This window comes from Amycolatopsis sp. lyj-23, from assembly GCF_046549135.1.
GTDB lineage: Bacteria > Actinomycetota > Actinomycetes > Mycobacteriales > Pseudonocardiaceae > Amycolatopsis.
The window spans coordinates 165,733-221,200 of record NZ_JAJPWN010000003.1 but is presented as its reverse complement, the minus strand read 5'-3'; the positions used below and the strand labels follow the sequence as shown (position 1 = coordinate 221,200).

Annotated in this window: 53 protein-coding genes and 2 pseudogenes (1 of these 55 cut by a window edge); 29 read left to right on the top strand and 26 right to left on the bottom strand. The window is 69.7% G+C overall.

Annotated features, from left to right (window positions below):
* Positions 1 to 74: 74 nt before the first annotated feature.
* Positions 75 to 743, bottom strand: a complete 669-nt coding sequence (locus ACLJPY_RS07105; RefSeq protein ID WP_410587213.1) for a hypothetical protein — start codon at positions 741 to 743, stop codon at positions 75 to 77.
* Positions 744 to 1,061: 318 nt separating this feature from the next.
* On the bottom strand, positions 1,062 to 1,400 hold the full coding sequence (locus ACLJPY_RS07100; protein ID WP_410587212.1) for an ATP-binding protein: 339 nt from the start codon (positions 1,398 to 1,400) through the stop codon (positions 1,062 to 1,064).
* 142 nt (positions 1,401 to 1,542) lie between these two features.
* On the opposite strand from ACLJPY_RS07100, the gene ACLJPY_RS07095 reads away from it, so the two are divergent.
* From ACLJPY_RS07095 to ACLJPY_RS07070, 6 genes and pseudogenes are all read left to right on the top strand, one after another.
* Positions 1,543 to 2,685: a PASTA domain-containing protein gene (locus tag ACLJPY_RS07095; protein ID WP_410587211.1), complete on the top strand. Its 1,143-nt coding sequence runs from the start codon at positions 1,543 to 1,545 to the stop codon at positions 2,683 to 2,685.
* A gap of 1,104 nt (positions 2,686 to 3,789) precedes the next feature.
* Positions 3,790 to 6,141, top strand: a complete 2,352-nt coding sequence (locus ACLJPY_RS07090; RefSeq protein WP_410587210.1) for an ATP-binding protein — start codon at positions 3,790 to 3,792, stop codon at positions 6,139 to 6,141.
* 99 nt (positions 6,142 to 6,240) lie between these two features.
* Complete coding sequence (locus ACLJPY_RS07085) at positions 6,241 to 6,486, top strand: hypothetical protein (RefSeq protein WP_410587209.1); 246 nt, start codon at positions 6,241 to 6,243, stop codon at positions 6,484 to 6,486.
* 65 nt (positions 6,487 to 6,551) lie between these two features.
* A complete protein-coding gene (locus ACLJPY_RS07080; RefSeq protein WP_410587208.1) occupies positions 6,552 to 7,199 on the top strand; it encodes a hypothetical protein in 648 nt (215 codons plus the stop codon).
* Between the two features lie 50 nt (positions 7,200 to 7,249).
* Positions 7,250 to 7,659: pseudogene (locus ACLJPY_RS07075) on the top strand (helix-turn-helix domain-containing protein); the annotation flags it as partial.
* Between the two features lie 216 nt (positions 7,660 to 7,875).
* Positions 7,876 to 8,772 carry a trypsin-like peptidase domain-containing protein gene (locus tag ACLJPY_RS07070; RefSeq protein ID WP_410587207.1) on the top strand — a complete coding sequence of 299 codons (897 nt, stop codon included), beginning with the start codon at positions 7,876 to 7,878 and terminating at the stop codon, positions 8,770 to 8,772.
* 105 nt (positions 8,773 to 8,877) lie between these two features.
* Here the strand turns inward: ACLJPY_RS07070 and ACLJPY_RS07065 are convergent, their stop codons facing one another.
* Entirely contained in the window at positions 8,878 to 9,981 is a 1,104-nt protein-coding gene (locus ACLJPY_RS07065; RefSeq protein ID WP_410587206.1) for a competence protein CoiA, read from the bottom strand.
* Positions 9,982 to 10,420: 439 nt separating this feature from the next.
* Here ACLJPY_RS07065 and ACLJPY_RS07060 point away from each other — a divergent pair, with 439 nt between their 5' ends.
* Both ACLJPY_RS07060 and ACLJPY_RS07055 read left to right on the top strand, forming a co-directional pair.
* Positions 10,421 to 11,404 (top strand): AAA family ATPase, encoded by a 984-nt coding sequence (locus tag ACLJPY_RS07060; RefSeq protein ID WP_410587205.1) that lies wholly within the window; start codon positions 10,421 to 10,423, stop codon positions 11,402 to 11,404.
* A gap of 15 nt (positions 11,405 to 11,419) precedes the next feature.
* Positions 11,420 to 13,990 (top strand): S8 family serine peptidase, encoded by a 2,571-nt coding sequence (locus ACLJPY_RS07055; protein WP_410587204.1) that lies wholly within the window; start codon positions 11,420 to 11,422, stop codon positions 13,988 to 13,990.
* 95 nt (positions 13,991 to 14,085) lie between these two features.
* On the opposite strand, the gene ACLJPY_RS07050 is transcribed toward ACLJPY_RS07055, so the two are convergent.
* The 4 genes from ACLJPY_RS07050 to ACLJPY_RS07035 all read right to left on the bottom strand — a co-directional run bounded on the left by ACLJPY_RS07050 (position 14,086) and on the right by ACLJPY_RS07035 (position 21,145).
* Complete coding sequence (locus tag ACLJPY_RS07050) at positions 14,086 to 16,542, bottom strand: P-loop NTPase fold protein (protein WP_410587203.1); 2,457 nt, start codon at positions 16,540 to 16,542, stop codon at positions 14,086 to 14,088.
* 320 nt (positions 16,543 to 16,862) lie between these two features.
* Positions 16,863 to 18,599: a hypothetical protein gene (locus ACLJPY_RS07045; RefSeq protein ID WP_410587202.1), complete on the bottom strand. Its 1,737-nt coding sequence runs from the start codon at positions 18,597 to 18,599 to the stop codon at positions 16,863 to 16,865.
* 127 nt (positions 18,600 to 18,726) lie between these two features.
* Positions 18,727 to 19,431, bottom strand: a complete 705-nt coding sequence (locus ACLJPY_RS07040) for a helix-turn-helix domain-containing protein (protein ID WP_410587201.1) — start codon at positions 19,429 to 19,431, stop codon at positions 18,727 to 18,729.
* 496 nt (positions 19,432 to 19,927) lie between these two features.
* Entirely contained in the window at positions 19,928 to 21,145 is a 1,218-nt protein-coding gene (locus tag ACLJPY_RS07035; RefSeq protein ID WP_410587200.1) for a cellulose binding domain-containing protein, read from the bottom strand.
* A 362-nt stretch (positions 21,146 to 21,507) separates the two neighbouring features.
* Between ACLJPY_RS07035 and ACLJPY_RS07030 the strand changes: the two genes are divergently transcribed.
* Positions 21,508 to 23,145, top strand: coding sequence for a glycosyl hydrolase family 18 protein (locus ACLJPY_RS07030; RefSeq protein WP_410587199.1), 1,638 nt, complete (start codon positions 21,508 to 21,510; stop codon positions 23,143 to 23,145).
* The gene (locus ACLJPY_RS07025) at positions 23,142 to 24,494 is read left to right on the top strand and encodes a cellulose binding domain-containing protein (protein WP_410587198.1); all 1,353 of its coding nucleotides are present in this window, start codon (positions 23,142 to 23,144) and stop codon (positions 24,492 to 24,494) included. The genes ACLJPY_RS07030 and ACLJPY_RS07025 overlap by 4 nt, the downstream gene beginning before the upstream one ends.
* A gap of 55 nt (positions 24,495 to 24,549) precedes the next feature.
* Here ACLJPY_RS07025 and ACLJPY_RS07020 read toward each other — a convergent pair whose 3' ends face one another.
* Positions 24,550 to 25,851, bottom strand: a complete 1,302-nt coding sequence (locus ACLJPY_RS07020; protein ID WP_410587197.1) for an aspartate aminotransferase family protein — start codon at positions 25,849 to 25,851, stop codon at positions 24,550 to 24,552.
* A gap of 87 nt (positions 25,852 to 25,938) precedes the next feature.
* Here ACLJPY_RS07020 and ACLJPY_RS07015 point away from each other — a divergent pair, with 87 nt between their 5' ends.
* The gene (locus tag ACLJPY_RS07015; RefSeq protein WP_410587196.1) at positions 25,939 to 26,844 is read left to right on the top strand and encodes a LysR family transcriptional regulator; all 906 of its coding nucleotides are present in this window, start codon (positions 25,939 to 25,941) and stop codon (positions 26,842 to 26,844) included.
* On the opposite strand, the gene ACLJPY_RS07010 is transcribed toward ACLJPY_RS07015, so the two are convergent.
* A complete protein-coding gene (locus ACLJPY_RS07010; protein ID WP_410587195.1) occupies positions 26,822 to 27,289 on the bottom strand; it encodes a hydrogenase maturation protease in 468 nt (155 codons plus the stop codon). The two genes, ACLJPY_RS07015 and ACLJPY_RS07010, sit on opposite strands and share 23 nt — an antisense overlap.
* A gap of 59 nt (positions 27,290 to 27,348) precedes the next feature.
* Positions 27,349 to 28,392 (bottom strand): tetratricopeptide repeat protein, encoded by a 1,044-nt coding sequence (locus ACLJPY_RS07005; RefSeq protein WP_410587194.1) that lies wholly within the window; start codon positions 28,390 to 28,392, stop codon positions 27,349 to 27,351.
* A gap of 178 nt (positions 28,393 to 28,570) precedes the next feature.
* Between ACLJPY_RS07005 and ACLJPY_RS07000 the strand changes: the two genes are divergently transcribed.
* The 3 genes from ACLJPY_RS07000 to ACLJPY_RS06990 all read left to right on the top strand — a co-directional run bounded on the left by ACLJPY_RS07000 (position 28,571) and on the right by ACLJPY_RS06990 (position 30,763).
* Positions 28,571 to 29,242 (top strand): HNH endonuclease family protein, encoded by a 672-nt coding sequence (locus tag ACLJPY_RS07000; protein ID WP_410587193.1) that lies wholly within the window; start codon positions 28,571 to 28,573, stop codon positions 29,240 to 29,242.
* Between the two features lie 10 nt (positions 29,243 to 29,252).
* Positions 29,253 to 29,891 carry an alpha/beta fold hydrolase gene (locus ACLJPY_RS06995; protein ID WP_410587192.1) on the top strand — a complete coding sequence of 213 codons (639 nt, stop codon included), beginning with the start codon at positions 29,253 to 29,255 and terminating at the stop codon, positions 29,889 to 29,891.
* A gap of 128 nt (positions 29,892 to 30,019) precedes the next feature.
* Complete coding sequence (locus ACLJPY_RS06990) at positions 30,020 to 30,763, top strand: 3D domain-containing protein (RefSeq protein ID WP_410587191.1); 744 nt, start codon at positions 30,020 to 30,022, stop codon at positions 30,761 to 30,763.
* An 81-nt stretch (positions 30,764 to 30,844) separates the two neighbouring features.
* Here ACLJPY_RS06990 and ACLJPY_RS06985 read toward each other — a convergent pair whose 3' ends face one another.
* Both ACLJPY_RS06985 and ACLJPY_RS06980 read right to left on the bottom strand, forming a co-directional pair.
* Entirely contained in the window at positions 30,845 to 31,483 is a 639-nt protein-coding gene (locus ACLJPY_RS06985) for a nitroreductase family protein (RefSeq protein ID WP_410587190.1), read from the bottom strand.
* An 18-nt stretch (positions 31,484 to 31,501) separates the two neighbouring features.
* Positions 31,502 to 32,479 (bottom strand): aldo/keto reductase, encoded by a 978-nt coding sequence (locus tag ACLJPY_RS06980; RefSeq protein ID WP_410587189.1) that lies wholly within the window; start codon positions 32,477 to 32,479, stop codon positions 31,502 to 31,504.
* A 42-nt stretch (positions 32,480 to 32,521) separates the two neighbouring features.
* On the opposite strand from ACLJPY_RS06980, the gene ACLJPY_RS06975 reads away from it, so the two are divergent.
* Positions 32,522 to 33,022, top strand: coding sequence for a MarR family winged helix-turn-helix transcriptional regulator (locus ACLJPY_RS06975; RefSeq protein ID WP_410587188.1), 501 nt, complete (start codon positions 32,522 to 32,524; stop codon positions 33,020 to 33,022).
* Here ACLJPY_RS06975 and ACLJPY_RS06970 read toward each other — a convergent pair whose 3' ends face one another.
* The 3 genes from ACLJPY_RS06970 to ACLJPY_RS06960 form a co-directional block, all read right to left on the bottom strand.
* Positions 33,023 to 33,442: an ATP-binding protein gene (locus ACLJPY_RS06970; RefSeq protein WP_410587187.1), complete on the bottom strand. Its 420-nt coding sequence runs from the start codon at positions 33,440 to 33,442 to the stop codon at positions 33,023 to 33,025. It abuts the gene before it with no gap.
* A 62-nt stretch (positions 33,443 to 33,504) separates the two neighbouring features.
* The gene (locus ACLJPY_RS06965; RefSeq protein ID WP_410587186.1) at positions 33,505 to 34,284 is read right to left on the bottom strand and encodes a SigB/SigF/SigG family RNA polymerase sigma factor; all 780 of its coding nucleotides are present in this window, start codon (positions 34,282 to 34,284) and stop codon (positions 33,505 to 33,507) included.
* Entirely contained in the window at positions 34,281 to 34,697 is a 417-nt protein-coding gene (locus ACLJPY_RS06960; protein ID WP_410587185.1) for an anti-sigma factor, read from the bottom strand. Before ACLJPY_RS06960 ends, ACLJPY_RS06965 begins: the two co-directional genes overlap by 4 nt.
* Positions 34,698 to 34,862: 165 nt before the next feature.
* Between ACLJPY_RS06960 and ACLJPY_RS06955 the strand changes: the two genes are divergently transcribed.
* The 3 genes from ACLJPY_RS06955 to ACLJPY_RS06945 all read left to right on the top strand — a co-directional run bounded on the left by ACLJPY_RS06955 (position 34,863) and on the right by ACLJPY_RS06945 (position 36,590).
* The gene (locus ACLJPY_RS06955) at positions 34,863 to 35,171 is read left to right on the top strand and encodes a WhiB family transcriptional regulator (protein WP_091305403.1); all 309 of its coding nucleotides are present in this window, start codon (positions 34,863 to 34,865) and stop codon (positions 35,169 to 35,171) included.
* Between the two features lie 217 nt (positions 35,172 to 35,388).
* Positions 35,389 to 35,742 carry an STAS domain-containing protein gene (locus tag ACLJPY_RS06950; protein ID WP_410562220.1) on the top strand — a complete coding sequence of 118 codons (354 nt, stop codon included), beginning with the start codon at positions 35,389 to 35,391 and terminating at the stop codon, positions 35,740 to 35,742.
* Between the two features lie 59 nt (positions 35,743 to 35,801).
* Positions 35,802 to 36,590, top strand: coding sequence for a metal-dependent hydrolase (locus ACLJPY_RS06945; RefSeq protein ID WP_410587611.1), 789 nt, complete (start codon positions 35,802 to 35,804; stop codon positions 36,588 to 36,590).
* Positions 36,591 to 36,857: 267 nt separating this feature from the next.
* On the opposite strand, the gene ACLJPY_RS06940 is transcribed toward ACLJPY_RS06945, so the two are convergent.
* Positions 36,858 to 37,289, bottom strand: coding sequence for a nuclear transport factor 2 family protein (locus tag ACLJPY_RS06940; RefSeq protein WP_410587184.1), 432 nt, complete (start codon positions 37,287 to 37,289; stop codon positions 36,858 to 36,860).
* 96 nt (positions 37,290 to 37,385) lie between these two features.
* Between ACLJPY_RS06940 and ACLJPY_RS06935 the strand changes: the two genes are divergently transcribed.
* Entirely contained in the window at positions 37,386 to 37,958 is a 573-nt protein-coding gene (locus ACLJPY_RS06935) for a TetR/AcrR family transcriptional regulator (RefSeq protein WP_410587183.1), read from the top strand.
* Here ACLJPY_RS06935 and ACLJPY_RS06930 read toward each other — a convergent pair.
* A complete protein-coding gene (locus tag ACLJPY_RS06930) occupies positions 37,900 to 39,126 on the bottom strand; it encodes an MFS transporter (RefSeq protein ID WP_410587182.1) in 1,227 nt (408 codons plus the stop codon). The genes ACLJPY_RS06935 and ACLJPY_RS06930 overlap by 59 nt on opposite strands.
* 140 nt (positions 39,127 to 39,266) lie before the next feature.
* On the opposite strand from ACLJPY_RS06930, the gene ACLJPY_RS06925 reads away from it, so the two are divergent.
* Both ACLJPY_RS06925 and ACLJPY_RS06920 read left to right on the top strand, forming a co-directional pair.
* On the top strand, positions 39,267 to 39,599 hold the full coding sequence (locus ACLJPY_RS06925) for a hypothetical protein (RefSeq protein ID WP_410587181.1): 333 nt from the start codon (positions 39,267 to 39,269) through the stop codon (positions 39,597 to 39,599).
* Between the two features lie 40 nt (positions 39,600 to 39,639).
* Positions 39,640 to 40,107, top strand: coding sequence for a hypothetical protein (locus ACLJPY_RS06920; protein WP_410587180.1), 468 nt, complete (start codon positions 39,640 to 39,642; stop codon positions 40,105 to 40,107).
* On the opposite strand, the gene ACLJPY_RS06915 is transcribed toward ACLJPY_RS06920, so the two are convergent.
* Together ACLJPY_RS06915 and ACLJPY_RS06910 are read right to left on the bottom strand one after the other, a co-directional pair.
* Positions 40,104 to 41,741, bottom strand: coding sequence for an ABC transporter permease (locus ACLJPY_RS06915; RefSeq protein WP_410587179.1), 1,638 nt, complete (start codon positions 41,739 to 41,741; stop codon positions 40,104 to 40,106). The genes ACLJPY_RS06920 and ACLJPY_RS06915 overlap by 4 nt on opposite strands.
* Positions 41,738 to 42,634: an ATP-binding cassette domain-containing protein gene (locus ACLJPY_RS06910; protein WP_410587178.1), complete on the bottom strand. Its 897-nt coding sequence runs from the start codon at positions 42,632 to 42,634 to the stop codon at positions 41,738 to 41,740. The genes ACLJPY_RS06915 and ACLJPY_RS06910 overlap by 4 nt, the downstream gene beginning before the upstream one ends.
* A 93-nt stretch (positions 42,635 to 42,727) precedes the next feature.
* On the opposite strand from ACLJPY_RS06910, the gene ACLJPY_RS06905 reads away from it, so the two are divergent.
* Positions 42,728 to 43,216, top strand: a complete 489-nt coding sequence (locus ACLJPY_RS06905; RefSeq protein ID WP_410587177.1) for a GbsR/MarR family transcriptional regulator — start codon at positions 42,728 to 42,730, stop codon at positions 43,214 to 43,216.
* Here the strand turns inward: ACLJPY_RS06905 and ACLJPY_RS06900 are convergent.
* Positions 43,213 to 43,776, bottom strand: a complete 564-nt coding sequence (locus ACLJPY_RS06900; protein WP_410587176.1) for a TetR/AcrR family transcriptional regulator — start codon at positions 43,774 to 43,776, stop codon at positions 43,213 to 43,215. The genes ACLJPY_RS06905 and ACLJPY_RS06900 overlap by 4 nt on opposite strands.
* Positions 43,777 to 43,860: 84 nt before the next feature.
* Between ACLJPY_RS06900 and ACLJPY_RS06895 the strand changes: the two genes are divergently transcribed.
* The 4 genes and pseudogenes from ACLJPY_RS06895 to ACLJPY_RS06880 all read left to right on the top strand — a co-directional run bounded on the left by ACLJPY_RS06895 (position 43,861) and on the right by ACLJPY_RS06880 (position 46,642).
* On the top strand, positions 43,861 to 44,469 hold the full coding sequence (locus ACLJPY_RS06895; RefSeq protein ID WP_410587175.1) for an NAD(P)-dependent oxidoreductase: 609 nt from the start codon (positions 43,861 to 43,863) through the stop codon (positions 44,467 to 44,469).
* Between the two features lie 9 nt (positions 44,470 to 44,478).
* Positions 44,479 to 45,138: pseudogene (locus ACLJPY_RS06890) on the top strand (SGNH/GDSL hydrolase family protein); the annotation flags it as partial.
* A 428-nt stretch (positions 45,139 to 45,566) separates the two neighbouring features.
* Positions 45,567 to 46,172 (top strand): RNA polymerase sigma factor, encoded by a 606-nt coding sequence (locus ACLJPY_RS06885; RefSeq protein WP_410587174.1) that lies wholly within the window; start codon positions 45,567 to 45,569, stop codon positions 46,170 to 46,172.
* Positions 46,169 to 46,642: a carboxypeptidase regulatory-like domain-containing protein gene (locus ACLJPY_RS06880; RefSeq protein ID WP_364245276.1), complete on the top strand. Its 474-nt coding sequence runs from the start codon at positions 46,169 to 46,171 to the stop codon at positions 46,640 to 46,642. Before ACLJPY_RS06885 ends, ACLJPY_RS06880 begins: the two co-directional genes overlap by 4 nt.
* Before the next feature lie 371 nt (positions 46,643 to 47,013).
* On the opposite strand, the gene ACLJPY_RS06875 is transcribed toward ACLJPY_RS06880, so the two are convergent.
* Together ACLJPY_RS06875 and ACLJPY_RS06870 are read right to left on the bottom strand one after the other, a co-directional pair.
* Positions 47,014 to 47,763, bottom strand: a complete 750-nt coding sequence (locus ACLJPY_RS06875) for a polysaccharide deacetylase family protein (RefSeq protein WP_410587610.1) — start codon at positions 47,761 to 47,763, stop codon at positions 47,014 to 47,016.
* Between the two features lie 114 nt (positions 47,764 to 47,877).
* Positions 47,878 to 48,327 (bottom strand): SRPBCC family protein, encoded by a 450-nt coding sequence (locus ACLJPY_RS06870; RefSeq protein ID WP_410587173.1) that lies wholly within the window; start codon positions 48,325 to 48,327, stop codon positions 47,878 to 47,880.
* A 68-nt stretch (positions 48,328 to 48,395) separates the two neighbouring features.
* On the opposite strand from ACLJPY_RS06870, the gene ACLJPY_RS06865 reads away from it, so the two are divergent.
* Entirely contained in the window at positions 48,396 to 50,363 is a 1,968-nt protein-coding gene (locus tag ACLJPY_RS06865) for an FUSC family protein (RefSeq protein WP_410587172.1), read from the top strand.
* Between the two features lie 21 nt (positions 50,364 to 50,384).
* Entirely contained in the window at positions 50,385 to 50,582 is a 198-nt protein-coding gene (locus ACLJPY_RS06860; protein ID WP_410587171.1) for an antitoxin, read from the top strand.
* On the opposite strand, the gene ACLJPY_RS06855 is transcribed toward ACLJPY_RS06860, so the two are convergent.
* Genes ACLJPY_RS06855 through ACLJPY_RS06845 form a run of 3 tightly spaced genes read right to left on the bottom strand, consistent with a single transcriptional unit; the run spans position 50,583 to position 54,141 of the window.
* Positions 50,583 to 51,536, bottom strand: a complete 954-nt coding sequence (locus tag ACLJPY_RS06855; RefSeq protein ID WP_410587609.1) for a prephenate dehydrogenase — start codon at positions 51,534 to 51,536, stop codon at positions 50,583 to 50,585.
* Between the two features lie 50 nt (positions 51,537 to 51,586).
* Entirely contained in the window at positions 51,587 to 53,599 is a 2,013-nt protein-coding gene (locus tag ACLJPY_RS06850) for an FAD-dependent oxidoreductase (RefSeq protein WP_410587170.1), read from the bottom strand.
* Positions 53,596 to 54,141 (bottom strand): PadR family transcriptional regulator, encoded by a 546-nt coding sequence (locus ACLJPY_RS06845; RefSeq protein WP_410587169.1) that lies wholly within the window; start codon positions 54,139 to 54,141, stop codon positions 53,596 to 53,598. The genes ACLJPY_RS06850 and ACLJPY_RS06845 overlap by 4 nt, the downstream gene beginning before the upstream one ends.
* Positions 54,142 to 54,248: 107 nt before the next feature.
* On the opposite strand from ACLJPY_RS06845, the gene ACLJPY_RS06840 reads away from it, so the two are divergent.
* Positions 54,249 to 55,187: a patatin family protein gene (locus ACLJPY_RS06840; protein ID WP_410587168.1), complete on the top strand. Its 939-nt coding sequence runs from the start codon at positions 54,249 to 54,251 to the stop codon at positions 55,185 to 55,187.
* Here ACLJPY_RS06840 and ACLJPY_RS06835 read toward each other — a convergent pair.
* On the bottom strand, positions 55,184 to 55,468 hold the final stretch of the coding sequence (locus ACLJPY_RS06835; protein WP_410587167.1) for an SAM-dependent methyltransferase. The gene runs 558 nt beyond the window's last position; 285 of the gene's 843 nt are visible here — the last part of the coding sequence; its start codon lies off the right edge, out of view; the stop codon is at positions 55,184 to 55,186. The two genes, ACLJPY_RS06840 and ACLJPY_RS06835, sit on opposite strands and share 4 nt — an antisense overlap.

Below are 55,468 nucleotides of genomic sequence, written 5' to 3'. Positions count from 1 at the left end.
CGGTGAGCCTGCCAAACGTGACAAGCTGACGCCAGTCGAGCATTCTTAAGGCGTCGGACCTACCGTGCAGAACGTTATTGCAGCCATTTGTCAAAGGCGAATTTCACTGCTTGTTTCACAAGCTCTTCCTCCAGGGTGCGCTGAATGCCATTTGCTGGTTGCGGCGACTTCTGGTCGATTAGTGGCGAGCCCGTCCACCAAAGCGGCGCGCCGCCTGGTAGCGCCATAATTCCGCCGAAACGCATGTCGCCCACGAACCAGACCAGACCTCGGCCGTCTGTCATGCTCAGCCAAGCCTCAGGAGGGATAGCGGCGACAAATCTCACGGCTTCTGCGCCCTCTGGGTCGAGAAGACCTATGCGGCGTCGAGTCTGACCTGGAATGGACTCCATTCGACACGGCCACGCTTGCCAACGTCCGGCGAGCACGGGAGCAACCATCTCTCGCACGCGTTCTTCATTGGCTTTTGCTGCGACAACGGAAGACTTTCCTGCTCCGGGTGAAAAAGTGAGCAAAAGGAGGCCTATGGCAAAAACCCAGAAATTATGTACTAACAAAGCCAAGGTAATTGATAGTGCGAAAACGCCAACCCAGAAATTTCCAGCAGATTTACGACTGGATTCTGCCCTCGCAGTTGCGTCCTCGCTCTCCTTGATCGCCTTGTTGGTTTCAGTTTCGATGCTCGCGGTAATCGCCTTGGCTGCCTTCGGCGACAACTGGTATCCGAAGTCTTCGGCCAGCACAAGGCCCCCTATGCTGCGACTGTGTCGACTTGTCGAGTATAACGCACGCGTCGTCAGGTCACTGCCGCGCTAAGTGAGTCCACATCGCGGAAGCAGGCGAGGGCCGCCCGGCCCGTCCGCCGCAGGATGGGCGGACGGCTCGACTGTGGCATCTCATGTTGGCCGTGGGTGGTGCATCACGGGAGGTGCCACTAGCTCCGCACCCCGCGAATGCCGCATATCCAGGGACCTATTCAAGGACTCCCGGCGTGGTGACTTGCACGGCCGCATGAAGAAGCCAGGTCATCGGTGCGACTTGGGTCGATCCGTTCGCGCCGCTCAGGTGCGGCGGCGCAGGTAAGCGGAACTGTCACCGTGGCCGAAGAAAATAGAGTCCAGTCGATCATGGATCCGAGGGAGGCGCGGGCTCACCGCCGTCGTCCCAGATGGTAGTGCCGACGCGAACGCCCCGAAGGGAACCGGGTCGGCCTCGGTCGCGCGAATGATCCGCGTCCGGCACCGTGCCGGGTCGAGCGCCGTGCAGACCTCGGACACCAAGCGGCTCTTGCCGACGCCTGCCGGCCCGGTCAGCACGAAACCGGGCGCCCCATCCTCGAGGTCACGAGTCAGCGCGCGCAGTTCGTCCTGGCGGCCCACGAACGGCCAGGCCCCGCTCATACGCCGATTGTACGAACGACGCCGTCGGCCAAACAGCGCCCGATTGAGTACCGGATTACTCAGGCGCTACCCGGCCGGGCACCGCCATCGTCGACAACAAGTTTGCTCCCGGGGAGGGACCTGTGATGAAAAGGATGGGGCGATGACCCGCGAAACCCGCGCGAACCACTGGCCACCCGGCCCGGCAATGCCGCCCGGGCAACCGGCCCGGACGCCCGGGAGGTACGACATGTTCGCCGACGACCGGCCGCACAGCGCCGTCGAATCCGCCGACCAAGAGGTCACCGGAGGCCCGGCCCGGTCAGCGAAGCGTCGTGGCCCGGCCCGGGAGCGGGGAACTGCTCGGGTGGTGCAGGTGACCAGCGTCCAGGCGGTCTCGTTTGCGCCGCAGGCGGGCCAGGCGCAGCTGCTGTCGTTGAAGCTCGAGTCGCACAACGGCGACGGTGAGCGCCGGTCGCCGGTCGCCGTGCAGCTGCGCGCCCGGATCATCCGTGGCAGTGTGAGCGACGGCGACGACGTCGTGGCGATCGGTCGGTGGTCGCACGGGACCCTGCGGGCCCGGCAGATCCGTGACCTGACCACCGGGGCGACGATCACCGGTCACGGACGCCGCGCCATGTGGACGGTCACGATCGTCACCCTGCTGCTTATCGGCACTTTCCTGGTCATCGGCGTCCGCGTGTTCAAGCCGGCGGGCTTCGTTTCGCCGCTGCCGGCGCCAGCGCCTGCGCAGCCGACCTCGGCCAGACCCGCACCGGCCACGGTGACGAGCTCGTCGCCGGCCTCGCGACCGCCCACCGGAGCCGAACCGAGCAGACCCGCAGGCGACCGCGATCCATTCGTTGCGGTTCCCGACCTGCTCAGTCGGGACGGCCCGGCCGTGGCGAGCGCATTGGCGGCCATGGGCCTGCGCGCGACCGTCGTGCGAGTGGACAGCGAACTCCCGGCCGGCCAGGTGATCGCGATGTCCCCCCGCCCGGGCACGACGGTGCCGCCAGGCAGGGCGGTCCAGGTGCTGGTCTCGCGCGGAACGTCGTGGATCATCCTTCCGGACCTGACCGGCCGGACCGTGCAGAAGGCCGAGGAACTGCTCGGCGACGCCGGCTGGACCGGCAAGCTGTCCTTCGGGGAGAGGCCCGTCACCGACCCGCTCGGCAACGGTGTCGTGACGGACCAGACGCCACGCACGGGCGAACGGGTCAGGCCGGACACGAACGCCACCTTGATCATCGGCCGGTTCCCGGCCACCACGCCGACGACCACCAGTTCAGTGAGCGGGGGTTGATCGTGCACGGCGTCACCGGGGCACACCTGGCCTACTTGCAGCGGGCGGGCCTGACACCCGCCCTCCCGCCGGGGTTCACCCCGATCCCGGCCCGGCAACGCCTGAGCATGCGGGTGCGCGGGGTGGGCGTCGAGGACCACGGCGAGCCGGCCGCGTCCGGCGTCGAGCCGGAGCCGCCGCCTTCACTCCCGAACGACGATGGGCGGCGCAACCGCCCGCGTCCGCCGGTGAACCTGCTCGCCGGCCTACACGGGCTGCTGGTCCCCGTCTGCTTTACCGTCAGTGGCAACGGCGGGGGCATCCGCGTCGAGTTCGGCACCTGGTCGGGGCGGACCGGCGACGTGGCCGCCCGCCTCGCGATGCGCGCCGGCGCCATCGCCTCGGTGCTGCACGGCATGTACCTGTCGGTTGACCTGGTGCCCGGGGAAGACAGCGACTTGGCGGGCCTCGACTACGCCGGGATCGTACTGGGCGTCCCCACGACGTCGCCTGCCTCTACCGACCGCACCAGCGCGATCGACCGGGTCGTCCGCGCCATGCTCGGGGCTCGCTGGGCGGTCCGGGTGCTCTGCTACCCGCTGGACGACACGGTCGTGATCGCCGCCCAGCAGAGCCTGCTCAACAGCGCCCGCAAAGCTGAGTCGGCGGCGAAGGCGGAGGGTGGCCCGAACCCGTTGTCCCAGCAGTACTCGGACCTCTGCAAGGAACGGTTGCGGTCCCTGGCCGAGGCGAGTGCGTCGGGCGGGTGGCAGACCGCCGTGTACCTGGTGGGCGACGCCGACAGCTACCCACGCCTCGCCGCGGTGTGGCGGAGCGTGTTCGCCGCCGATTCCCGCCCGTCGGAACCGGTGCGCGTGTTCCACCTGCTGCAAGCCGGTCAGTGGTCCCGCGCGTGGGCGATGCCCGACGGCGCCGTGACACCGGGCCCGGACGGCTACCGCCATCCGTTCGAACATCAGACGTTGCTGTCGTCGGGCGAACTCGGTCACTACGTGTGCCCCGCCGCGGTCGGAGACGATCGGGTTCACCATCCGCCGCGAAGCGGTATTCGACGTCCAGCCGCCCGCACGGCCCGACGTCCCGCTCGTGGACCTCGGTCCAGTCATGTGCCACGGCGCGGAGCTCGCACCGCACTACACGGTCCCGGTGACCGACCTGACCCGGCACGTGTTCGTCACGGGGGTGACCGGCGCCGGAAAAACGAACACGGTCTTCACCTTGCTCGACGGGGCGCATCGGTCGGGCACGCCCTTACTCGTGCTGGAGCCCGCAAAGGCGGAGTATCGCGCACTCCTGCGTCACCCGCGGATCGGCCCGGACCTGCAGGTCTTCACCCTCAGTGACGAAACTGTGTCGCCCTTGCGGCTCAACCCCTTCGAAGCGGAGCCGGGCACGCCGGTGCAGATGCACCTCGATCTGCTGCGGTCGTTGTTCGTTGCGAGCTTTGGGATGTGGGACACCCTCCCGCAGGTGCTCGAACGGTGCCTGTTCGAGATCTACGCCGACCGCGGCTGGGACATCGCGGGTGACGGCAACCCGCGCCTCGGCGCGGCGCCCGGCGACGAGCGGGCAGCGGCGTTCCCGACGCTGGCCGACCTGGCGGGCAAGGCCGCGGAGGTCATCGCCGAACTCGGCTACGAGGACAAGATCAGCGACAACCTGCGGGCCGCGCTGGTGACCCGGGTTAACGCACTGCGCATCGGCGGCAAGGGCGCGATGCTCGACACGCCCGGCTCGACGCCCTCGGAGCAGCTGTTCACCCGGCCCACGGTCCTCGAGCTCGAGCGGCTGGGCGACGACGACGACAAGGCTTTCCTGATGGGCCTGGTGCTGATCAAGCTGGCCGAGTACCGCCGAGCGCGGGGTTACCACGACTCCGTCCGGCACCTGCTGGTGATCGAGGAGGCGCACCGGCTGCTCGCCGGCGGCACGCCGAAACCGACGGACCTCGGCGGTGACCCCAAAATGAAGGCCGTCACCGCGTTCGCCAACCTGCTGGCTGAAGTCCGCGTGTACGGGCAAGGTGTGGTGATCGCTGACCAGGTGCCCGTCAAGCTGGCGCCGGACGTCATCAAGAACACCAACCTGAAGATCGTGCACCGCCTCGTTGCCGAGGACGACCGCAAGGCGGTCGGCGCTACGATGGCGATGCGGCAGGCGCAGCTCACGGCGCTGACCACGCTCGGCCGTGGCACGGCGGCGATGTTCTCCGAAGGAGACGACGCCCCCATCCTGGTCACGCCGCGGCCGGTGAAGGACGGCGCCGACCCGCCACCCGACGACCAGGTCGCAGCGCACATGCGAGGACGTATACAGGTCAGCCGATGTCGCGCCGACTGCCCGGCCGGCTCGGCCCAGTGCCGGGCAGCGGCCACTCTCGCCGAAGACCCGGCTATCCGTGCAGCGGCCGACCGCGCGTTCACCACGGCGCTCGCCCTGAGCGGCAAGGCGCCGTCGCTGTGGCAGGGCGTGCTCGACGCGGCGGCGCCGGCCCTGACCCGGCGGCCGGATCTGGACGTGACGCGGATCGCGCCGTGCCTCGCGGGCCGCCTCTGCCGGGCCTACGCCGCCCGCCGCGGCGCCGCGGCGGGTTGGACCTACGCGGCGACCGAACGGCTGGACCGGGCCTTGCTCGGCGCTGTCCTCGGCGAACCCGGCGCGCCCGGGACACTGGCGACCGTCGTGGACGAGGTGTGCACCAGAACCGCGGACCCTTACCCGCGCTGCTCGAAGATCTGCGGCCCGGCCCCCGGTCCGTGCCGGTACCGGTTCGACGCCGGCCGCCGTGCGGCGACCGCCGAGGTGCGTCTCGACATCGCGCGGACCCGTGGCGAAGCCGAGGACACCCGCAACGACCAGCTGAAGACGATGGCGATCGGATCCGCCGAGGCATCTCGTGCAATTCACCGACGGGCTGAGCGCCGACTGGGCCGACCCGCGGCTGCGCATGCAGTTGCAGGCGGCTGCCTGCGCAGTTCAGCAAGCGCTGCTCGACGTGCCGGACCTCGTCCGGACCGACGCCATCACCCTCGTGGACGACGCCTTGGCCGTGCTGGCGCCTCCACACGCCTACCCAGGAGGCGACGATGCCGCCGGATGGCCCGCGGTTCGGGGCCGCGCCACGACCCGGGGGCGAGCGTTCTTGCGATCCCGGCACAACGACAGCGACGAGACCGGCGGCGGCCGTGGGATCGGAGGCTGATGATGGGCGGTGACCGGCCGGACCGGACCGGCGCGCTGGACAACGACGGAGGCCGCGCGGACATCGACCGCGCTGCGCGCCTGCTGGCCCGTCAAGCGTGGTCCCTGCACGGTGATCAGCGGCAGTTGCGGGTGCCGACGGGTCAGCTGCCGGAGGCTCCGTCATGCCGCCTGCGGGAGCCTGACCTCGTGGCTGCCCTGCGCGAGTGGAATTCGGACTGGGCTTCGTCTTCCTTCACATCATCGGCGTGCTAGCTCCCTGACGGCTGACCGGAACCGCCGCCCGCGGTGACGCCAAGTCGGTGCTAGCTGGTCTCGCACGAATTCGCGATCGACGTGCCGTTGGCGACCCCTGTGATCGAGGACGCCGCCGTGCGGGTCGTGCGCGGGATTGCAGAGGGACTGCGCGGCGCGGCACGAGATGCGGAGCGCGAGCGGCTGGAAATGCTGCTCGGCGGTCCCGCCACGGTCGAGCGGATGATGGCGCATCTATCGCAACTGCTCGATGCGGCGGATGACGCCGTACCGGCGGCTGGTCGCCCGCGGGCTACTGGAGGCTACGTGGACGCCAGGCGGCCGACCCGTACCCCGACGAGGTGATCGACGGCCAACCATGACGGCCGCGGCTTCACGTTCCCATTGCTTATCGGTGGCACGATGGCCCGATGCACGGGAATCTACTCGCCAACAAGGTCTGGGATATTGACGCCGACATCTTCGCCGGGTGGGGTCAGTGGGCCGGCGCAGCCGGCTCGATCGCAGCTGTAGTAGTTGCACTCGGTATAGCTATCCGGGACGGGCGCATGCGAGATAAGGAGCGCCGCGACGCGGAGAAGGCGCAAGCCAGAACGGTCACAGCTGAGGTGCGTCAGCTGCCACGCGAAAGATGGAACGCTTTCGTGTCGCCATTCGCTGTAACAATAACAAACCACGGAAATCTGCCGATTACTCAGGTAGCGCTCATAACGGTTATATGTATCATCGACGGCAGGGCACATCTGAAGTGGCAGATCAAGAACGCCCACGATGAGCATGCTGATCAAACATCTTACTTCGTCGACACCGTGATCGGCCCTGGTGAGAATTCTTCGGCGGCAGTACTGAGCTTCGCCGACGCGGACCGCGATAGCAAGATTGAGCCAAGGAGTTCAATAATCGAGATTGAATTTGTCGACGCCCAGGGCCTTCGCTGGCGAAAAACTAACAACGGGGAGCCGATACGTGTAATCAATCTCATTGACAAATTCCAAACGCAACTAGATTCCATGAAATCAAATTTCCTGAGCCGGCCGCGCGAGCCTAAGGGCTTCTAGTGTCGCGCGTAGTTAGTTGGTTTACGATCATGTGTTTGCGATGATGGTGCATGCCTTTGTCGGGGTTGATGGTCAGTGGCGAGGACCGCGTGGTCCTGGAGTCGTGGGCACGGTCGCGAGCAATCCGGGCCAGCCATGTCGAGCGGCCCGGATCGTACTGGCGGTCGCCGATGAGAACGGGACCGCCGGTACTGCCCGGCTGGTCGGGGTGTCCCGCCCGACGGTGATCAAGTGGCGCGACCGGTTCGCCGAGCACGGTCTGGCGGGTTTGGATGACGAGCCCCGCACCGGGCGGCCGAAGACCGTCGACGACGCCTCCATCATCGCGGCGACGCTCGAACCGCCGCCGGAGGCGTTGGCGGTGACGCACTGGTCGAGCCGGCTGCTGGGCCGCCACCTCGGGATCGGGGACGCGACCGTGGCCAGGGCATGGCGCAAGTATCACGTGCAGCCCAAGCGTGCGAATCCGCTTCGACCGCTCGGCTCGGGCGAGGTGGCACAGGGGTTCGCCGGGCTGCGGCTGGGCTACGCCTACGGACTGCGGTGGCTGCCGTGACGGGGGCTGACATAAGACCGGTTATCGGCTGTTTGCGTGCAGGAGGCCCGACATCTCGAGGCTGTATCCAGTCGACTGAGGGGCTGCCGTCTCGCGGCGATCTAGTGCAGACTCCTTGGCGTGTGGACAGGACTGATTGATCACGTCACGCTCTATAAGGCATTAAGATTAGAAGCCACCCGATTCGACAAGGGCACGTCTAAGAGCCTTGGGTCGGGCCATGGCACAGGGTTCTTGGTTCGCGTTGGTGTTAACGGAGGTCGGCAGCGAAGCTTGTTTCTGGTGACAAACCGACACGTGATGGATCCGGCATTCGGCCATGATGGACCGCCCCGAGGTCAGGACGAGGCTCTGACGGTATCTGGTTACAAGCAGCAACCGCCCGGTCGTGGTCGCTATGCTCACCCTCGAGCGACGAAGGTTAAAGTGCTGCATCCCGAGGTGCATTTCCCCGGAGATTCCAGCGTTGATCTTGCAGTGATTCGATTTGATCATGAGTTGACGGAGGTTGTCGAAGGCGATGGCCATTTCAATACTTTCACCGATGATGATATTGCTTCGCCGTGGGTTTACGATTTAGGCGCCGTACATGCGGGAACTCAAGTTCTTACGGCGGGATACCCGGATTTTGGCGGCAATAGGGGTGAAGTGACTCCTCCTATTCTCATTGGTGGCATAGTGGCGAGCGATCCTCGCTTCCCGGTCGAGCTGTCCGAAGGTGTGCGGCCGTATAGTGTTTTGAGTCACGCTTTCAGCAAATCCGGCATGTCGGGTGGGCCTGTTTTTGCTCCTGTTTCAGAGGCGTCGATGTTTGGCGAGCACCCTGACAAGTTTGAACTGAGGATTGTTGGCGTTAATGCTGGGCATGTGCACACAGGTGGAGACTCTGCCGGGGTGATCTCTCACTATGTCAACTCAATTGCCTTGCTCGAATTGTTGGCCGACCTCGGATCCGATCGAGCCAAGTTCAAACTAGAGTTGGAACGTGCATTCACCTCCGGAGAAGGGGCTGACTAATGATGGCAATCGATCTGGGAAGGTCGCGTCGAGGTGTGTCCGCCGTCGGCGGGTTGAACCGTGCTTCATGCGTAATGACGCTTATGCACGTCGAAGGGTGCATGGTCATCGAGACTGAGCCCTCGTGGCATTTGGTGCAGCCGGCCATCCGCACGAGTGTGCGAATGTTGGTTCATTGTCGAGGAGAAACGATTGACACTGGTCCCTGAGCGACGCGTTAGTGCGGGCCAGCTGGGATCGACGCTCGTCTATGTCGTGAAGGCTTGCGAGTGTCCGTTGAACCCAGTCGCCCAAGGCTGGTGTATTCGGCAAGTTCAAGGCTTGGGCGGCGAGTTGGGTTGCTGCGTCTATGTCGACGGGTAGGTCGTTGTCGGGTACGGCATCCTGCATCAACTCGGCGAGTTGTTGGCGTTGGTCGTCCCCTTCGCCCCAGGGAAGTCCGAACAGGTCGAACGGCATGCGGATTTTTCGCTCGATTCGCCGCGTTGACTTCAGCTGGATACCGCGATGTCTACCGTAGCCTGGCCTGTAGACTTGCTCGAAGTTGAAAGACCATAGCTGGCCTTCTGGAGTTAGGCACTTGGCGCCCCGGAGCCAGCCCAGAGTTCCGCGTGACGGGCTCAGTCGTTCCCCGAGCCAGTCACTGGGTCGGCGGCCGGTAATCGCTGTCAACTCACGGCACGATCCCTCGTCCAGGAATGTGAAGATGTGTTCGGCCATGAGGATATCCTGCGAGGCCCGGACTTCGGTGCCTTCGGCGGCGGCGAGCAGTGGTTTCGCTCGCTCGCCGACGAAGATCCACCCGGTACAGGCGAATCCGGCCTTGAGATCGGCGATGAAGCGATGTCCCATTTCTGTTGGCGAGATCGCCGAGTTCTGCACCTCGACCGCATAGCGAAGGGGCTGGGTGGGGTGCGGGACGGTGACCGCGACGTCGACACGTCGTGTGTTCGAGTGGGGCTCCTCTAGGGCAACTTCGTAGCCGATGTCGCGAAACTCGGCCGCCAGGCGGCTTTTTGCCCGCAGGTGAGCTTCGGTTTCGTTGGCTGACGGACAGACGGATCTGGTTCGGTGTGCGAAGTGGGGTAGGACGACCCGGCCAGGCTTCGCGACGACGTCTTCGGTGCAGACCGGACAGACGTACGAGCCACGTGGGGTCTGGCGAGTTGCCTCTACCCGGTTGCCGACAGCGTCATAGGCGACGAGCAAACGTCTCACCTCCTGCGTGTGGCCAAGACTGGTCGGCAGTATGGCAAGAGGCACTGACAGAATCGCTTCTCGCAGCTCACTCGCATGCCGGTCCTTCACGGCGTGCCGACTATGCCGGACAGACGCCGACGGAATCTGGACTGTGTGTGCTTGATCCCGCGTCGCCCGGTTGGCGCAGGTCAATGCGTCTGGCTGCGGCGGTGATGTGGCGCCGCGGTGGGAAGTCAAACCCGCCGTCAGGGCAGCTGCAGCTCGCTGAGAACGATGCAACCGAGTTCGCACGGTGGTCGCCGCCAGCAAGTATCCATGGGCCACCCGGATGAACGTCGTAGCGTCGCATGTGGTGATCTCGTGGGAATCGGACGAGTCCTCAGGCGCATCTTCGGCCGGGGACGCTATGGTCGAACACAGTGTACGCACGCGGAGGGGAGGTGAGGTCGTGGCCACGGCTGACCAGGTAAAAGCCATGGTGAAGAGCCATGCGGAGGGAGACGACACCCGCTTCTACTCCGTCGCCCTGCAGGTCGCCGCTGGGGCGGCGCGGCAGGGGCAGAACCGGTTCGCCCAGGATCTGCGGGACCTCGTCGACACGCTGCGTACACAGCAGGGTCCGAAGTCGACGGCGTCGCGTCCGGTGCCGGTGGTTCAGCCGCGCGGTGAGTTGGCGCAGCTGCTGACGGTCACCTACCCGCAGAGCCTCCTCGCCGACCTGGCTCTCGATGTGAACGTGCGGGAACGCCTGGCACGGGTTCTGCTGGAGCAACGGCAGAGTGACCGGCTCCGCTCGCATGGCTTCCAGCCGCTGCGGCGGCTGCTGCTCACCGGCCCCCCAGGGACCGGCAAGACGATGTCGGCGCACGTGCTGGCCGGCGAGCTGCGGCTTCCCCTGTTCATGATCCGGCTGGACGGACTAATCACCAAGTTCATGGGGGAGACGGCAGCGAAGCTGCGGCTGATCTTCGATGCCCTGTCGGAGACCCGCGGGGTCTACCTGTTCGACGAGGTCGACGCCCTCGCAGGCGACCGCGCCGCCGGTAATGACGTCGGCGAGATCCGGCGGGTGCTGAACTCGTTCCTGCAGTTCCTCGAGGTCGACACCTCCGACAGTCTGCTGGTCGCGACGACCAACCACCCGCAGCTGCTCGATCGGGCGATGTTCCGCCGCTTCGACGCGGTCATCGACTACCCGCTGCCCGCCGGCGAGGTCGTGCGTGACGTGATCCGGGCCCGTCTGGCCAACGTCCCCACCGACCGGCTGACCTGGTCCAAGGTCGACGCGGCTGCCGAGGGTCTGAGCCACGGTGAGATCACCAGCGCCGCGGACCTGGCCGCGAAGGAAGCGATCCTGGCCGGTGACGGCCGGGTCACCACGACGAGCCTGTGTGCGGCGCTGCAGGAGCGGCGTCGGCATCTGCTCGGCTGACCCGCAGGCTGGACCATGCCCGAACCTCGCGATCGCCCTCACCTGTTCATCCCGGTCTCAGCTCAGGCCGTTGACTACACGCCACCGCCCCGCGCAATCAAGGGCAAAGCGGTCCCGGTGCCGGCAGACCGGCGCCAGCACGGCCAGCAGTTGAGCGATGCTCTGCGCCAGGTCGACGTCGATGCGGAGGAGCGACGGCGCCGGCGTGAGGTGCAGGTCGAGGGCGCGGTCGACGGCGTCTACGTCAGCTTCGAGAGCTTCCCCGGGGTCCAGCTGGCGCTGGAGAAGCTCGACCCGCGGCAGGGCGCTGTCCATCCGGAGCTGCGGTCGGTGCAGGAGGTCGACCTCGGCGGCGGCGTGACGGTGGAGCGAGCGACCGTGTTCGTCCCGCAGGGCAAACTCAACCACTTCCTGGACCGGATCACTCAGTACGTCGAAACCGCGGACGCCGCGACGCCCCGCAACCGGGAGCTGGTGGACCGTATCCAGGCGGTGCGGGCAGCGTCGATCGCGGCGTTGTGGACCGACCCGCCGGCCGAGTTCCCGGAGTCGGGGCAGCCGTTTTGGTGGGAGGTGTGGCTGCGCCGCCGCGACGGGGATGAGGTGACCCGGTTTCGCGCGTTCGCCTCGGCCACGGGGCTGCGGACCGGTCGTCGCAGCCTCGGGTTCGAGGATCGCACGGTGCTGCTGGTCGAAGCGACCGTCGAGCAGCTCGCCTCGGCCGTCGACGTTCTAGACGACCTGGCCGAGCTGCGCCGGCCGCACGATCCCACACACTTTCTGGCGGCAACGGACGCGACGGAGCAGGCCGAATGGATCGGCGACCTCGTGGACCGGCTCGAGCCCGCCGACCCCCTGGCGCCCGCGGTCTGTGTCATCGACAGCGGCGTCCATCAGGAGCATCCCCTGCTGCAGGGCTCGTTGGCCCTGGAGGACTGCCACGCCGCGGATCCCTCCTGGCCGGTCTACGACGACCGCGGGCACGGCACCGAGATGGCTGGTCTCGCCTTGTATGGCGACCTCGGCCAGGCCCTGGCATCGTCGCAGGTGCTGCGGCTGCGTCATCGGCTGGAGTCGGTCAAACTGTTCCCCCCACCTCCGCGGCACAACGCCCCTGACGTCTACGGCGCGGTCACCGCCGCCGGAACGAGCCGCGCCGAGATCCAGGCACCCGACCGTCGGCGGGTCTACTCCCTCGCCGTCACCGCACCTGAAATGGCTGCGGCGAACGAATCGAGAACTGTAGCTGCGGCAGGGCAGCCGTCGTCCTGGTCGGCCAGCCTCGACGCGCTCGCCGCCGGCCGCAGTGTCCTCGCCGGCGAGGACGGCCTGGTGTTCCTCGACGAGGCCGACCAGGACGCGAAGCGGTTGTTCGTCGTGTCGGCCGGCAACGTGCGGGGGTCTTGGCAGCCGGGTGAGGAGCATCTCGACCGCAGCGACCTGGAACCGGTGGAGGACCCGGCCCAGGCGTGGAACGTGCTGACTGTCGGCGCGTACACCGAACTGGACGCCATGACCGGCGCGCCCGCCGACTTCGCCGGCTGGACTCCCTGGGCGCCGCGCGGCGAGCTCTCTCCACACAGCCGCACTTCGGTCATGTTCAGCCGGACATGGCCGGTCAAACCGGACGTGGTTCTCGAGGGCGGCAACGTCGCATGCTCCCCGGACGGCACCGATTTCGACACCCCACCGAACCTGCAGCTCTTGACCACCAACGCGCCCCTGGGAACCACCCGGCTGCTGACCACGACGCGTGCCACCAGTGCCGCCACCGCGCAGGCCGCGGCGCTGTCGGCGTCGGTGATGGCGGAGTACCCGGCACTGTGGCCGGAGACCGTGCGGGCGCTGATCGTGCACTCCGCCGAGTGGACACCCGCGATGAAGGCCCGGTTCCCGGCTAACCGAAAGAAGGCTCCCCGCATCGCGCTGCACCGCCGCTACGGCATGGGCGTGCCCGACCTCGCGCGGGCCACCCGTAGCGCCACCGACGCGCTGACCCTCGTCGCGCAGGACACTATTCACCCGTTCGTCGCTGGCAAGATGCGGGAGATCCACTACCACGATCTGCCCTGGCCCACCGACGTGCTCGCCGACCTCGGGGAAGCACAGGTCCGCCTGCGGGTCACCCCGTCGTACTTCATCGAACCCAACCCGGGCCGGCGCGGCTGGCAGCGTCGCTACAGCTACGCCTCCCACAGTCTCCGCTTCGACATCCGTCGTGCGACCGAGTCCAACGCCGAGTTCCAGAAGCGGATCAACGACAAGGCCCTGGCCGAAGACGAGCAGCGAGCTACTTCCAGCAATGACACCGGCGAGTGGTTCTTCGGCCCCGACCACCAGCGCGCACCAGGGTCCCTGCACACCGACATCTGGACCGGCAACGCCGCCGACCTCGCCCAGCGCGGCGCTCTGGCCGTGTTCCCGGTGACCGGCTGGTGGAAGGAAAATAAGGCACGCGACCGCAGTGACGACGGCGCCCGCTACGCCCTGATCCTCTCGATCGAGACACCGGACCTCAACGTCGATGTCTGGACACCGGTCGCCCAACAGATCAACGTCCCGGTCAGCATCACCACGGTGACGTGACTGTCATCGTGGTGCCCGGCATCCGTTCAACTCGACGTCCTGGCTGCTAGGGGAAGGATGTCGATTAACGTGTCCGAGCAGCCGCCCGCGAGTCGTCAGGTTAGCTCGGCCGCTAACGCGGCCAGTCGGTCTCCGTCGTAGCGACGCAACAGGTCGCGGAGCCCATCGGTGCACTTTAAGTGCGCATTGGAGTGCAAGTCGAGTTGGCGAAGCGCCCGTGTCCACTCCCAGTCATCCTCCAGTGCATCCACAAGGATCTGGATTCCGTGCTTGCCCTCGACGCGGCGGTGCAGCCCGCGCTGCGCTGCTGGCCACCTCGTGAGGATCTCTGCCAAGACAACTAGGGTCCGCGCGTCCTCGGACAGCTGCGCGGTGTCCAGGGCCCTAACTCGTATCAAGACTCGGACGTAGAACTGCCAAGTCGTGAGGATCCGCTTCATCTCCCGCACCGACGACTCCGGCTGTTCGCGCAAGCGTTGCAGTACACGCTCGCGGACGCCAAGGTCGTGTTCCAGGAACCGCGCGACACTGCCAACTTCCGACTCGCCCTGCGGCTCAGACGGTTGCGGCGATTTCGATGTGTCATCGCGTGGCGTTGTCGCGTCGGGGGGCTCGGTTGGTTGCTCGGGGGTGCTCTCCTGAGGTGGTGCTTGGACGGTTAGGCCGAGAAGCACGTCGAGTGTCTCTTCGATCGCGCTAACGCTGGCAGGCGGGATAGGGATTGGAAGCTGGATGAGTTTGCGCAGGAAACTCCAGCCCGGGCTCGGATCGTCACCATGGAGCGCCTTGTCCTTGAGCGCAGAGTGGACGTGGTCTAGGTGGGTGGCTACTGCGGAGGTATCCAGGCACAGGACGAACCGGGTGACGGGGTATGTCCGGTTGACGAACATGTTGATCGCTTCGAACACCTCGGCCGTTGTGTTCGGCGAGCAGCGGTCGAGGTCGTCGATGAATAGGACGACTGTACGGTCGGCGGCCTCGACGTCTTTCAGAACGTTGAAAACGTCGTGTTGGGCCAAGTACAGGAATCCGGATCGGGCGTTGTAGTAGGGGTCGCGCAACGCCTCGTCGCCTGTTCCTGAGTCTCCCGCGAACGCCGTGCTAACAATCGGTCCGACGAACAGATCGGCGGGTAAGAACTGTGCTGCCGGTCGTTTGTATCTGTACCAGGTGTGGCCGATCCCGACAAAGAACGCGGCAAGTACTATGTACACGGCGAGGTTGGAGCCGACTACATTGATCCAGCCTGCGAGTTTGTACTGGTCCGTCGATCGGGCAAGCTGCGCTACGATTGGCACGATCAGTGCAAGTGAAGCGATTGCCAATAGCGGGGAGATCGCATTTTTGTGTAGGGATTGGCGTAGTCGCATGCGGTCGACTCGGTCCACGTTGCGCTGGAACCAGTACCGCTCCGCCACGGCGGAACGTGTCGGTAGCAGATTTTTTGCGACTGAGTCGAGCAGTGATCTGGTGAGGCCTGCCCACACCTGTTGATTTGTTTGGTGGGCCCACGGCTCGAATTTCGCGGTGATCACCGGCGGTGGCGCATCGGAGGGGTCGGCTTGCTTGACCATGTCGAGATTCCAAACCGGATCACCTCGTCCGTTGAGCGCTCGAAGGGCCTCGCAGACGGTAAGGCGGCTGACGGTGTCGTCCGGCACGGTCGATCGGCGCGTGGCCGTCAGGCGTTGCGCGGTTAAGGCGATAAGCGCAGTCTTGCCGGAGCCCCAGGCGCCGTCCAGTGCGATCACGGTGGGACCGTCGCCGTCGCCGTCTGCACTGTCGGCGCGCGCCGACACGAGCTCGACCAGCGACTCGACCATCGCGCTACGGTGAAGCAGATCCACCTTGGGTGGACGGTCGCCGTATCCGTGGGTTTGGATGGACCACGCCGGTGCCCGCGAGAAGAGAAATCGCTCAGTGCTGAGTGACTCGTAGTGTGGGGGTACTTGCGGATATTGATTCGTGACGTCGTTCTGGAGGTATTTGTGCAGTTCGTCAAGATGAATTAAGCCGTCGCCGTCGAGATCTGCCTTGCCTGTGCGTAGGCCTCTGGTGATAGCCGCAGCGGAACTTTCTCCGGGGAGCGATGATGCAAGGATGAACACATCTGGCCCATCGTCTCGGGCTGTAAGTAGTGGTGCTACCTGCCGTGTCGCTGGAGGATTCGGAAAGAAATCTGAGTCGAGTATTATCGCGACTTCGCGAGCGTGACAGCTTCTCATAGCGTTAACAATTGAGGATGCCGATAAGTCCTTCGAAGGTGAGGGTGTGTTGCCTGTGTTGTTGTCGAGAATTAAGTATAGGTCTCCGTCATTGCTCATTCGACTGTGGCCCGTGAAGTAGAGTAAGAGGACATCGTCACTGTCGGAGTTTCGGAAGAACTGCTCGATAAGTTCTGTTGCCACGTTGAGGGGTGGGTGTTGCTTCTCTTTAACCTGGTAGCCTCCGATGGTCGGATTGGCCAACACATCCGCGAGCTTAGACACCTCGTCGCTCGTCGCCTTGAACTCGTGGGCCAAAATCAACAGCGCGGACCGTTTGCCAACCATGGGCCATCCTCCACTCCTCGTGACGCCTTATACATCGCACTTTGGCGGCTGGGCGTCACACCGGAGCGGTCAGAGCACGCGTATTGGCTAGGACTTGGCTCGGTGGAAGCGTGCATCGTGCTGTGGTGGCAAGCAGCAGTGTCAGCGTGTTATGACTGCCGCGGGTAGGTGCTGCGCTTTGTTACTCGTCTCGGCGGAGCGAGATGGCCTGGCGCCCGGTAGGGCACCCACGCTTGGATTCCAGATGTGCGGTCTGGACGGGACGCGTCCGGCGGGTTGTCTGGTGGACAGTCACCTGCGCGGGACGCGTCCCGTCGCATTCATGATCTACCGAGGTCGGACTTCGCGTGTTTCGGCTGGTGAGAGTGATGGGCGATCGTCGCGGGGGCGTCGATCCAGGTTGCGCCGTCCCATGGCGAGAGGGTCTGCATGGTCAGTAATGCGTCGGTGGCTCGCTCTGCGGCTAGTGCTTGGAGCAGGTCTGCTGTCGCTGTGTCGGATCGGCCTGCGCCGGAGGCTCGTGTGGCGCGGGCCAGGCGGTATCGGCTCCAGGGGGTGAGTTTCGGTTTGGAGGCGAGTCGTGCTGCGCGGGTGAGGGCTCGTTCGCGGCGGATAACGATCCAGGTCTGGTCGCCGGTGCCCGCGCCGACGTAGGACAACATGAGTTGACCGATCGACCGCAGGGCCTGGCCGAGTCGGCTGAAGCGTTGGCGGGTGCCTGCGGCCCGTAGTTCGAGTCCGAGGGCCAGGTGCAGCGCCAGCACGGAGGCCACCGGGCCGCCGAGGGCTCGCCACAGGCTGCCGGGCCATTCCGAGACGAGCAGGGCAGCGACGACGCCGAAGCCGGAGAGCAGCCACACGACCGATCCGTACATGCCCGGGCGGCCGGTCTTCTTCATGTTCGTGCGCATGGCGAGGCCGGAGCCGAGTAGCAGCACTTCGACGACGGTGAAGAACGCGGCTGCTTCCCAGAGGTGGACGTGGAGTACGTCGTGCCACACGCGGAACGAGGCGTCCGCTGAGGCGGCTAGTGCGCCTGCGAATCCGAAGTAGAAGACGCGGGCTTCCACGGACAGGGGCTGCAGGGTCACTTGGCGCCGGGGCGCGTTGCGCCAGGTAAGGCCGGCGACGGCGATGACCAGTATCCCGGCGATGCCCGCGGCCGTCGCGATCCGCCAGTCGGCCAGCGGCAGCAGGCGACGAGCGAGTAGCCGGTCGGCGATCACTCCGGCTGCGCCGGCGAGCACGAGCACGGACCCGGCCAAGCCGAGTGCCGGGGCGGCCCAGGTCTGCCAGCCGAAACGGACCATCCGCTTCACCGGCGTCGGTGTCCGGTCGAGCACCGGACGGGTGTCCTCCGATGTCGGGTTCGCGGTTCGCGGCGTCCGGTCACGGATGTCGGCTGCCGGGGTGACCGGCTGCGTCCGCTCGGTGGGGGCAGCCGGTGCCGCAGGGCGTGTCGGGCAGGCCCCGGACGCGTCCGGGGCCTGCTGACCTTCGGTTTCCGGTGACCAGTCAGCGGCGACCATACGCGACGCCGCCTCGGTGCTCGTGGTGTCCAGCCACGCCTGGGATGCGTCCGGCCCGGTGACCGGTCGGCCGGGAACGGCGTCCGCTCTGGTGGCTGAGGCCGCATCGTGAGGGGATACGGGAGCCGTGAAGGGGTGTCCGGGGGGATGCATCGGTGGTGTCTCGGGTGAGGGGAACGGGACGACGACGCGTGACCCGTGGTGTTCGTCGAGTACGGACGGGAGGGGGAATGTCCAGGGCGACCTTTCAGCGGCGGCCGTGTCTAGGTTGTGCTGGCGCCGGTAGGCGGCGACCACGGGGGAGACACGGTTGCGTCGCTGGCCGTGCGGGTCGTTCTCGCCGTAGCCGTAGGCGGCGAGCCACGCCATGACCGCCGCGGTTGATACGCCGGCCGGGTCGTGTCGGTGCAGGACCTGGCACGCATACCGGGTCCGGTCCTGCTTCAGCGGGATTTCGTGGAGCCGTACCACGTGGTGAGGGTCGAGTGCTGTCCGGTGGACGTCGGTCGACTTGCGGGTCTTGATCACGGCTGAGTCCCCTCAGGCAACGTGCGGAGCAGCGAGGTCGGCGTGGCCGCGGCACCTGCGGGCCGGTCGGTACCGGCGTGCCGTGTTCCGCTCGGGGTATGGGTCGTGCCGGCGGTGGCGAGGGCGTTCATCGATCTCCTGCCACGCTGGCGAACAGGCGGGAGTTCTCGGCCGCCGCCGCAAGTTCATGAGGGTGGCAGCGTGGACATCGGCGAACCTGGTCCCGTCCCGGCACCGGCACGGTGCGGGCGGCGATCGAGTCGCCGAGGCGGGCATCGCACTCACCGCAGGGCGGCGGCACCGGCATCGGCCCGCCGTCGCCTTGCGCGCGGGCTCGCGCGGGACGGTTCCTGGGTGGTTCAGGGACGGTTCGGGGGCAGACTCTGCCCCCCGTTGAGGCGTTGTCTGCCCCTCGGACTTGCGCTGCGTGCCCCCCGTGCTGGTCAGCGGGCGGCAGACTCTGCCCCTCGCGGTCGACGTCCGTTCCCGAGTTGTCCACAGGTGGGGTGGAGTTGTCCACATTTGTGAGTGACAGGTTGAGGTCGTAGCCGTTCGGGCGGCGGTCGGGGCGGCTGATGTAGGCGGCGACGATGGTGGGGTCCGAGGGCTGGATGAGCTTGAGCGCCGCGAGTTCGCGGAGGATGCCTCGGACGGAGCGCTCGGACAGGCGGGTGTAGCGGGTCAGGGTGGCGTTCGACGGGAAGGCGTTGCGGCCGTCGGGGTCGGCGTGGTTGGCCAGGCCGACGAGCACCATCGCCAGCGACGAGGCGTCGCGGCGGTCGGTGGGGATGGGTGCCTCGTTGAGTGCCCAGGAGATCGCTTCGATGCTCATCGCCCGCCTCCAGCCGAAGCAGGGATTGGCGCTAGTTCGCGGTGGCTGCTGAGCTGACCTACGCGGCCGGGAGCGGCGGCTTGCTGGCTACGTGGCGTGATCACCGACGGGTTCATCGCGCGGCCTGGCTGCGGCGTGGGCAGGACCCGACGAGACGGCGAAAGCCAGGGTGCTGAGGTCTCGATGATCTTGATCTGGATGTTCGTCTGGGCACCCGGGGAAGGGTGGCGAGCGTGGTCGTTCATGGGTCCCTTTCGGCCGCCCCGTCTCACACACGTCTCACGGACGTGGTGGACGGGGCTGGACTCGGGGCCCCTGACCTGGACGCGACCAGCCAAAACGCGCTACTTCGAACCCACCTGAACTGATCATGTTTGACTACGGATCAGAAGGTCAGGGGTTCGAATCCCTTCGGGCGCACGTCTGGTTGAGACAGCAGTACAAGGAACCCCCTGGAGACAGGGGGTTCCTTGCTGTTTCCGCCCTTTCCCGGCCCTCAGAAGTTCTTCTTGGCCACCGTCCACGGGTACTTCGACGCGAGCCCGGACGGGTCCAGGACGTAAGCGCGAGCCGTGGCGTTGCCGTTGAGCACCATGTCGAGGAACTGGACGACCGTCGTCATGCCGTCGGTGATCTGGTTGCCGGTGATGAAGCCGACGTGTCCGGCCTGAGCGTGCACCGCCAGCACCGCGGGCACCGTGGCCAGGTCGTAGTTGGCCCGGGTGTTGTCGTAGGCGATGTCGGACGGGCCGCCGGCCATGAACAACGTCGGTGCGTGCAGCCGGGCGAGTTCGGCTCGGGAGTAGCCGAAGGAGCCGTCGGCGAAGAAGCCGCTGTCCAGTGAGACCGCGGCGGAAACCCGGCTGTCCTGCGCGGCGACCAGTGCCTCGAGGCCGCCGCAGGAGTGGCCCGCGGTGGCGACCTTCGTCAGGTCCAGCCGTTGTGAGAGCGGCGCCCCGGAGCGGTTCTGCTCCCGCTCCGCCCACGTGATCGCGCCGGTCAGCAGGGACGGGATGGGGGAGCCGCTCGGCACGCCGTTGGCCGATCCGTTCGCCGATCCCGTGTCCACCACGACGAAGCCCTTCGACGCGATGAACGTCAACGCGCGGGTGACCTCGCTGTTGTCCGTGTGCGCGCAGGCGCCGTTGCCGAACGCCAGCACCGGCATCGGCGCACCCACCGCCTGCGGGTTCGACGGCCGGAACACCGTGTACCGGTTGTCGCCGTAGGCGGCCTCCCGCGTGACGGGGAAGTTGTTGTTCACCGCGGGATCGCCGCCCGCCGGTGGGGGCGGCACCGACCCGGTGCACGCGACGCCGTTGAGCGTGAAGGCCGACGGCGTGGCCGGGCTGCTGCCGGACGTGGCGTTGAAACCGAAGGAGACCGCCCCGCCCGTGGCGATCGCGCCGTTCCACGAAGCGTTGGTCACCGACACCTGGGCGCCCGACTGGCTGGGGGTGCCGTTCCAAAGCTGGGTGATCCGCTCGTCACCGGAGAACGTCCACGCCACCTGCCAGCCGGTCACCGGGCTGCCGAGGTTCGTGACCGACACGGCGGCACCGAACCCGCCCTGCCACTGGGAGCCGATCGTGTAGTCGACCCGGCAGCCGCCGGCGGCCTCCGCCGCCGTGCCGGCCACCGCGGGCGCGGTCGTCATCGCCACGGCCGCCACGAAGGCCGTCGTTCGCCGGACACGGGAACCAGTTGCGCGCACGATGATCTCCTCTTCGACGAGTGCCAGTTCATCCTGGGAGCGCTCCCATTCCCCGATGGGACTGTGGACTCATGCCGGTACGCCCGTCAAGCAAAGTGTCTGGCAAAGCGCCGGGTTCACCCGGTCGGCCGCAGACCCGTTCGGTCCCGGAGGTGGCACTGCTCGGCTGCGCTGCGTTACTGGACTGGACCACTGCCTGCCCAACGCCCGAGCTGATCACCTCCCGCCAACCACGCTCCGTGGTGACGCTTCCCTAATTGGTCTGGACCACGTAACGTCTGCGCAAACGGCGCAAAACACCGCCCTGGTCCCCGCCGGCGGTGTCGGTTTCCGCCGTCCTGCACCTGGCTCAAGGGAGAGCGATGTCCAGAAAGAGATGGCACCTCCTCGGTCTTTTCACCGCGGTCGGCGCGATCGCGGTCGGCCTCGTCACCGTGCCGGCCAACGCCGCCGGTGGCGTCAGCGCCGCCTTCACCAAGGGGTCCGACTGGGGCACCGGGTACGAAGGCAAGTACACGATCAACAACGGCTCCGGCTCGACGCTGCCGAGCTGGACCGTCGAGTTCGACCTGCCGAGCGGCGCGAAGATCGCTTCGGTCTGGGACGGCAGCTACACCGCGTCCGGCCAGCACGTCACCGTCAAGAACTCCTGGAACGGCAACGTCGGCAACGGCGGCAGCGCCAGCTTCGGGTTCAACGTCAGCTACTCCGGCGCCTACTCGGCGCCGGCCAACTGCAAGCTGAACGGCGGCTCCTGCGACGCCGGCGGCGGCACCCCGACCACCACGCCGACGACCCCGACCACGCCGACGCAGCCGACCACCAACCCGACGACGCCGACCACGCCCACCACCCCGACGACGACCACGCCGCCCCCGCCGGGCGGTCTCAAGAACGTCGGCTACTTCGTGCAGTGGGGCGTCTACGGGCGCAACTACCACGTCAAGAACATCGAGACGTCGGGCTCGGCGAGCAAGCTGACGCACATCAACTACGCGTTCGGCAACGTCAAGAACGGCCAGTGCACGGCGAACGACGACCCGTACGCCGACTACCAGAAGACCTACGACGCCGCGGGCAGCGTCGACGGCGTCGCCGACACCTGGGACCAGCCGGTCGCGGGCAACTTCAACCAGCTGCGCAAGCTGAAGAAGCTGCACCCGGGCCTCAAGGTGATCTGGTCGTTCGGCGGCTGGACCTACTCGGGCGGCTTCGGGCAGGCGTCGCAGAACGCGGCCGCGTTCGCGCAGTCCTGCTACAACCTGCTCAAGGACCCGCGCTGGGCGGACATCTGGGACGGCATCGACATCGACTGGGAGTACCCCAACGCGTGCGGCCTCTCCTGTGACACCAGCGGTGCCGCGGCGTACAAGAACCTCCTCTCCGCGCTGCGGTCGAAGTTCGGCTCGTCGTTCCTGATCACCTCGGCCATCTCGGCGGACGGCAGCAACGGCGGCAAGCTCGACCTCGCCGACTACGGCGGCGCTTCGCAGTACGTCGACTGGTACAACGTGATGACCTACGACTACTTCGGCGCTTGGGCCGCGCAGGGCCCGACGGCTCCGCACTCGCCGCTCACCAGCTACAACGGCATCCCGACGCCGGGCTTCTACTCCGACGCCGCGATCCAGAAGCTCAAGAGCAAGGGCGTCCCGTCGAGCAAGCTGCTGCTGGGCATCGGCTTCTACGGCCGCGGCTGGACCGGGGTCACGCAGGACGCGCCGGGTGGCACCGCGACCGGCGCCGCGCCCGGCACGTACGAGGCGGGCATCGAGGACTACAAGGTCCTCAAGAACAGCTGCCCGTCGACCGGCACCATCGCCGGCACCGCGTACGCCAAGTGCGGCAGCAACTGGTGGAGCTACGACACGCCGTCGACCATCAACGGCAAGATGTCCTACGCCAAGCAGCAGGGTCTCGGCGGCGCCTTCTTCTGGGAGCTGACCGGTGACACCACCAACGGTGAGCTCATCACCGCGATGAAGAACGGCCTGTCGTGAGGCGCCGGTGGTTGCCCGCACTCGGGCTGGCGGCCGCGGCCGCCACGATCGGCGCGATGTTCGTGATCGCCCCGGCGAACGCGGCGGGCGGCGTGTCCGCGACCTTCTCGAAGGGCTCCGACTGGGGCACCGGGTACGAGGGCAAGTACACGATCGCCAACGGCTCTGGCTCGACGCTCGCGGCCTGGACCGTCGAGTTCGACCTGCCTTCCGGCGCGAAGCTCTCCTCGCTCTGGGACGGCAGCTACACGGCGTCCGGCCAGCACGTCACGGTGAAGAACACGTGGAACGGCAACGTCGCCAACGGCGGTAGCGCCAGCTTCGGCTTCAACGTGACGTACTCCGGTGCGTACGCGGCGCCGTCGAACTGCAAGCTGAACGGGGGTGCGTGCACGCCCGGGGGTACACCCCCCACGACCACGACGCCGCCTACGACGACGACCCCGCCGACCACCACCACCCCGCCGCCCCCGGCGGGTGGCCGTGGCGCGCCGTACCTGTACGAAGGGTGGGGCAGCCCGCCCAACCCGCAGACGGTGATGAACGCGACCGGGATCAAGTGGTTCACCATGGCGTTCGTCAACGCCTCCGGCGGCTGCAACCCGGCGTGGGACAGCAGCCGTCCGCTGCAGGGCGGCGCGGACGCGAACGCGATCGCGCAGATCAAGGCGGCGGGTGGCTCGGTGATCCCGTCGTTCGGCGGCTGGAGCGGCAACAAGCTCGGGCCGAACTGCTCGACGCCGGAGGCCCTGGCCGGCGCCTACCAGCAGGTGATCAGCGCGTACGGGCTCAAGGCGATCGACATCGACATCGAGAACACCGACGAGTTCGAGAACGCCACCGTGCAGGACCGCATCCTGAACGCGCTGCGGATCGTCAAGCAGAACAACCCCGGGATCCAGACGATCCTGACCTTCGGCACGACGACGACCGGCCCGAACTCCTTCGGCAACCGGCTCATCGAGCAGTCGAAGGCGCTGGGCAGCAACGTGGACGTGTACACGATCATGCCGTTCGACTTCGGCGGCGGCGCGAACATGTACAACAGCACGGTGAGCGCGGCGAACGGCCTGCGGGACAAGCTGAAGTCGACGTTCGGCTGGAGTGACGCCACGGCGTACGCCCACCTGGGCATCTCCGGCATGAACGGCCTGTCCGACCAGCAGGAGGTGACCGACCTGTCGACGTGGACCCAGATCACCAACTGGGCCAAGTCGAACAAGATCGCCCGCCTGGCGTTCTGGTCGGTCAACCGCGACCGCGGCTGCCCCGGCGGCGGCGTGCAGGAGGCGTGCAGCGGGATCGCCCAGAACGACTGGGACTTGACGAAGGTGACGGCGGGCTTCTGACGCTGTCGTGAGTTGGCCTCCTTGCCCGCTCCCCGGGCGGGCAAGGAGGCCGTCCTCATGACATCTTGACGGCGTCCCCGATGGCCTGGTCCAAAATGGACACGCCGAGCGAGATCTCTTCTTCCGACGCCGTCAGCGGCGGCGCGATCCGGAACACCCCGCCCATCCCGGGCAGCTGCACGATGTTCATGTGCAGCCCCAGCTCCAGGCACCGCTGGGTGACCCGCGCGCCCAGTTCGTCCGAACTCCGCTTGGTCTCGCGGTCCACCACCAGCTCCAGCCCGGCCAGCAGGCCGCGGCCGCGGATGTCGCCGACGACTTCGTGCCGGTACGCGATCTGCTCGAGGCCGTGGCGCAGCAACGAGCCGAGCTGCAGCGCCCGCTCGTCGAGGCGGTCGCGGGTCAGGACGTCCAGCACCGTGTTGCCCACCGCCGCCGGGAGCGGGTCCGACACGTGGGTCGTGAAGAACAGGAACCCGCGGTCGTGCGCCTCCTGCTCGATCTCCGCGCTCGTCAGCACCGCGGCCAGCGGCAGCCCGGCGCCGAGCGTCTTCGACAGCGTCAGGATGTCCGGGACGACGCCGTCGCGCTCGAACGCGTACCAGTTTCCCGTGCGGCACAACCCGGTCTGGGCTTCGTCGAGGATCAGCAGCATCCCGCGTTCGCGGCACTTCTCGGCCAGCGCGGCGAAGTAGCCCGGCGGCGGCTCGATGATCCCGCCGGAGCTGAGGATCGGCTCGGCGAGGAACGCGGCCAGGCTGCCGACCGACTGCGCGTCGATCAGCTCGAAGCCAAAGTCCAGCTGGCGGCGCCAGTCCAGCTCGCCGGCCGCGTCGGTGAAGTCCGGCCGGTACGCGTTCGGCGCCGGGATGGCGAAGTTGCCCGGTGCGGCCGGGCCGTAGCCGCGGCGGCCCGCGCTGTAGGTCGCGCTCGCCGCCGCCTGCGTCATCCCGTGCCACGACCGCGCGAACGAGACGATCTCGTGCTTGCCCGTGACCAGCTTCGCCATCCGGACGGCGGCCTCGTTGGACTCGGCCCCCGTGGTCAGCAGCAGCGCCTTCTCCAGCGGCGCCGGCAGCGTCTCGGCCAGCCGCCGGGCCAGGTCGACGACCGGGCGGCTCAGCATGCCGCTGAACAGGTGGTCGAGCCGGCCCACCTGCCGCCGGACGGTCTCGACGATCTCCGGGTGCGAATGCCCGAGGATCGCGCTCATCTGGCCGGACGTGAAGTCGAGGATCCGGCGGCCGTCTTGGGTGAAGACGAAACTGCCTTCGGCGTGGTCGATGATCTCGCGGGTGAAGGCGCCGCCGTACCGCACGAGGTGCCGGTCGACGTCGGCCCAGAAGGAGTCAGCCATGGCTTCGACGGTAAATCCGCATTGAGCGACACGTCCATCTCACAATTCCGGCTTTCCTGTTCGGTTTTGCCGGACAACAATGGCGGGATGCTGAACCCGTGGCGCCTGCGGCTGCTGAGCCGGCTCGACACCCTGGGCACGGTCCGCGCGGTCGCGCAGGACGCCAACCTGAGCGCGTCGAGCGTGTCGCAGCAACTGGCGGTGCTCGAAGCGGAAACCCGCACCCAGCTGCTGGAACGCACCGGCCGCCGCGTCCGGCTCACGCCCGCCGGGCTGATGCTGGCCCGGCGGGCGCGGGTGATCCTCGACCACATGGAGACGGTCGAGGCGGAGCTGCGCAGCCTCGGCGAGGAGCCGGCCGGCCTGGTCCGGCTGGGCGCGTTCCAGAGCGCGATCCACACACTGGCCGTCCCGGCGGTGACCCGGCTGGCGCACCCGCACCTCGAGGTCCAGCTGCTGGAGCTCGAACCGCACGAGAGCATCCCGGCCCTGCGCGGCGGCGACGCCGACGTCATCATCACCACGACCGACTTCGTCGAGCTGCCGCTGGGCCCTGACCTCGACATCGTCCCGCTGGCGACGGACCCGATCGTGCTGGTGACGCCGCCGGACGCGCCCCGCGGCCCGGCGGTCCTCTCGGCCTACGCGGACGCGCGCTGGGCGCTGGACATGCCGCAGTCGTACATGGCGAACCTGACGCTGCGCCTGTGCCGCGAATCGGGCTTCGAGCCGCGGGTGGTGTGCCGCTTCAGCAACTACCTGATGACGCTGCAGCACGTCGAGGCCGGCCTGTCGATCGCCCTGCTCCCGGGGCTGGCGGTGGACCCGCGTTACCGCGTGTCGACCCGGGAGCTGGCCACGCCGGTGACGCGCACGATCGCGGCGGTGGTCCGGCGGGGCACACCGCTGCGCGCGGGCGTGAACGTCGTCCTCGACGCGCTGCGGCAGCTGCCCGAACTGCCGGAACTGGTCAGACTTCGGACGTCTCCCTGACCGGCAGTTCCGGGCTCGCGCCCCACGCCAGTTCGGTGACCACGCGCACCGCGGCCGGCACCGCGGCCCCGACCGCCGGGGAGAGCCCGATGCCGCCGTCCACGCAGGCCGGTTCGCAGCCGAGCACCAGGACGCGGCCCGCGTCGCCGCCCAGGAGGCGGAGCAGGCGGACCACCGCTTCGCGCGGCAGGTCGTGCGTGTCCGTCGCCGACGTCAGGGAGAGCGTGCCCGGTGGGGCGCCGTGCGGGGTGGCGTCGAGCAGGACCGTCGTGTCGTAACCGCCGGTCAGGTCGTACGCCAGGTGGACCGTGGCGATGTCGTAGTCGGCGATCTGCACCCACGGCGGCAGGCCCGCGCGGTCCAGTTCACGGATCACTTCGACACCGAAGCCGTCGTCGTGCAGGAAGACGTTGCCGATACTCGCGACCAGGACCCGTGGCCTCATTGCGCAACCTCCCGGGGTGCGCTCTCAGGCTAGAACTGTGAGTTGGATCACACAATAGGTCAGTGCTGGTGCTCGCGCTCGTCCTGCACAGTTTCCGCGCGGGCCAGCCACAGATCGGCCTCGTGCGCGGCACCGCGCGCCCGCAGCATGCGTGCCAGGCTGAGCATGCCCTGGACGTCGCCCGTTTCGGCCGCCCGGCGGAACCACTGCTCGGCCTGCGCCAGGTCCTCGCGGTGCTCGGCGAGGTGACCGAGGTTGGTGAGCGCGGGGATGCTGCCGTGCTCGGCGGCCTTGCGGTACCAGGCCGCCGCCTCGCCCTCGTCGCCGCGGTTGCGGGCCAGCACGCCGAGGTTCGTCATCGCCGCCGGGTCGCCGTGCTCGGCCGCTTCCAGGTACCAGTTCTCGGCCTCTTCGACATCGCCGCGGCGGTGCAGCAGCAGGCCGAGGCGGGTGATCGCCTCGACGTGGCCGCCGCGCGCGCCCTGGCGGTACCACGATTCGGCGTCGGCCGGCCTGCCGAGCCGTTCGGCCTGCCTGCCCAGCTGGCAGGTGGCGGCGAGGTCGCCGGCCTGCACGGCCGAGCGCCACCAGCGGGCCGCCTCGGCGGCCTGGCCGCGGTCGCGCAGCACGATCCCGAGGTCGATCATCGCGGCGGTGAAACCCGCGTCGGCGGCCTGGCGCAGCCACGACTCGGCCTCTTCGCGCTGCCCGTCTTCGCGCAGCAGACGTCCGAGCGCGGCCATCGAAGGCAAGTCGCCGGTGCGGGCCGCCTCGCCGTACCAGTGCCGGGCCTCGTCACGCTTGCCACGCCGTTCGCAGGACCGGGCCAGGTACTGCATCCCGTGCGATTCGCCGGCCAGCGCGGCCTCGTGGTACCAGCGGTCGGCCTCGTCACGGGCGCCGCGCTCGGCCAGGAGGTGGGCGAGCGCCGTCATCGAGACGCGGTCGCCGCCCATCGCGGCCTTGCGGTACCACGATTCGGCCTCGGCCAGCTCTCCGCGCTCGCGCATCGCCAGCCCCATCCGGGCCATGGCGACGACGTTGCCGCCTTCCGCGGCTTTGCGCTGGAAGAACTCGTCGAACTTCTTGAGCCGGCCGGGCATCGGCTGCTCCCTCCGGATGGGTCCTGCTCCGGTAGTCGCAGAAGATCGGCTCCGTGTGACAGCTCCGCCGTGGGTGGGCGAGGTCACATTCGCGCCAGGTCATCGTGTCGGCGCGGTTGTCCCGCGTCGGCAGAGGTGACACTACGCCGCGCACCCGCGCAGGTGAGAGGAGAAAATCGTGGCGGCCCGCCGCTTTCGGCTGAGCGTGACGCAGCGAACCCTGCTGGTAGTCGCGATCCTGGCCATCGCCCTCTTCGGGTACTGGGCGACGCGGGGCGCGGGCGCGGCTCCGCCGACGTCGGGTGCACCGGTACCGGTCGGCGCCGCCGACGCGCAGAAGCAGCTCGGCGAGCTCACCATCGCCGCGCGGACGTCCATGGACGGCTATTCCCGTGAAAAGTTTCCGCACTGGGACAGTCAAGGGTCCAATTGCGACACCCGCGAAGTCGTCCTCAAGCGCGACGGCAAGGACGTCAAGACCGACCAGGACTGCAAGGCGATCTCCGGGACGTGGACCAGCGTCTACGACGACGAAACCTGGACCAAGCCGACCGACGTCGACATCGACCACATGGTCCCGCTCGGCCAGGCGTGGGCGAGCGGCGCGAAGTCGTGGACGACCGAGAAGCGCGAGCAGTTCGCCAACGACCTGACGCGCCCGCAGCTGTTCGCCGTGACCGACAACGTCAACCAGCAGAAGAGCGACAAGGCGCCCGACCAGTGGAAGCCGCCGCTGGTGGCGTTCTGGTGCACCTACGCGACCGACTGGATCGTCGTGAAGCACTACTACGGGCTGACGATCACGCAGGCCGAGAAAACCGCCTTGACCGACATGCTGCGCCGCTGCTGAGCTGGCCGGCGTGACGACTTTCGCGCTGATCCACGGCGGTGGCGGCAGTGGCTGGGACTTCCACCTGCTGATCCCGGAGCTCGAGGCGCGCGGGCACGACGCCGTCGCGCCCGACCTGCCGATCACCGACCCCGCGGCCGGGCTCGCCGAGTTCACCGAGACGGTGCTGGCCGCGCTAGGCGGCCGCACGGACGTCGCGGTCGTCGGCCATTCGTACGGCGGGTTCACCGCGCCGCTGGTCGCGGCGAAGGTCCGGGCGCGGCAGCTGGTGTACCTGGCCGGGATGGTCCCGGCGCCGGGGGAGCCGCCGGGGCAGTGGTGGGGCAACACCGGCTTCGCGGCGCCGAAGGGGCTGAGCGAGACCGAGCAGTTCTTCAACGGCGTCCCGGCGTCGCTCGCGGAGGAGTGCCAGGCCCGCGGGCGCGAGCAGGTCAGCAAGGAGTGGGACGAGCCCTGGCCGCTGCCCGCCCACCCGGACGTCCCGACCCGGGTGCTCCTCGCCCGCGACGACCGGTTCTTCGTCCCGGACTTCCAGCGGCGGGTGGCGCGCGAGCGCCTGGGTCTGGAGCCGGACGAGATCGACGGCCCGCACTGCGTGCCCCTCAGTCACCCCGCCGCCCTGGCCGACCGGTTGGTGGGTTACCTCTGACTGCGCCGATCGGCGATTAAAGGTCTAGACCTATTGACTGAGTGGTCCAGGCCACTTACGGTTTTGTCCAGCGGCGAACCCGCTCGCGTCACCTCCACCCGGTCCCCACCACGGAGGTTTCCCCCGCCATGCGTCTTGCCCGCGTCCTCGCGCTGGCGGCCTTCGCGGCCGGCAGCGTCCTCGTCGCCCCGGCGGCCTCCGCCGCCGCTTTGCCCGCCTGCCAGCACTTCTACTCCGGCCCGATCCCCGACCGCCCGGTCACCGGCGGGCACGGGCCCGGCACGCTCGTCGGCGCCGTCGACGTGACCAACCGCTTGCCCGCCCCCGGCTCGGTGAGCGGGGGACTGGGCAGCGACGGCAAGGTCACCTTCACGTTCACCCGGGTCGCCGGCGCGAAGGCCTACCGCGCTTTCCGCAACGGTCAAGCCCTCCAGTGGATCAGCGACTGGGGTCAGCCGGCGCTCACGGTCACCGACACCACGCCCTGCCAGAACGCGAACTACCAGCTCTACGCGATGACGGCGGAGGACAACTCCCCGGGATCGCTCGGGCAGATCTCGACCGCGTACCGCCTCGACGGCGCCAACCGGCTCGCGGCCTACCGCATCCCCGCGGGCACCACGCTGAACTACCGCGTCACGTCGTACAACGACGTCGCCCAAACGGCTCTCGGGTACAGCGCCGGGCCGGGGTTCTGCGCCGTCGACGCCCGGAACATCCCGTGGGGCACGCGGTTTTCCGTGCCCGGCTACGGCGAGTGCTACGCGGCCGACATCGGGAGCTGGATCTCCGGCGACATCGTCGACGTCTGGCTCCCGGGCGCTCAGGCCGACGCCTGGGGCATCCAGCGGCTCACGCTCACCGTCCGCTAGACCACCTGGCCGCCGAAAGGCCGTGACGGCCTCCTTGCCGACGTCCCCCAACTGCCCCGGCAAGGAGGCTTTCACGGGTGGTCACCAGCGGTCGAGGTGCAGAACCTCCTCCAGCGGCTGGCGGGCCGCCGGCTTGAACGTCTCGCCCGTGTAGAACGCCGTCGGGATCAACGCGGCCTGGTGCACGTTCTTCGGCAGCTCCAGCACCTCGGCCGCCTCCTGCTCGTACTTCAGGTGCAGCGTCGTCCACGCCGTGCCCAGCGTCACCGAACGCGCCGCGAGCATGTAGCTCCAGACCGCGGGCAGCAGCGAGGCCCACAGCCCGGCCTGGTTGCCCGGCGGCAGTTCCGTCGCATCCGTCTCGAGGCAGGGGACGACGAGCACCGGCACGTCACCCATCCGGTCGGCCAGGTACGCGACGCTGTCGCCGACGCGCTGCTGCACCTTCGACCGCTCGGGGTCGTCGGCGAACAGCTTGCCCGCCGCCCGCGACGACTCCAGGTACTCGTAGCACGCCCGGCGGTAGATCCCGCCGAGCGCGGCGCGCTGCCCCGGGTCGGTCACGACCAGCCACTGCCACCGCTGCGTGTTGGAACCGCTCGGCGCCTGCAGCGCGACCTGCACGCAGTGCTTGACCAGGTCGAGCGGCACCGGGCGCTCGAAGTCGAGGCGCTTGCGGACGGTCCTGGTGGTCGTCAGGAGCTCTTCGGGCGTCATCATCGGCCCATCATGCCGGGCCTACCAGCGATCGTGCACCAGCGGCCGGATCAGCTCGTCGTAGGTTTCGCGGACACCCGCCAGCGCCTCTTCGGGCAGCGGGGGCAGCGCCGCCGCCGCGGTGTTCGCCGAGGCCTGCTCCGCGTTGCGAGCACCCGGGATCACCGTGCTCACGCCCGGCTGGTCGATGATCCAGCGCAGCGCGAACTGCGCCAGCGTCTGCCCGGACGGCACCAGCCCGCGCAGCCGCTCGACGGCCTGCAGCCCGACCTCGTACGGCACGCCGGAGAAGGTCTCGCCGACGTCGAACGCCTCGCCGTGGCGGTTGAAGTTGCGGTGGTCGTTCTCCGCGAACTCCGTGTCCGCGGTGTAGCGCCCGGACAGCAGGCCGGACGCCAGCGGCACCCGCGCGATGATCCCGGCGCCCGCCTGCGTCGCCGCGGGCAGCACGCGCTCCAGCGGCTTGAGCCGCAGGCAGTTGAGGATGATCTGCACGGAAGCCACCTGGGGCCGCGCCAGCGCCGTCAGCGCCTCGTCGGCCGTCTCGACGCTCACGCCGTACGCCTTGATGCGGCCTTCCTCGACCATCGCGTCGAGGGCGTCGTACACCGCGTCGGAGGAGTACACCGGCGTCGGCGGGCAGTGCAGCTGGACGAGGTCGAGCGTGTCGACGCCGAGGTTGCGGCGCGACCGGTCGTTCCACTCGCGGAAGTTCTCCGCGACGTAGTTCTCCGGCACCTGCTCGACGCGGCGGCCCATCTTGGTCGCCACGAACACGTCCCCGCGCTCGGCGAGGAACCGGCCGACCAGCCGCTCGCTGCGGCCGTCGCCGTAGACGTCGGCGGTGTCGAAGAAGGTGACACCGTTGTCGGCGGCCGCGTGCAGCACACCGAGTGCGTCGTTCTCGTCGACCTCGCCCCAGTCCGCCCCGAGCTGCCAGCAGCCGAGGCCGACGACGGACACCTCGCGGCCCAGCCGGGCGATCTTCCGCTTCTCCATGTCCCGATCCAAGCACACGACCGGCGCCTATGATCGGCGGTCATGGCCATGACCGCCGAGCCGGCACAGCGGGGTCCGGAGGGGCTCGGGACCCGGATGCGGCACGTCCTCGAGATCCTCGACGGCGACGTCGCGCGGTTCCTCGCCGACATCGGCCTCGACGACTACCGGCCGCGGTACTCGCCGGTGGTGCGGGCGTTGCTCGCCCGCGGCCCGCTGGCGATCCGCGACCTCGCCGCCGAGATGCGCGTGACGCACTCGGCGGCCAGCCAGACCGTCGCACAGATGCACCGCGCGGGGTTTGTGAGCCTCGAGCCCGGCGCCGACGCCCGGCAGCGGATCGTGTCGCTCACCGCGAAGACGCGCGACCTGCTGCCGCTGATCGAGGCGGAGTGGACGGCGACGACCGAAGCGGCGGAGACACTTGAAGCCGAGCTGCCGTACTCGCTGCGCGCCCTGCTGGACGCCATCCTCGAGGCACTGGAGCGCAAGCCGTTCCGGCAGCGGATCGGGGAGACCGCGGCCGCGCGGGACCTGCGCTGATCAGGCCTCCGACAGCGGGAAGACCGCCCAGACGTACTTGCCGCCCGGGCAGCGTTCGAAGCCCCAGTCCAGCGACAGTGCCTGGACCAGGACGAGCCCGCGGCTGCGGGCCTCCTCCGGGGACGGCGCCCGCAGCTCGGGCAGCAGCCGGCCGGTGTCGTGCACCCGCAGCGTCAACCGGCCGCCGCCGTGCTCCAGCTCGAGCCGCTGGGGCCGTTCGCCGTGCTCGAAGGCGTTGGTGACCAGCTCCGAGGTGGCCAGCAGGATGTCCTCGAGCTGCCGTTCCCCCACGCCGAGCCGGAGCAGCGCCGTGCGGACCTCGTGCCGCGCCAGCGCCGGCGCCGTGACGTCGGCCGGGAGGAGCACCCTGAGCGGGGCGGCGGCCGTGGCTGGACGTTGCGGCGTCCTCGACGTCGTCATCCGGTCCCCCTCCCAGTGAGTTCGCTACCGCCCGGCAAGTACCCAGGCGGCAGATGGCCTAATCAGGTGCCGTCGGCCAGCTCGGATTCGTCGAGGCCGGACCGCAGTTTCTTCAGCGTCGCGGCCAGCAGCCGCGAAACCTGCATCTGCGACACCCCGACGCGGCGGGCGATGTCCGACTGGCTCATCCCCGAGCCGAACCGCAGCGCGACGATCTTGCGCTCCCGCTCCGGCAGGCTTTCCAGCATCGGCCGCAGCGCCTCGCGCAGCTCGGCCTGGCCCAGCTCGGCGTCCGGCGCCCCGAAGCGGGTGTGCGCCGCGTTCTCCAGCAGGTGGTCCAGCGAAGCGCCGTAGCGGCCCTGTCCGGCCCGGAGGCCTTCGTAGACGTCCTCGATGGGCACCCCGAGCCGCGCGGCGATCTCACTCGGCTTCGGCGCGCGGGAGAGCTGCACGGTGAGCTCCTCGCGCGCGGCCGAGATGTTCGCGTTCAGCTCCTTGAGCCGCCGCGGCACCCGCACCGACCAGCTGTTGTCGCGGAAGTGGTGCCGCAGCTCGCCGGAGATGGTGGGCACGGCGAAGGCCAGGAAGTCCGTCCCCTGTGCGGGGTCGAACCGGTCGACAGCGTGGATGAGGCCGACGGTGGCGATCTGGACCAGGTCCTCCATCGCCTCGTCGCGGTTGCGGAACTTCCGGGCGAGGTTCCGCGCCAGCTCCAGGTGCGCGCGCACGAGGGTGTCGCGGATGCGCTCGCGCTCCGGCGAGTTCGCCGGCAGGGCAGCGAGTTGGGTGAACAGCGCGCTGACGTCGAGGTCGCTCCCGCTGTTCCCGGCGGGATCGGTCACGAGTCCGTCGCCTGGCTTTCCCGGACGAGGTCCACCCGGGACAGGTAGCGGCCGTTCTCCGGGGTGATCGTGCGCTCGGCCGTCGTCGCGAGGGCGGTCAGCAGCTGCCAGGACAAACCGGCGTCGTCTTCGTGCTCGGCGCTGTCGGCCAGCACCGAAACCGAGACCTCGATGCGCGGCCCGTTCCAGGAGAAGACGCAGGTGAGGCGTCCGTCCGCGCTCGCGGGCAGCAGCAGCGAGCAGGCTTCGTCCACCGCCATCCGGAGGTCCTCGACGGCGTCGAGGTCGAAGTCCTGGCGCATCGCGATGTCCGCCACGATGGTCCGCAGCGTGGGCACGACGTGCGGGATCGCTGCCGTCCGCACCTCGATGACCTGCGCGCCTTCCGGGACGAGCGGGGCGTTGTCCTCCACGTTTGTTCCTTTCTCCGCACTCGCGCTGCAGGGGATTCGGCGGTGTCTGCCACGCCCGGTCAGCGAGATGCCCGTGGGGTGAGCAAACCAAACCCGGGTTTGATCCGCTCCACCGGCGGGCATGTAGCGGTCGACACGGGTGATCCTGGGAAAGGCAGGGACGACATGGCTGACGTGAGCCGGCTGCCCAACGTGGTTGCTGAAGAGTGGGAATGGCAGCTGCGCGGCTCGTGCCGGGGTGCGGACAGCAGCCTTTTCTTCCACACGGACAACGAGCGGGGTTCGGCGCGGGAGCGGCGCGAATCGCGGGCCAAGGCCATCTGCCAGACCTGTCCGGTCCTGGCCCAGTGCCGTCAGCACGCGATGACCGTACAGGAGCCGTACGGCATCTGGGGCGGCCTCGGCGAGATCGAGCGGCGGCAGCTGTTCCTGCGCCAGCGCAGGGCGGCCCGGAAGGCGATGAGTGCGCACTGAGCAGCGCGCTGAGCAGGCAGGATCCGATCGCCGGTGAGCAGTGCACGCGAAAGGGCGGCGGCCGTGGCGGGCGCGGCCGCATCCTGGGTTAGGGTTGGCCCCGGAGTTGCCTTGACCGTGCCCGGCGCGAGCTTGGAAAGGCACGGTGACACGGTTGCCGCTTGAGACAACAGGCGCGTACCCGGCGCAGGAGCAGCGCCTGACGAGGAGAAACTGCATGCCCGCAGCCGACCAGAACGCCACCCCGCCCGGGTTCGGCATCACGCTGGACACCGACGCGACGGAGCCACGGGTGGTGGTCACCGGCGAGCTCGACCTGCTCACCAGTCCGCAGCTGCAGGAGGCCCTGGCCGGGCTGATCGCGGACAAGCGCGCGCAGCGGGTCGTGGCCGATCTGTCCGGGGTGACCTTCTTCGATTCCTCCGCGCTGAACGTGGTGCTCCGCGCACAACGCCAGGCCGGCGAGCAGGACGTCGAACTCGCGGTCGTCCCCAGTCCCGCGGTGAGCCGGGTGATCGAGCTCACCGGCGTGGCCGAACACCTGAGCGTGTCGGAGGACCCCCAAGCCTGACCGCCCGCTACGGTTCCGCGGACTGATTTCTGTACGCGGACCTGGGGGACGGCACGATGATGGGGCGCACGCATGCCCTGACCGGCTGGTGCGCGGGCTTGGCGCTGGCCCCGGCGGCCGGGGTGGGTTCGGTGCACCAGGCGGTCGTCTTCGCGGCGACCACCGCGGGGTTCGCCCTGCTCCCGGACCTGGACCACCCCGGCGCGAGTGCTTCCCGCCTCCTCGGCTGGCTGACGGGCGCGTTGTCCTGGCTGCTGCGCCGCGTCTCGGCGGGCATCTACGCCCTGACGAAGGGCCCCCGCGACGAGAAGGTCTCCGGCAAGCACCGCCACCTGTCCCACACGGTCCTGTTCGCGGCCGGCCTCGGCCTGCTGACGTCGTGGGGGACGACCGAAGGCGGGCCGTGGGCGGTGGTCGGCGTGGTCGTGTTCGGCCTGATGCTGGCCGAGGGCGCACTCGGCGACTGGCTTCTGCCGGTGAGCGGCGCGGCGGTGGCCTGGTGGTTCTTCACGGCCCCACCCGACCGCGCGGGTGAACTGGCGTCGATTTCGGGCTGGCTCGGCATCGCGGTCGCGGCCGGCTGCCTGACCCACTGCCTGGGCGACGCCCTGACCGAAGCCGGCTGCCCGTTCCTGTTCCCGGTCCCGATCGCCGGCGAGACGTGGTACGAGATCCGGCCGCCGAAGGTGCTGCGCTTCCGGACGGGCAAGAAGGTCGAGAAGCGGTTGATCTTCCCGGTGTTCGCGCTGCTGGGGGTGCTGCTGGTGCCGGGGGTGTGGGACCACGCGGTGAGCACGTTCGAGCGGCTGTTCATCCCGCCGTCGAGCCAGCGCGCGACCACGCCTTGAGGCGTTCGGCGGAGGCGGTGTGGCGATCTGCCCGTTGGGACGGACCAGGAGCCGAGGCGGGTCAGCTCGCCGGAGAGCTCCAGCCCGGCGCCCGGGCGGCCCGAGCCCCGGTGCCGCCTGCGGGGCCATCCCACCGCCCCAAAAGCGGCCCCCACCCTCTCCGGGGGGCGTCCCAAGTCCAGTCTATCGGCCCTGGCCTGCAAAATCGGGGGGCCGGCAAATCTGTGGACAACTGCGAGCAATGTGGATAACTGCGCGCGATGTCGATTACGTCTCGGTCCGCGGCACCTCGGCCAAGCCGGCTCGGCCGGGGCTCTTCGAATTCGAGGACTTCTCGAGACGAGCTGCCGCCGAGGTGTACGGGTAGTCGCGGTAGGCGGTGATCTCCCCGTCCGAGACGGTCAGGATCCCCACCGACGAGGCGAACTCGATCCCCGGCCCGGAGACCACGAGCTCCACCACGAAGCCCGAGTCCGTCAACGTCGTCGCGACCTGCGTCTTCGTCAGGCCCGCCGCTCGCGCGCGGTCGCCGCCGGCGGCCAGCGCCGCCACGACCGCCTCTCGCCCTTCGATCCGGTGCCCGAGGAACGGCACTTCGAACACCGCGTCGGCGGCGAACAGCTCCGCGAACGGGGTGACGTCGAAGGTGGACATGCCTTTGCTGACCAGAGCGGCGATTTCGGGCACGGTGCGCGACATCGGAATTCTCCTGGGAGACTGGACGTTGAATCGGAACGGTGGGCCCGCTTACGACGATACGGAGCACTCGCTCCGGTTGTCAACGAGGAGAACGTGATGGAGAAGATGCGCGCCGACGCGCGGCGCAACCGGGCCAAGGTGCTGGCCGCCGCCGAGGAGGCCTTTGCGCTCGACGGCCTGGCCGTGCCGCTCGATGACATCGCGCGGCTCGCCGGGGTCGGGGCCGGCACCGTCTACCGGCACTTCCCCAGCAAGGAAGCCCTGTTCCAGGCCGTCGTCCTCGAACGGATCCAGCAGTTCGCCGAGGAAGCGCGGGCGCTCGCGACCTCCGACGACCCCGGTGCGGTCTTCGTCGACTACTTCGTCCGCGTCATCAAGCAGGCGTCACTCAACCGGGCCATTTGCGACGCCCTCGCCGAGTCGAGCGGGCACGCCTTCAAGGCCGGCGCCGGCGAGGAGTTCCGCGCCGCGCTGGCGGAGCTGCTTGCCCGGGCGCAGGCCGCCGGGGCCGTCCGGTCCGACATCGACGGGGACGACCTGCGGGCGCTCATCGTCGGGTGCCTGGCCGTCGAGCGGTACGCGCCGGGCAGTGCGCACCTGGTCCGGGTGGTCATCGACGGTCTGCGGGCCGCAGGTCACGCAGCTTCCGCAGTGGCGACCACACCATGATCGCCGCCGAGGCCAGGACACCGGCCGCCGCGACGTGCAGCGTGGCACGCATGCCGAGCGCGCCGGCCAGTGCGCCGCCGAGCAGGCTGCCGAGCGGCACGACGCCGAACACCAGCGTCTGGGAGATGGCGTTGACCCGCCCCAGCAGCGCCGGCGGCGTGACGGCCTGCTGGAAGCTCACGCCGAAGACGCTCAGCACGATCACGCTGTAGCTGGTGAAGAACCCAGCGGCGACGTAGCACGCGAGCGCCCAGCCGCGGCCGGTGAACGGGTAGAGCTGGTAGGCCAGGCCGAACAGCACCGCCGCGCCCCACAGGGCCCGCGCCTGGCCGATCCGGTCGCCGAGCCACCGCGCGGTCAGCCCGGCGGTGAGGGCGCCGGTCAGCGACGCCGTGCCGAGCACGCCGATCACCCAGGGCGAAAGCCCGAGGTCGCGGGCGAGGAAGGCGACCACGATCGCCAGGTGTGCCGACTGGAAGAAGCTCGACACCGCGCCGTGCGCGCTGATCGCCAGCAGGACGCGGTCGCCGCGGACCAGCCGCAGCCCTTCGCCGATCTCGCGCAGCAGCCGTCGCTCCCGCGGCTCCGGCCGCGTGCTGGGCGTTTCGATCCGACGCAGCCACCAGGCCGACCACAGGTAGCTGACGGCGTCGACGGCCAGCGCCGCCGCGGTGCCGAGCGCCTGCACGACGACCCCGGCGAGGCCCGGGCCCGCGACCGCCGCCAGCGACCGGTTCGTCTGCAGCCGGGTGTTGGCTTCCGGCAGCTGCTCGCGCCGGACCAGCTGCGGGACGTAGGTCTGGTGGGCGACGTCGAAGAAGACGCCGAGCAGGCCGACGGCGAAGACCACGGCGAGCAGCTGGGGCATGCCGAGCACCCCGAACAGCGCGGCGACCGGGATCGACGCGACCAGCACGGCCCGGCCCACGTCGGCGGCGATGAGCACCGGGCGGTGGCGGATCCGGTCGCACCAGACGCCGACCTGCAGGCCGAGCACCAGGTACGGCAGCGTGGCCGCGGTTCGCAGCAGCGAGACCTCGAAGACCGGCGCGTCGAGCGTGGTGACCGCCAGCAACGGCACCGCCAGGACGTCGACCCGGCTGCCGAGCTGGCTCACGAGGTCGGCGACCCACAGCCGCCGGAAGTCGCGGTTCCGCAGTACCCCCATTCCGCCAAGCTGGCACGTGCGCGCATCAGGCGCAAGAAAGTTGAGTCGTACGGACTCCAGATGCACATCGGGTAACAGGACGTAAGATCAACGCGAGTTAGTCCTCGTACCTGCGCTGCGCGTGGCGAGGGGGTGCCCGGATGAGCGGCCGACCTACCTGGGGCTCCGCCGCGGTCACCGGCCTCGCCGGGTTCGCCACCGGACTGCTGGTCGCCGCGATGCTCATCGCCGGCCGGACGCCGCCGCACACCGTCGAAACCACCGACCCGCCGCCGACCAGGACCGTGTCCGCGGTGCCGGTCACGGTCACCGAATCCGTGTCGCCGGCCACGGTCACCTCGGTCGACACCCCGTCGCCGACGACCACCACGAGCGTCGTCGCGGTCACCGTGCCGTCGACGACGTCGGTCACGCCGGTCACGCCGACCCCGACCTCGACGCCGCTGCTGCTGACTTCGGGCTGGCGCGACTGACCGGTGCAACCCGGCGGCCCGCCGGGTCCGTCCGGTCGGCATGCACCGCGTACTGGGGTTCGCCGTCCTTATCGCCCTGACGGCCGGCTGTACCGGGCCGGAGGTCGCCTGCCCGGCGATCGGGTTCGCGGTCGGCATCGGCCTGTCCGTCCCGTCGCCGCAGGGCATCTCGAAGGCGACGCTCGAAGCCTGCTGGCGCGGCCGGTGCGTCACGCGCGACGTCGGCCTCTACCCGGAGACGTCGGCGGGCGCGACGACCTGCACGGGCACCGGCCCGGACAGCTCGTGCGGCACGTCGATGGTCCCGACCGGCGGCCTGCACGGCTTCGCGGACGTCCCGGACCTGCCCGCCGAGCCGGTGCGGGTCACCGTCCGCTTCGACGACGGGAAACCGCACAGCGTCGAGGTGACGCCGTCCTTCTCCGAGCCGAACGGCCCCGCGTGCGGCAAGGCCGGTCCGCAGGTGCAGCTCGTGGCCGGGCCCGGCCACGAGCTGCGGGTGCGTTAGCCGACGTCCCGGCGCTTCCAGCCGGCCAGACCGGTCACCAGCGCGACGAGGCCGACGGCCAGCAGCCAGGCGAGCGGTGTCGCGGTGAACTCCTGGCTCGGGAGCTTCGGCGGGTGCTGGAACGGCGAGACGTCCAGCACCGCCTGCGGCAGGTCGACGACCGGGCCGAACAGGCTCAGCAGCAGCGCCAGCGCGCCGACCGCCCACGCCGCGGCCGAGAAGCCCGGCACCAGCCCGAAGATCGCCATCGCCAGCGCGACCACCACCCAGGCCGCGGGCAGCTGGACGAGCATCCCGGCGAGCGTGTCCGCGAGCGAACCGCCGACGTCGCCGGTGCGCAGCCCGTTGGCCAGGCCCATGAACACCCCGCCGGACAGCAGCAGCGCCGCCGTGCCGAAGAAGGCGAACACGAGGTGGCTGCCCGCCCAGCGCAGCTTGCCCACGCTGGTGGCGAGCACCGGCTCGAGCCGGGCCGCGGTCTCCTCGCCGCGCATCCGCAGCACCGCCTGGACGCCGTACAGCGACGCGACCATGGCGAACATCCCGGCCATCGCGGCGAGGAACGCCTGCGTCAGCGCGTGGCTGCCGCCCAGCCGCGCGAAGATCTGCTGCGCCTGCGGGCTCGACCCGACGAGGTCGCCGATGCCGCTGGCGATCGACCCGAACACCGCGCCCACCACGGCGGTGCCGACGAGCCAGCCGAGCAGCGGGCCGCGGTGCAGCCGCCACGCGAGCGCGAACGGCGACCGCAGGCTCGCCGCGGCCCGCGCCGGGCCCGGCCGCGGCGGCAGGATGCCGACGCCGACGTCCCGGCGGGGCAGCAGCCAGTACCCGGTGGCGCCGGTGACCAGCGCGAGCACCACCGGCAGCAGGAGCACCCACCAGCGTTCCCCGGCGAACGCGCGCACCTGCTGCACCCAGCCGATCGGCGACAGCCAGGACAGCCAGCGGGCGTCCACGGTGGAGTCACCGGCGCCGCGGAGCAGGAACGCGGCCCCGACCACGGCGGTCCCGATGCCGTTGGCGGTCCGGGAGTACCCGGCCAGCTGGACGGCCACCGCCGCGACGGCGGTGAACACCAGCCCGGCCAGCGCTTCCGCCGCGCCGAAGGCGAGCGAACCGGCCGCGGGCAGGCCGGCGCCGAGCATCGTGACCGCCTGGACCAGCCCGGTCAGCACGCTCGCGCCGCCGGCGACCAGCAGCGCCGCCGTCAGCGCCGCGTACCGGCCGACCACCGCGGACGCGAGCAGCTCCGCGCGCCCGGTGTCCTCCTCGGCGCGGGTGTGCCGGGTGACGGTGAAGACGACCATCAGCCCGGTGAGCAGCGCCAGGAACCCGCCCATGCGCCAGGCGATGAACCCGCCGGCCGTGGTCAGGTCGAACGGCGGGCCGTAGAGCAGCGCGTAGGAGGGGTTGGCGTGCGCGCCCGCCTGCAGGGCCAGCCGATCGGCGACGGTCGGGTAGAACTGCGTGAACGTGTTGACGGTGCTCGCCGGGACGACGCTGAGCAGCACGATCCAGATCGGCAGGATCACCCGGTCGCGGCGGAGCGCGAGACGGGTGAGGTGCCAGGTGCCGGCCAGTTCGTGCGCGGGCGCCACCGCGGCTTCGGCGCGCGAGAGCGTCGCGGTCATTTCGCGCTCGCTTCGGTCGTGTAGTGCCGCAGGAACAGCTCTTCCAGCGTCGGCGGCTGGCTGACCAGGCTGCGGACGCCGGCTTCGGTGAGCCGGCGCAGGGCGTCGTCGAGCGAGCGCGTCTCGACGTCGAACCGGACGCGGTTGCCCTCGACCTTCAGGTCGTGGACGTTGGCCAGGTCCGCCAGGCCGTTCGGCGGGCCGGCGAGCTCGGCGGTGATCGACGTCCGGGTCAGGTGCCGCAGCTCGGCGAGCGTGCCGGACTCGACGGTCTTGCCGTTGCGGATGATGCTGACCTTGTCGCAGAGCGCCTCGACCTCGGCGAGGATGTGGCTGGAGAGCAGCACGGTCCGGCCCTGCTCGCGCTCCTCCTGGATGGCGTACTGGAACGTGGCTTCCATCAGCGGGTCGAGCCCGGACGTCGGCTCGTCGAGGATCAGCAGGTCGACGCGGGAGGCGAGCGCCGCGACGATGGCGACCTTCTGCCGGTTGCCCTTCGAGTACGTCCGCCCCTTCTTCTTCGGGTCGAGGTCGAAGCGCTCGATCAGGTCGGCGCGGCGCTTCTCGTCCAGGCCGCCGCGCAGGCGCCCGAGCAGGTCGATCACCTCGCCGCCGGAGAGGTTGGGCCAGAGGTTGACGTCGCCGGGCACGTAGGCCAGGCGGCGGTGCAGGGTCGCGGCGTCCTTCCACGGGTCGCCGCCGAGCACGCGAACTTCCCCCGAGTCCGCGTGGAGCAGACCGAGCAGGACCCGGACGGTCGTCGACTTCCCGGCGCCGTTCGGGCCGAGGAAGCCGTGCACCTCCCCCACGGGCACCTGCAGGTCGAGGCCGTCGAGGGCCATCGCCGCACCGAACGACTTGTGCAGGTCGATGACCGAAATGGCGTTTTCCATGGTTCGGAAGCTACACTCGCTTCACGAAGTTGTGAAGTTAAGAAAATGTCTAGATCAAGTGATCGCCGGGGCGGCGTACGGGAGGATGGACCGATGACGACGCCTGACACGAAGCGGGATGAAGACGCCGTCCGCCGGTACGTCGAGAACCTCGGGCTCGTGCTTTCGCAGATCGGCATGCAGCGCATGCCCGCGCGGGTGTTCGCCGCGCTGATGACCACCGACGAGGGCCGCCTGACCGCGGCGGACCTGGCCGCGCAGCTGTCGGTCAGCCCGGCGGCCGTGTCCGGTGCGGTGCGCTACCTCGAGCAGATCGGCCTGGTGACGAAGGAGCGCGAACCCGGCGAGCGCCGCGACCACTACCGCCTCTACGACGACCTCTGGTACGCCACCTTCATGAAGCGCGACCGCATGATCATGATGTGGCGCGACGCGGCCGAGAACGGCATCGAAGCCCTCGGCGAGGACACTCCGGCGGGCAAGCGGCTCGCGGAGATGCGGGACTTCCTGTCGTTCATGCTGGAAGAGGTCAACCGCATGTACGAGCGCTGGCACGAACTCCGCGCGGCGAAGAACGCCTAGAGGCCGGCGAGCAGGACGTCCGCGAGCCGCTCGGCGCGATCGGGGGGCTCCCGCTCCTCGAACGTGGCCAGGAACGCCTGCTGGAAGCACGCGCCGAGGAGCAGGGACGCGGCCGCCTCGACGTCGGTGTCCGCCTTGATGCGGCCCAGCGCCTGTTCGGCGCGCAGGTAGTCCGCGACGCCCTTCCCCGGCAGGTGCGGCCCGTGCCCGCGCAGCCTCTCCCGGTGCGAGCGCAGCAGTTCCCGCGACGAGAACATCGAGACGGCGATCGGGAAGCTGTCGACGTAGAACGCCAGGCCGAGCCGGGCCACCCGGACGAGGTTGTCCCGCAGCGGCGCCCGGCCGGGGTCCGCGGTCAGTTCGGCCAGCGTGGCCCCCAGCGCGGGCAGTTCCTCGGCCAGCACGCTGCGGAAGAGGTCGGTCTTGTCGCGGAAGTGCTTGTAGAGCATCGCCTCCGAATACCCCGCGGTCTGCGCGATGACCTTGGTGGTGGCGTGGGCGTAGCCCTGCTCGCGCATCACCTTCGCGGCCGCGGCGATGATCTCTTCGCGGCTTCCCATGGCGGCTCCCTGAGTGCGTTCTCAGCTCGGTTAGTGAACACTCACCCTACCTGGTGAGTGTTCACTAACCACGAAGGAGACACCATGCGGATCACCGTGCTGGGAGCCACCGGCGGCGTCGGCGGCGAGGTCGTCAAGCAGGCGCTCGACCGCGGCTGGCACGTCACCGCCGTCGTGCGCGACCCGGCCAAGCTGCGGTGGCCGGCCGAAGTGGTGGTCGCGGGGTTCGCCGACCACGACAAGCTCGCGGCCGCGGTCCAAGGCCGGGACGCGGTGATCTCGGCGGTCGGCTCGCGCGAGCGCGGGCCGACCACGGTCTGCGTCGACGGCGCCCGTGCGGCGATCGACGCCGGGGCGAAGCGCCTGCTCGTCGTCAGCGCGAGCGGCATGCACACCGAGGGGGACGGGGTCTTCACGCGGACGCTCGTCAAGCCGCTGCTCAACACCTTCCTCAAGCACGGCTGGGCGGACATGCTCGCGATGGAGGCGGTGGTCGCGGCCAGTGACCTGGACTGGACGATCGTCCGGCCGCCGATGCTGCTGAACGGGCCGCGCACCGGCAAGGTCGCGAGCCGGCTCGACGGCAACGTCCGCACGTTCACCATCCGGCGTGCCGACGTCGCCGCGTACCTGCTCGACGCCGTGGCGGACCCCACGCTGATCAGGCGGAAGGTATCGATCGCCCACGGCTAACGTCGGGTCATGGTGCTCCTCGCTCAAGCTCTCTACGTCAAGCGCAAGACCCCGCGGCTCCCGGGTGCGGCGGGACCCACGGAGGGACTCGTCCCGGGCGACGGCGAACCGTTCCGGCTGGCCGTCCTCGGCGAATCCACAGTGGACGGCGTCGGCGCGGCCGGTCACGAGGAAGCGCTCACCGGCTGCCTCGCCCGCGAGCTGGCCCGCGACGGCCGGGCGGTCCGCTGGCAGGCGGTCGGCCGGACCGGCGCCAACGCCCGGGTGACCCGCACCGAGCTGGTCCCGCTGCTGCGCCCGGCCGACCTGGTCGTGATCGCCCTCGGCGTCAACGACACCATCGAGCTCAGGACGGCTCCGGCCTACCGCCGTGACCTCCTGCGGCTGGTGCTCGACGTGCGCCGGCGGCTCGGCCCGGTCGACGTCCTCCTGGCGGGGGTGCCGCCGATGTCCCGCTTCCCGGCGCTGCCGCGTCCCCTGCGTGACGTCCTCGCCGCTCGTTCCACCGCTTTGGACCGCGCGGCCGCGACGCTGGCGAGGATCCCCGGCGTCCGGCACCTGCCGATGGATCCGGCGCTGCTCGACCCGGCCGCCTTCGCGAGCGACCGGTTCCACCCGGGACCCGCCGGCTACGCCCGCTGGGCGGGGACGTTGGCACGCGCGGTGATCGGTTGGCCGCGCTGCGTCGATTTCGAAAAAAAGCCGGCGGTTGAGGTATCTGGCGGTGTCCCCACTGCGTCCTGTGGAGCAGCCAAGCACGGAGGAACACGACAGGGGGTGTCGAGTTCGGAGTGAACGCGGTGGCCGGGAGCCGAGGGGGCTGCCGGACACCGTCGGCCGGGTGCCCTTCGGGGGAGGGGACATCCGGCGGGGCCCGTTGGGGAGCGGGTCCTTGAGGGAGGGGAGTACCGGCCGGTGCGGGACCACCCGCTCGCGCCGGCCGGTACCTCGACGACCCGCCACTGTCCGGTAGTGCACGACCGACGAAGTAAGTGACCTTGATGCATCCGAGATCCACCTGCACGCTCCTTCCCCCCGAAGGAACCGCGATACTGCCAATGCCGACTCGAAGACTCTTCCGAAGAGGGGCAGATACGGTGACCGACGTGCAAACCACAGAGGTAGATCCGCCTTGGGAGGGCCTGACCGGCGCCGAGCTGCACGCTGCGTGCATGCAGGCCGCCAGAGACGGTGACCGCCGGGCGATGGCCCGCCTCGTCGAAGAGCTGACCCCGCTCGTCTGGCACGTCGCCCGGGCCAACGGGCTCGACCGCTCGGTGGCCGAAGACGTCGTCCAAACCGTCTGGCTCGCCCTCTTCAGCCAGCTCGAAAAGCTGCGCGACCCCAAGGCCCTCGCCGCCTGGCTGATCACCACGACCCGGCGTGAGGCCACCCACCCGTTCGGCCGTCGCATGCAGCCGGTGCCGCTGAGCGACGAGGTCGCCGAGGCGATGCCGAGCACCCAGCCGGCACCCGAAGACGAAGCCGTCCGCGCCGACCGCGACCGCCGGGTCTGGCGCGCCTTCGTCCGGCTGCCCCACCGCTGTCAGGAACTGCTCCGGCTGACCGTGCTCGCGGGCCGCGCGGAGTACCAGCTCGTCGCCGAGGCGCTGCGCATGCCGCGCGGCAGTGTCGGCCCGACCAGGGGGCGCTGCCTCGACCAGATGCGCGATCTCCTCGCCAGTGAAGGGGGAAGCCGATGAACGACCTCGGAGCGCCGGGCGAGGCCTTTTCCGATGACCTGATCCTGGCCGGCGTCGGCCGCTTCCTCGACGAACTGGACCCGCCACCGGGTGACCTGGTGCAGCGGGTCCAGTTCGCGCTCGCGCTCGAAGACCTCGACGTCGAGGTCGCCCGCTGGGAGCGGCTCGACAACCTGGCCGGCGTCCGCGGCGGCGGCACCGGCACGATCACGTTCACCGTCAGCGACCTGACGGTGATGATCAACCTGACCAAGATGGGCAAGCTGCACCGCATCGACGGCTGGCTGGTCCCGGCCGGCCAGTACGGCGTCGAGGTCCGGGTCGCCGAGCACGGCACATCCTCGACGACGGCCGACGAAGGCGGCCGGTTCGTGCTGGACAACGTGCCACGCGGGACGACGCAGATCCTCGTGCACCTGGGTGACGTGTCGTGCCGCCGGACCATCGTGACGCCGACGGTCGTGCTCTAACCCAGGAAGTCGGCCAGGGGGACGGGGATGAGCCCGTCCTTCTTGGCCCGCTGGAGATGTGAGCTTTCCGGACGCCGCACCGGCCACCGGCCCCCGCGCGGCTCGCCGCCGCGACGGTGGCGGCTGTGGGCGGCCGAGCCGCTCAGTGGCCCGCACCCGCGACCCCGTGCCGGTCAGTCGCCTGGACGTGGTGATCGCCGCAGGTAGTCGCCTTGACGGACGGGGAGCCGCCGGTGTGCGCCTGCTCGGGGAGGCGTTCTCCAAAAGCCCTCGCGCGGCTCGCCGCCACGCGAAGGTAATGGCGGCCGAGCCGCTTGGTCGCTCGCAGCCGCCACCCCTTCCGGCCGGTCGACCGCCCGGGACGTCGTGCTTTAACCCAGGAAGTCGGCCAGGGGGACGGGGATGAGCCCGTCCTTCTTGGCCCGCTCCACGAACGCCGTGTAGTCCTCGGTGAACGTCTTGCGGAAGTGCATCAGCACGATGTCGCCCCGCTTGAGCTTGTCGCCGGACTGGAACTGGACGACCCCGTCGTTGACCGCGGCCGTCCACAGCACCGCGGCGCGCATGCCGCACGCCGCCGCCGCCTTCAGCGTGTTCTGGTCGTAGTTGCCGAACGGCGGGCGGAACAGCGACGGGCGGACGCCGAGGCTCTTCTGGAAGTCGTCGGCGTCGTCGCAGATCTCCTTGCGCTGGAACTCGTACGGCTTGCCCTTGAGGTTCGGGTGGTCGACCGTGTGGTCGCCGAGCGTGGCGCCGGTCGCGTCGAGGATCTGCTTGAAGTAGGCCTCGTGGCCCTTCACGTACTTCTGGTTCAGGAACAGCACCGGGTGGGTCGCGTTCTGCTGCATCAGCTTCGGCGCGGCGGGGTCCGGCACGGCGCCGTCGTCCATGGTCAAGAAAACGTACGGCTTGTCCGTGGTGATCCGGCGGATCAGCGGGACCTGGCCGTTCTCGATCGGCGGCACCTTCTGCTGGACCGTGCCGAAGGGGTACGGCGCCGACGTCTTCACGTCGGGGTTCGCGCCCTGGGGTGCCGGGTTCGGCTGGCTGGTGCCGGGCTCGCGCTGTTCCGCGTCGTGGCCCGAACACGCGGTCAAAGCCAAGGCGGCCGCGGCGATCACGGCTGTCAAGCGCTTCCTCACGCTTTCCCCCTTTCGTGTGTTACTCGAAAGGGTGACGCGGAAGGGGGCCGGAACGTTGCGCGGGATGATCTCGTGTGGCCCGGGCCACCCGGGTCAGCGTCCGGTTTCGGCTGCCTTGACCAGCTTCGCCGAGAACAGGCGGATCACGGTCCGGAGCGTGGCGGCCAGCAGGGGCCCGCTCCCGCGCACTGGTTCGGTGAAGGAGCCGGTCCACCGCAGGTGCGTGCCCCCGCCGGGCGCCGGAGTGAAGCGGACTTCGGCGCGGTAGTCCTTGATCGGCTTGCCGCCGGCGAAACCGTAGACGTGCTTGCGGCCGGGCTCGTACTCCAGTGTCTCCTCGCGGATCAGCACCGGCCACAGGCCGACCTCGCGGACCGCGCCGACGCCGTCGGGCTCTCCGGTGCCCTGCCGCGCCCAGCGGGCCTGCACGATGAGTGGCTTTCCCCACTCGCCCCAGCGCGGGCCGTGCGCCTCGAGCGCGAACAACGCCTCCGGCGAAGCGGTGCTCGTGCGGTTGACCTCGTACGAGTACTTCCTACCCACCGGTACCTCCCGCGTTGTTGACAGGTTGATAATTAATCGCGTCCGAGCGCGTAGGTCAAGATGAAGGGGTGAGCACGCCGCGCCCCGACCTCGCCGCGCCGCACTGGCTGGTCCAGCTCCTGCGCAGCTCGCCGGTGCCGGTGCCGTGGAACATGGTCGCCCGGGCCGTGGTCGCGCTGGCCGTCCCGCTGGCGATCGCGTACGCGGCGGGGGACATCGCCGTCGGTGCGCTCATCTCGACCGGCGCGTTGCCCGCCGTGCTGTCCGAATCGGCCGGGCCCTACCGCTACCGCGCCCGGCGGCTCGGCGGAGCGACGCTCGCCGCGACCGCCGGCTACCTCGCCGGGCTGCTCACCGGCGGCACGCCGGCGCTGTCGGTGCCCGCGGTGGTCCTGGTCGCCGCGGTGTCCGCGGTGATCAGCGCGGCCGGCAGCAACGCCTCCGTCGCCGGGCTGCAGATGTTCGTGTTCTGCGTGCTCGCCACCGGGCAGCACGCGACCGGCGTCCGCGTCGAGGTGCTCTTCGCCTGCTTCTGCCTCGGCGCCGCCTGGAGCTACCTGGTCGCCCTCCTGACCTGGACCGTCCGGGCGACCAGCCCCGAGCGCACCGCCGTCGCGCACGTCTACGTCGAGCTCGCCGCGATGCTGTCGGCGACCGACGAAGCCGTCTCGCGGGTGGCCCGCCACCGGCTGACCACGGCGATGAACACCGCCTACGACCAGCTCCTGACCGCGCGGTCCTGGCTGTCCGGCCGCGACGCCGCCTACCGGCAGCTGCTCAACCTGCTTTCGGCGACGACGCCCGCGGTGGAGGCGTCGGTGGCGATGGTCAACGCCGGCCGCCGCCCGGCCGCGGAGGTCATCGACCACTTCGTCGCGCTGTCGGCGGCCGTGCTCGCCGGCCAGCCGCTGCCGCCACCGCCACCCCCGCCGCCCGATGACGCCGACCCGGTGCTCGCCGCGCTGTACGCGGGACTGGTCCGGATCGGCAAGGGCGACGACCGCAAGCGCCGTCAGCCGGCGCCCTGGCACCGCCGCCTGCGGGACTGGGCGGGCTCGCTCGCCTCGGGCCCGCTGACGTGGATCGCCGCGCTGCGGCTGACCTTGTGCGTCGCGATCGCCGAGGTCGTCGGCCTGCTCGTGCCGCTGGAGCGCTCGTACTGGATCACCCTGACCGTCGGCATCGTGCTCAAGCCGGACTTCGGGTCCGTCTTCGGCCGCGCGGTGCTGCGCGGCATCGGCACGGTCATCGGCGTCGGGATCGGCGCCGCCGTGCTCGGCCTCGGCGCGAACGGCTGGGTCCTGGTCGCGCTCAGCGCGGTCTTCGCCGGCGGCATCGCGGTGGGGAAGGTGCGCAACTACGGCATCCAGAGCGCCTTCGTGACGCCGTTGATCATCCTGCAGATGGGGCTGGCGCACACCGGCAACTGGAGCGTGGTGCTCGCGCGGCTGGTCGACACCGTGCTGGGCTGCGTGATCGTGCTCGTCTTCGGCTACCTGCTGTGGCCGGGCAGCCGTCGGCCGCGGGTGGGCGGGCGCCTGGCCGACAGCCTCGACACGGTCGCGAAGTACGTCTCGCACGCGCTGGTCGAGGCGTCCTCGGGCGAGGCGCGGTTGACCCGGTCACGGGCGCGGCGCGGGGCCTACCGGGCCCTGGCCGACCTGCGGACCGCGTTCCAGCAGGCCGTCGTCGAGCCGTCGGCGCACGGCCGCCGGGCGGTGGCGTGGTGGCCGGTGATCGCCGCGCAGGAGCGCGTCGCGGACGCCGTCACCGAGGTCGGCGTGACGATCGGGCGAGGTGTGCCGCCGCCGGAGCCGGCCGACGTCGAGCTGCTCACCGACGCGCTGGCGGAGCTCGCCTCGGCCGTGCGGGAGCAGCGGGAGCCGCGGTCGATGCCGCTGCCGGACGCGCGGCAGCTGTCCGGGGTGGTGGACCAGCTGGAGTCGGCGTTCGACGCCGTCCGCGGCCCCGACCTGGCCGAACGCACACCCCCGCGGCTCGTCCGGCGGTTCCTGCCCTACCACCGGCGCACGTGACGCGTGCTGTTCAATGCACCCATGGGAATCGACTTCGAAGCGTTGAAGGGCAAGGCCGAAGAGGCCCTGCGCGAGCACAACGACAAGATCGAGGAAGGCCTCGACAAAGCCGCCGACTTCGCGAAGTCGAAGTTCGCCGGTCACGACAGCCAGATCGACACCGGTGTCGAAAAGGCGAAGGACTTCCTCGACAAGTTCGACGACACGCCCGACCGGTAACTACTGGACCTCGCCGGTCGCGATCCCGTCGGACAGCCCGGTGATCCGGCCGCCGCGCTCGCCGAGCGCGATCAGGCCCTGCCGGGCGTCCGGCGCGGACAGGCTGATCCGGACGCCCGCCCGTTCGACGTCGAGGCTGGCCGCCAGCGCTTGCGCGCCTTCGTACCCCGCGTTGATCGTGGCCGCGAGCCCGCCGGTCGAGGCCAGCGAGCCACGCGCGGCGCCGAGCCGGCCCAGTGCCTCGTCGACGATCGGCAGCAGCGCGTCCCGGTTTCCTTCGGTCATCGCGCGGACGAGCTGCGGGTTCGACCCGGCGACCCGCGTGCCGTCGCGGTAGGACCCGGCGGCCAGCGACATCGCCAGCGGACCGCCCTCCGCACCGACGGTGGCCAGGATCGCCGCCAGCAGGTGCGGCAGGTGCGAAATCCGGGCGACGGCCTCGTCGTGCGACTCCGCCGGCAGCGGGACGACGTGCGCCCCGACGTCCAGCACGAGCTTCGCCACCTCCGCCCAGGCCTCGAGGTCGGTGTCGTCCTCGACGGCGACCACCCACGCGGCGCCCTGGAACAGCGTGGCGTCCCCGGCCAGCCAGCCCGAGTTCGACGTGCCGGCCATCGGGTGCCCGCCGACGTACCGCGTGTACGGCACCCGGCGGCGGACCGCGTCCAGTACCGGCGCTTTCACGCTGGTCACGTCGGTGAGCAGGCAGTGCGACGCGTGCTGGTTGACCAGGCGCAGCAGGTCTTCGACGGCCGGCAGCGGCACGGCGAGCACGACCATCGCGTCCTCGGCCGCGGCCCGGTGCAGGGCCGCTTCGACGTCGGTCGTGACGTCGTAGCCCGCTCTGCTGGCCGCGTCGGCGTCCACTTCGGAAACCGCGGCGCCGAACGCCGTCCGGCCGCTGGCGGCCGCCGCGCGCAGCAGCGACCCGCCGATCAGCCCGAGCCCGATCACGCATACGTCTCGCACGGGGCCCATCCTGCCAGTGCCGGACGCTGTTCGGGCTACAGCGCGGCGGCGAGCCTCGTTCCCTGGTCGATGGCGCGTTTCGCGTCGAGTTCGGCGGCGACGTCGGCCCCGCCGATCAGATGCACCGGCAGCCCCGCGGCCCGGAGTTCGCCGGCGAGGTCCCGCACGGGTTCCTGACCGGCGCAGATGATGACCGTGTCGACTTCCAGGAGCCGTGCGCGGCCGTCGACGGTGATGTGCAGGCCGTCGTCGTCGATCCGCTCGTAGGTGACGCCGGGCAGCTGCTCGACGCGCTTGGCCTTCAGCGCGGCCCGGTGCACCCAGCCCGAGGTCTTGCCGAGGCCGGAACCGATCCCGGACTTCTTGCGCTGCAGCAGGTACACGTGTCGCGGCGACGGCTCGGGCCGGCGTTCGGTGAGCCCGCCCGCCGCCTGTTCCGGGTCGGTGACCCCCCATTCGGCCATCCACGCGGCCCGGTCCAGCGCCGGGGACGCGGTGTGCGTGAGGAACTCGCTGACGTCGACGCCGATGCCGCCGGCCCCGATCACCGCGACCCGCTCGCCGACCGGCTTGCCGTGCTTCACGACGTCGACGTACGACAGCACCTTCGGGTGGTCGATGCCGGGCAGCGACGGCACGCGCGGCGCGACGCCGGTGGCCAGCACGACCTCGTCGAAGCCGGTGAGCTCGGCGGCTTTCGCGCGTGTTCCGAGGTGCACCTTCACGCCGGTCACTTCGAGCCGCCGCTGGTAGTAGCGGATGGTCTCGGCGAACTCCTCCTTGCCGGGGATCTTGCGCGCGATGCCGAACTGGCCGCCGATCTCGTCGTCGGCTTCGAACAGCTCGACGCTGTGCCCGCGCTCGGCCAGCGCGGTCGCGGCGGAGAGACCCGCCGGACCGGCCCCGACGACGGCGACGTGCTTCGACCGCCGGGTCGGAGAGAGCGTCAGCGTCGTTTCGTGGCCGGCGCGCGGGTTCACCATGCAGGACACGAGCTTGCGCTTGAAGGCGTGGTCCAGACAGGCCTGGTTGCAGGCGATGCAGGTGTTGATCTCGTCCTCGCGGCCGGTTTCGGCCTTGCGGATCCACTCAGGGTCGGCGAGGAACGGCCGGGCCATCGACACGAGGTCGGCGTCGCCGCTGCTCAGCGCTTCCTCGGCGACCTGCGGCATGTTGATCCGGTTCGACGTGATGACCGGGATGCCCACGTGCGGCTTGAGCTTCCCGGTCACCCAGGTGAAGGCCGCGCGCGGCACCGACGTCACGATCGTCGGCACGCGGGCCTCGTGCCAGCCGATGCCGGTGTTGATGATCGTCGCACCGGCCGCCTCGACTTCCTGGGCGAGCGCGACGACGTCCTCCCAGCGCTGGCCGCCCGGCACGAGGTCGAGCATGGAGAGCCGGTAGACGATGATGAAGTCGTCGCCGGTCTTTTCCCTGGTGCGCTTGACGATCTCGACGGCGAACCGGCGGCGCTTCGCCGGCGTGCCGCCCCAGGCGTCGGTGCGCTTGTTGGTGCGCTCGGCCAGGAACTGGTTGATCAGGTAGCCCTCGGAGCCCATGATCTCGACGCCGTCGTAGCCCGCTTCGCGCGCGAGAGCGGCGCAGTTCGCGAAGGCGTCGATCTGCTTGCGCACGCCGTGGTTCGTGAGGCCCCGCGGCCGGAACGGGTTGATCGGCGCCTTGATGCTCGACGCCGACACGCTCAGCGGGTGGTAGGCGTACCGGCCCGCGTGCAGGACCTGCAGCGCGATCTTGCCGCCGGCCTCGTGCACGGGTGCGGTGAGCTGCCGGTGCTGCCGCGCTTCGGCGGACGTCGTCAGCTTCGACGCGAGCGGCAGCAGCCAGCCCGTGCGGTTCGGCGCGAACCCGCCGGTGACGATCAGCCCGACCCCGCCGCGGGCGCGCTCGGCGTAGTACTCGGCGAGCTCGGGGAAGTGCGACGCCTTGTCTTCCAGGCCGGTGTGCATCGACCCCATCAGGACGCGGTTGCGCAGCGTCGTGAAGCCGAGGTCGAGCGGGGACAGCAGGTGCGGGTACGGGCTCATCGGGCGTCCTTCGGGTGGTGGAGGGCGGCGAGCACTTCGTCGAACCACTCGACCTGGCCCTCTTCGACGCGGATGCCGCCGCGCAGGACCAGGTACTGGTGCAGGTTTTGGCCGGTCAGCGCGGCCGGCGCGGGGAAGTCGCGCTTCTCGATCTGGCGGTAGACGTCGAGGCGTTCGGCGTGCCGGGCGCGGTGCCGGACGATCTCCTCGGCGACCTTCGCGGAATCGCCGAAAGTGGCGCCGCGGATCTTCACGGCCAGCTCGACCGGCCCGGCGGACGGGTCCGGTTCGGCCAGCCAGCGGACCAGCTCCGCGCGTCCGGCGTCGCTGACGGTGTAGACCTTCTTGTCCGGGCGCCCCGACTGCGCGACGACGTCGACGGCCACCCAGCCGGCCTCTTCCATCCGCTTCAGCACGCGGTAGATCTGCTGGTGGGTGGCGCTCCAGAAGAGCCCGATCGACTTCTCGAACCGGCGCGTGAGCTCGTAGCCCGAGCCGGCGCGCTCGGACAGCGAGACGAGGATCGCGTGCTCCAGTGCCATGGTTGGAGGGTGCTATGCAACGAGTTGCAGTGCAACGAGGCGCGCATCACTTCACCCGCGCGGGGGTCTTCACAAAACGGGTCGACTCCGCGCGCAAAAAGACCAGGATGGGAGGAGTGCACCCGGTACTCGAACTCATCTCCGAACGGATGGCGGCGGACAGTGTGCCGGGCGAACGCACCGACGGCCGGCGGCTCGCGCTCGTCATCGAAGGCGGCAGCAGCCGCGGCACGTACTCCAGCGGCATGGTCCTGGCGCTCGACGAACTCGGCGTCACCCCCGCGTTCGACGCGGTCTACGGCTCCTCGGCCGGCGCGCTCAACGGCGCCTGGCTGCTCTGCGGCCGATCCTCGACCGGCGTCCGCACCTGGTGGAACCCGGTCGTCATGCGCCGGATCATCAACCCGCTGCACACCCTGCGCGGCCGCGCCGTGATCGACCTCGAATACCTCGTCCACCAGGTCTATTCGGTACTGGAACCGATGGACTTCCCGGCCATCCTCGCCAACCCCGTGACGTTCCACCCGCTGGCCACCGACGCCGACACGGGCGAGTCCACCGACCTGCACCCCTTCCTCGACGACGTCGACGCCATCAAGATCGCGCTCGCCGCGTCGTCCTGCATGCCGGTACTGGCCGGACCGCCGATCCCGATGGCGGGCCGCCGGTTCGTCGACGCCGGCGTGGCCGAGCCGATCCCGTACCGCACCGCGCTGGCCCAGGGCGCGACCGACGTCCTCGTGCTGCGCACCCGCCGCGCCGACGAACTGCCGGTGCGGCCGCCGCGCGTGCACGACGTCGTCGTGCCGCGATTCCTGCGCCGCCAAGCACCCGGCGCCATCCCGGCCTGGCAGGACACCTACCGGCGGGACGTCGAAGACGAAGAAAACCTGGCGTCGGACCCGCGCATCCTGAGCGTCCGCCCACCGGCGGGCGCGCCGGACGTGGCGGTGCTGGAACGCGACCCCGAAGTGCTGCGCAAAGCCGTCGAACTGGGGAAGAACGCGGTCCTGGAAGTGCTGGACGACCTGCGCGAAGCCTCCTAGGGCTTGCGCGCGACGCCGCCGATCACCCGCGACTCGGACGGCGAACCGGCGAACACGGTGTGCTCGTCCGGGTGCCACGCCGGCGCGTAGACCAGCCCCGGCTCCAGCATCGGCCAGCCGCCGAAGAAGCGTTCGAACTCCGCCATCGTCCGCAGGAAACCCGGGTTCGTCGTCGTCTCGTAGTACTCGAGCAGGTCGAGCAGCGCCTGCCGCTCGTCTTCGTTCACCGGGTTCTCGTTGGTCATCTGCGACAGCACCAGCAACGAGCCCGGCGCCACCCG

Coding starts and splice junctions, on each gene's coding strand:
- ACLJPY_RS07100 (WP_410587212.1), bottom strand. CDS start 1,400: ATGAGCGGGGCCTGGCCGTTCGTGGGCCGCCAGGACGAACTGCGCGCG.
- ACLJPY_RS07095 (WP_410587211.1), top strand. CDS start 1,543: ATGACCCGCGAAACCCGCGCGAACCACTGGCCACCCGGCCCGGCAATG.
- ACLJPY_RS07090 (WP_410587210.1), top strand. CDS start 3,790: ATGTGCCACGGCGCGGAGCTCGCACCGCACTACACGGTCCCGGTGACC.
- ACLJPY_RS07080 (WP_410587208.1), top strand. CDS start 6,552: ATGCACGGGAATCTACTCGCCAACAAGGTCTGGGATATTGACGCCGAC.
- ACLJPY_RS07055 (WP_410587204.1), top strand. CDS start 11,420: ATGCCCGAACCTCGCGATCGCCCTCACCTGTTCATCCCGGTCTCAGCT.
- ACLJPY_RS07050 (WP_410587203.1), bottom strand. CDS start 16,542: ATGGTTGGCAAACGGTCCGCGCTGTTGATTTTGGCCCACGAGTTCAAG.
- ACLJPY_RS07040 (WP_410587201.1), bottom strand. CDS start 19,431: ATGAGCATCGAAGCGATCTCCTGGGCACTCAACGAGGCACCCATCCCC.
- ACLJPY_RS07030 (WP_410587199.1), top strand. CDS start 21,508: ATGTCCAGAAAGAGATGGCACCTCCTCGGTCTTTTCACCGCGGTCGGC.
- ACLJPY_RS07020 (WP_410587197.1), bottom strand. CDS start 25,851: ATGGCTGACTCCTTCTGGGCCGACGTCGACCGGCACCTCGTGCGGTAC.
- ACLJPY_RS07015 (WP_410587196.1), top strand. CDS start 25,939: ATGCTGAACCCGTGGCGCCTGCGGCTGCTGAGCCGGCTCGACACCCTG.
- ACLJPY_RS07010 (WP_410587195.1), bottom strand. CDS start 27,289: ATGAGGCCACGGGTCCTGGTCGCGAGTATCGGCAACGTCTTCCTGCAC.
- ACLJPY_RS07005 (WP_410587194.1), bottom strand. CDS start 28,392: ATGCCCGGCCGGCTCAAGAAGTTCGACGAGTTCTTCCAGCGCAAAGCC.
- ACLJPY_RS06990 (WP_410587191.1), top strand. CDS start 30,020: ATGCGTCTTGCCCGCGTCCTCGCGCTGGCGGCCTTCGCGGCCGGCAGC.
- ACLJPY_RS06985 (WP_410587190.1), bottom strand. CDS start 31,483: ATGATGACGCCCGAAGAGCTCCTGACGACCACCAGGACCGTCCGCAAG.
- ACLJPY_RS06980 (WP_410587189.1), bottom strand. CDS start 32,479: ATGGAGAAGCGGAAGATCGCCCGGCTGGGCCGCGAGGTGTCCGTCGTC.
- ACLJPY_RS06975 (WP_410587188.1), top strand. CDS start 32,522: ATGGCCATGACCGCCGAGCCGGCACAGCGGGGTCCGGAGGGGCTCGGG.
- ACLJPY_RS06970 (WP_410587187.1), bottom strand. CDS start 33,442: ATGACGACGTCGAGGACGCCGCAACGTCCAGCCACGGCCGCCGCCCCG.
- ACLJPY_RS06955 (WP_091305403.1), top strand. CDS start 34,863: ATGGCTGACGTGAGCCGGCTGCCCAACGTGGTTGCTGAAGAGTGGGAA.
- ACLJPY_RS06950 (WP_410562220.1), top strand. CDS start 35,389: ATGCCCGCAGCCGACCAGAACGCCACCCCGCCCGGGTTCGGCATCACG.
- ACLJPY_RS06945 (WP_410587611.1), top strand. CDS start 35,802: ATGGGGCGCACGCATGCCCTGACCGGCTGGTGCGCGGGCTTGGCGCTG.
- ACLJPY_RS06940 (WP_410587184.1), bottom strand. CDS start 37,289: ATGTCGCGCACCGTGCCCGAAATCGCCGCTCTGGTCAGCAAAGGCATG.
- ACLJPY_RS06935 (WP_410587183.1), top strand. CDS start 37,386: ATGGAGAAGATGCGCGCCGACGCGCGGCGCAACCGGGCCAAGGTGCTG.
- ACLJPY_RS06930 (WP_410587182.1), bottom strand. CDS start 39,126: ATGGGGGTACTGCGGAACCGCGACTTCCGGCGGCTGTGGGTCGCCGAC.
- ACLJPY_RS06925 (WP_410587181.1), top strand. CDS start 39,267: ATGAGCGGCCGACCTACCTGGGGCTCCGCCGCGGTCACCGGCCTCGCC.
- ACLJPY_RS06920 (WP_410587180.1), top strand. CDS start 39,640: ATGCACCGCGTACTGGGGTTCGCCGTCCTTATCGCCCTGACGGCCGGC.
- ACLJPY_RS06915 (WP_410587179.1), bottom strand. CDS start 41,741: ATGACCGCGACGCTCTCGCGCGCCGAAGCCGCGGTGGCGCCCGCGCAC.
- ACLJPY_RS06910 (WP_410587178.1), bottom strand. CDS start 42,634: ATGGAAAACGCCATTTCGGTCATCGACCTGCACAAGTCGTTCGGTGCG.
- ACLJPY_RS06905 (WP_410587177.1), top strand. CDS start 42,728: ATGACGACGCCTGACACGAAGCGGGATGAAGACGCCGTCCGCCGGTAC.
- ACLJPY_RS06900 (WP_410587176.1), bottom strand. CDS start 43,776: ATGGGAAGCCGCGAAGAGATCATCGCCGCGGCCGCGAAGGTGATGCGC.
- ACLJPY_RS06895 (WP_410587175.1), top strand. CDS start 43,861: ATGCGGATCACCGTGCTGGGAGCCACCGGCGGCGTCGGCGGCGAGGTC.
- ACLJPY_RS06880 (WP_364245276.1), top strand. CDS start 46,169: ATGAACGACCTCGGAGCGCCGGGCGAGGCCTTTTCCGATGACCTGATC.
- ACLJPY_RS06860 (WP_410587171.1), top strand. CDS start 50,385: ATGGGAATCGACTTCGAAGCGTTGAAGGGCAAGGCCGAAGAGGCCCTG.
- ACLJPY_RS06850 (WP_410587170.1), bottom strand. CDS start 53,599: ATGAGCCCGTACCCGCACCTGCTGTCCCCGCTCGACCTCGGCTTCACG.
- ACLJPY_RS06845 (WP_410587169.1), bottom strand. CDS start 54,141: ATGGCACTGGAGCACGCGATCCTCGTCTCGCTGTCCGAGCGCGCCGGC.
- ACLJPY_RS06840 (WP_410587168.1), top strand. CDS start 54,249: ATGGGAGGAGTGCACCCGGTACTCGAACTCATCTCCGAACGGATGGCG.